Source organism: Streptomyces sp. NPDC017943, from assembly GCF_044328425.1.
GTDB classification, from domain to species: domain Bacteria; phylum Actinomycetota; class Actinomycetes; order Streptomycetales; family Streptomycetaceae; genus Streptomyces; species Streptomyces djakartensis_A.
On record NZ_JBIRHH010000010.1, the window covers coordinates 169,816 to 227,486 of the forward strand.

At 75.0% G+C, this 57,671-nt stretch carries 24 protein-coding genes (2 of these 24 only partly in view); 5 read left to right on the plus strand and 19 right to left on the minus strand.

Annotation, left to right across the window (positions count from 1 at the left end):
• On the minus strand, window positions 1-329 hold the beginning of the coding sequence (locus tag ACH4C6_RS29310; protein WP_398111634.1) for an FAD-dependent monooxygenase. 1,150 nt of this gene lie to the left of the window's left edge; 329 of the gene's 1,479 nt are visible here — the first part of the coding sequence; the start codon lies at window positions 327-329; its stop codon lies off the left edge, out of view.
• A 171-nt stretch (window positions 330-500) separates the two neighbouring features.
• On the opposite strand from ACH4C6_RS29310, the gene ACH4C6_RS29315 reads away from it, so the two are divergent.
• Complete coding sequence (locus ACH4C6_RS29315) at window positions 501-1,097, plus strand: TetR family transcriptional regulator (RefSeq protein ID WP_398111635.1); 597 nt, start codon at window positions 501-503, stop codon at window positions 1,095-1,097.
• Window positions 1,098-1,252: 155 nt separating this feature from the next.
• Here ACH4C6_RS29315 and ACH4C6_RS29320 read toward each other — a convergent pair whose 3' ends face one another.
• A complete protein-coding gene (locus tag ACH4C6_RS29320; protein ID WP_398111636.1) occupies window positions 1,253-1,465 on the minus strand; it encodes a hypothetical protein in 213 nt (70 codons plus the stop codon).
• A 79-nt stretch (window positions 1,466-1,544) separates the two neighbouring features.
• On the opposite strand from ACH4C6_RS29320, the gene ACH4C6_RS29325 reads away from it, so the two are divergent.
• The 3 genes from ACH4C6_RS29325 to ACH4C6_RS29335 are packed head-to-tail and all read left to right on the plus strand — an operon-like array spanning window position 1,545 to window position 3,879.
• Complete coding sequence (locus tag ACH4C6_RS29325; protein WP_398111638.1) at window positions 1,545-1,811, plus strand: hypothetical protein; 267 nt, start codon at window positions 1,545-1,547, stop codon at window positions 1,809-1,811.
• A gap of 53 nt (window positions 1,812-1,864) precedes the next feature.
• Window positions 1,865-2,554 (plus strand): response regulator transcription factor, encoded by a 690-nt coding sequence (locus tag ACH4C6_RS29330; RefSeq protein ID WP_398111639.1) that lies wholly within the window; start codon window positions 1,865-1,867, stop codon window positions 2,552-2,554.
• Window positions 2,551-3,879 (plus strand): sensor histidine kinase, encoded by a 1,329-nt coding sequence (locus ACH4C6_RS29335; protein WP_398111640.1) that lies wholly within the window; start codon window positions 2,551-2,553, stop codon window positions 3,877-3,879. The genes ACH4C6_RS29330 and ACH4C6_RS29335 overlap by 4 nt, the downstream gene beginning before the upstream one ends.
• 7 nt (window positions 3,880-3,886) lie before the next feature.
• Here ACH4C6_RS29335 and ACH4C6_RS29340 read toward each other — a convergent pair whose 3' ends face one another.
• The 13 genes from ACH4C6_RS29340 to ACH4C6_RS29400 all read right to left on the minus strand — a co-directional run bounded on the left by ACH4C6_RS29340 (window position 3,887) and on the right by ACH4C6_RS29400 (window position 18,734).
• Entirely contained in the window at window positions 3,887-4,741 is an 855-nt protein-coding gene (locus tag ACH4C6_RS29340) for a CAP domain-containing protein (protein WP_398111641.1), read from the minus strand.
• Window positions 4,742-5,016: 275 nt separating this feature from the next.
• The gene (locus ACH4C6_RS29345; RefSeq protein ID WP_398111642.1) at window positions 5,017-6,087 is read right to left on the minus strand and encodes an alpha-hydroxy acid oxidase; all 1,071 of its coding nucleotides are present in this window, start codon (window positions 6,085-6,087) and stop codon (window positions 5,017-5,019) included.
• Between the two features lies 1 nt (window position 6,088).
• Window positions 6,089-7,366 carry an ATP-grasp domain-containing protein gene (locus ACH4C6_RS29350; protein ID WP_398111643.1) on the minus strand — a complete coding sequence of 426 codons (1,278 nt, stop codon included), beginning with the start codon at window positions 7,364-7,366 and terminating at the stop codon, window positions 6,089-6,091.
• Entirely contained in the window at window positions 7,363-8,724 is a 1,362-nt protein-coding gene (locus tag ACH4C6_RS29355) for an MFS transporter (RefSeq protein ID WP_398111644.1), read from the minus strand. The genes ACH4C6_RS29350 and ACH4C6_RS29355 overlap by 4 nt, the downstream gene beginning before the upstream one ends.
• Window positions 8,725-8,740: 16 nt before the next feature.
• Window positions 8,741-9,604 carry a hypothetical protein gene (locus tag ACH4C6_RS29360; RefSeq protein WP_398111645.1) on the minus strand — a complete coding sequence of 288 codons (864 nt, stop codon included), beginning with the start codon at window positions 9,602-9,604 and terminating at the stop codon, window positions 8,741-8,743.
• Window positions 9,601-10,521, minus strand: coding sequence for a branched-chain amino acid transaminase (locus ACH4C6_RS29365; protein WP_398111647.1), 921 nt, complete (start codon window positions 10,519-10,521; stop codon window positions 9,601-9,603). Before ACH4C6_RS29365 ends, ACH4C6_RS29360 begins: the two co-directional genes overlap by 4 nt.
• Before the next feature lie 4 nt (window positions 10,522-10,525).
• The gene (locus ACH4C6_RS29370) at window positions 10,526-11,737 is read right to left on the minus strand and encodes a GNAT family N-acetyltransferase (protein WP_398111648.1); all 1,212 of its coding nucleotides are present in this window, start codon (window positions 11,735-11,737) and stop codon (window positions 10,526-10,528) included.
• Window positions 11,734-12,996: an acetyl-CoA carboxylase biotin carboxylase subunit family protein gene (locus ACH4C6_RS29375; protein WP_398111649.1), complete on the minus strand. Its 1,263-nt coding sequence runs from the start codon at window positions 12,994-12,996 to the stop codon at window positions 11,734-11,736. Before ACH4C6_RS29375 ends, ACH4C6_RS29370 begins: the two co-directional genes overlap by 4 nt.
• Entirely contained in the window at window positions 12,975-14,120 is a 1,146-nt protein-coding gene (locus ACH4C6_RS29380) for an Ldh family oxidoreductase (protein ID WP_398111650.1), read from the minus strand. The genes ACH4C6_RS29375 and ACH4C6_RS29380 overlap by 22 nt, the downstream gene beginning before the upstream one ends.
• A complete protein-coding gene (locus ACH4C6_RS29385; protein WP_398111651.1) occupies window positions 14,117-15,589 on the minus strand; it encodes a dipeptide epimerase in 1,473 nt (490 codons plus the stop codon). Before ACH4C6_RS29385 ends, ACH4C6_RS29380 begins: the two co-directional genes overlap by 4 nt.
• Entirely contained in the window at window positions 15,586-16,869 is a 1,284-nt protein-coding gene (locus ACH4C6_RS29390) for a KamA family radical SAM protein (RefSeq protein ID WP_398111652.1), read from the minus strand. Before ACH4C6_RS29390 ends, ACH4C6_RS29385 begins: the two co-directional genes overlap by 4 nt.
• A 19-nt stretch (window positions 16,870-16,888) precedes the next feature.
• A complete protein-coding gene (locus tag ACH4C6_RS29395; protein ID WP_398111654.1) occupies window positions 16,889-17,926 on the minus strand; it encodes a diiron oxygenase in 1,038 nt (345 codons plus the stop codon).
• A gap of 79 nt (window positions 17,927-18,005) precedes the next feature.
• Complete coding sequence (locus tag ACH4C6_RS29400) at window positions 18,006-18,734, minus strand: TauD/TfdA family dioxygenase (protein ID WP_398111655.1); 729 nt, start codon at window positions 18,732-18,734, stop codon at window positions 18,006-18,008.
• A 579-nt stretch (window positions 18,735-19,313) separates the two neighbouring features.
• Here ACH4C6_RS29400 and ACH4C6_RS29405 point away from each other — a divergent pair.
• Entirely contained in the window at window positions 19,314-19,976 is a 663-nt protein-coding gene (locus tag ACH4C6_RS29405; protein WP_398111656.1) for a hypothetical protein, read from the plus strand.
• A 70-nt stretch (window positions 19,977-20,046) separates the two neighbouring features.
• On the opposite strand, the gene ACH4C6_RS29410 is transcribed toward ACH4C6_RS29405, so the two are convergent.
• The 4 genes from ACH4C6_RS29410 to ACH4C6_RS29425 all read right to left on the minus strand — a co-directional run.
• The gene (locus ACH4C6_RS29410) at window positions 20,047-20,559 is read right to left on the minus strand and encodes a GNAT family N-acetyltransferase (protein ID WP_398111657.1); all 513 of its coding nucleotides are present in this window, start codon (window positions 20,557-20,559) and stop codon (window positions 20,047-20,049) included.
• Window positions 20,560-20,652: 93 nt separating this feature from the next.
• The gene (locus ACH4C6_RS29415; RefSeq protein WP_055606248.1) at window positions 20,653-20,856 is read right to left on the minus strand and encodes an MbtH family NRPS accessory protein; all 204 of its coding nucleotides are present in this window, start codon (window positions 20,854-20,856) and stop codon (window positions 20,653-20,655) included.
• Window positions 20,857-20,960: 104 nt separating this feature from the next.
• A complete protein-coding gene (locus ACH4C6_RS29420) occupies window positions 20,961-40,880 on the minus strand; it encodes a non-ribosomal peptide synthase/polyketide synthase (RefSeq protein ID WP_398111658.1) in 19,920 nt (6,639 codons plus the stop codon).
• Between the two features lie 13 nt (window positions 40,881-40,893).
• Window positions 40,894-57,671, minus strand: partial view of a non-ribosomal peptide synthase/polyketide synthase gene (locus ACH4C6_RS29425; protein WP_398111659.1) — the 3' portion only. Its footprint extends 1,831 nt past the window's final position; 16,778 of the gene's 18,609 nt are visible here — the last part of the coding sequence; its start codon lies beyond the right edge, outside the window; its stop codon occupies window positions 40,894-40,896.

Below are 57,671 nucleotides of genomic sequence, written 5' to 3' on the forward strand. Positions count from 1 at the left end.
AAGCGGGACGGCAGCGTGCTCAGGTCCAGCGAGAGCCGGCGGAAGAGCCGGAGGCCGGTGAGGGTGTCGCCGCGGGCGACCAGGTCGTCGGCGAGCCCGCGGGCGTCGAGCTGCTCCAGGGTGCGGGCGTGCACCCCGAAGGCGCGGGAGAGGTTGCTGATCCTGCGCGGCCGCTTCTCGACGAGGGTGACGGCGATGCCGGCGGTGGCCAGGTCACCGGCCAGGAGCAGGCCGGTGGGGCCGGAGCCGACGACGATCACGGCGGGGTGAGTGGCGGTGCCCTTGTGGTTGCCGGTTCCGGTTCCGGGTCCTGTGCCGGTTCCGTCCATGGTGGCCCTCCTGATGCCGACGCCTGCGCGTCCTCGACAGCTTGCCAACGGTTGTTGGCCAACGCTCGTTGACGACGGTAGCGAGAGGCCGCGGCTCATGTCAACGCTTGTTGGCCTACAGACGTGGGCACACGGTTGTTGACCCACAGACGTTGGCCTACGCTTGTTGGCATGAACGGCAGCGACATCACCCCGGCCCACGGCTACGACACTCCCCGCCGCTCCGACGCGACCCGCGGTGCGATCCTCACGGCCGCCCGCGAGCGCTTCGCGACCGACGGGTACGAGCGCGCCACCATCCGCGCCATCGCCAGGGACGCCGCCATCGATCCGTCGATGGTGATGCGGTACTACGGCAACAAGGAAGGGCTGTTCGCCGCGGCCGTCGCCATCGACCTGCGACTGCCGGACGTGAGCGGGTCGGACCGCCGGCAGGAGGCCGGGCGCGTCCTCGTGGAGCACTTCCTCGACATGTGGGAGGACAACGAGGTCCTCACCGCCCTGCTGCGGGTCGGCGTGACCAACCAGGCAGGGGCCGAGCGCATGCAGGCGATCCTGCGGGACCAACTGCTGCCCGTCACCCGGCAGGTGTGCCCCGACCCCGAGCAGGTACCGGCACGGGCGGCGCTGATGGCGTCGCAGCTACTGGGGCTGGCGCTGACGCGATACGTGCTGCGGATGCCGCCCGCGGTGGGGCTGGCGCGGGCGGAGGTCGTGGCGTGGCTGGCACCGACGATCCAGCGGTACCTGAGCGCCCCCAGTCCGTGACCTCGGCCCTGATCCCGGCCGTGACCCCGGCCGTGACCCCGGCCCTGATCCCGGCCGTGACCCCGGCCGTGACCCCGGCCCTGATCCCGGCCGTGACCCCGGCCGTGATCCCCGCTCGTCTCCCCCGGCCGGGGTGAGCAGCGCGGCGCACACGGTCACCACGACACCTCGCGCACCTTCGCCCCGCTCTGCGGCACGACCGTCGCGGTGATCTCCGAGCGGTGGCGGTTCGCCGAGAACGTCACCGTCAGCGTCTGCGCCCCGGTCCTGCTCGTGCTCACCGTGAAGCCCCGGTTCGGCACCGCCGAGATCAGGCAGACCGCGTCCGCACCGAACCGCACGGTGGCCTTGCCCCCCTCGGACGGCACCGTGTAGACGCCGGCGCCGCCGTCCTCGCACCCCGCGCCGCCCCCGCCGGCCGGCGCCTCGGAGGCAGTGGTGCGGGCCGTGGGTGCCGCGGTCGGCCTGGGCGTCCGGGTGGGGGCGGTCGCCGTCTCGCTGCGCCGGGAGGGCGGGCTGGGTATGCGGCTGCTCGCGGAGGGGCTCGGAGAGGGCTTCGCGGTGGTGGGGCCGGGCCGCGGGGACCTCACCGGCTCACTCGGCGCCGACTGGGCGACCGGCGCGGTCGGCCGCGTCGACCCCACGACGAAGTGGATCGTGAGGATGACAGCCGTGACACTGGCCGCCGTGCAGGCCAGCCATATGATCAGGTAGCGCAGGAGGCGGGACACGACACCATAGTGACGGACCGGCTAACGTGCCTGCTCATGGCCTCCGTACTTGTCGTCGAGGACGACCCCGTCATCCGGGCCGCGTTGATCGAGGTCCTGACCGGGCACGGCTATGCGGTCCGGACCACCCACCAGGGTTTCGAGGCGCTGCGCGAGATCACCCAGAGCCCGCCGGACATCGTCGTGCTGGACCTGGGTCTGCCCGACCTCGACGGTCTCGACGTGCTGCGCATGATCCGGGGCATCTCCCGCGTTCCGGTCCTGGTCGCCACCGCCCGCGACGACGAGGCCGAGATCATCCGGCTGCTCAACGCGGGCGCCGACGACTACCTGGTCAAGCCGTTCTCCGGCGGTCAGCTCGCCGCCCGGCTCGCTGCCGTGCTGCGGCGGTCCGTGCCCGCGGACGTCCAGGCGGCCCGGCGGTCCGTCCTCCAGGTCGCCGACCTGCGCATCGACCCGACGGCGCGCACCGCGCACCTGGCCGGCCGGGAACTGCCCCTCACCCGGCGCGAGTTCGACCTGCTCGCCTATCTCGCCGCCCACGCCGACCAGGTCGTCTCCCGGCAGCGCATACTCGCCGAGGTGTGGCAGCAGCCGTACGTCGAGGACCAGACGGTCGACGTCCACCTCTCCGCGCTGCGCCGCAAGATGGGCGAGAAGGCGCGCAAGCCCCGCTATCTGCGCACGGTTCGCGGGCTGGGCATCAAGCTGGTCAGTTCGCCATGAGACGTGCCCTCGCCGGGATCGCCCTCGCCGTCACCTCGATGGTGGCCCTGTCCTTCCTGATCCCCCTCGCCCTCCTCGTGCGCGAACAGGCCCGGGACCGGGCCACCACGGCCGCCGAGCAGCGGGCTTCCGCGCTGTCGCCGGTGCTGGCCCTCACCACCCGGCGCGCGGACGTGCAGCAGGCCGTCGCCGAGCTCGGCTCGTCGGACCAGCTCGTCGTACGGCTGCCCGACGGCGGCTTCGTCGGCACCCCGCACGCGCCCCGGGCGGCGCTCGACCGGGCCGTGCGGGGGCGCGAGACGCTGGCCGTGGACACCACCGGAGGGTGGGTCTACCTCCAGCCGGTCGTCCTGCAGGGCGACCGGGTCGCGGTCGTGGAAGCCTTCGTGCCCGCCGCGGACCTCACGCGGGGTGTGGCGGCGTCGTGGGGCGTGATGGCGCTTCTGGCGCTGGGTCTGGTCGGCGGCTCGGTACTCGTCGCGGACCGGCTCGGCGCCCGCGTCGTCCGTTCCTCACGCGGTCTCGAGCGCGCGTCACTGGCTCTGGGCTCCGGTGACCTGGACGTGCGGGTCGAGCCCGACGGCCCGCCCGAGCTGCAGGAGGCCGGTGCCGCGTTCAACACGATGGCCGACCGGTTCCTCGATCTGCTCGCGGTGGAGCGCGAACTGGTCGCCGACCTGTCGCACCGGCTGCGCACCCCGTTGACCGCCCTCTATCTGGAGGCCGACCGGATGGGCTCGACGCCCAGCGCGCGGCGGGTCGCGGAGGCGGCGGGCCAGCTGGAGAGCGAACTGGACGCCATCATCGCCGCGGCCCGTACTCCGCTGGCGTCGGCGCAGCCGGCCCGTGCGGCGACGGGCGGGGCGAAACCGTGCGACGTCGCCGAGGTGGTCGCCATGCGCCTGGACTTCTGGTCGGTCCTCGCCGCCCAGCAGGAGCGTCCCTACGAGCGCTCCCTCACGCCGCGCCCGGCGCCCGTCGCCTACCCGGAGGACGATCTCGCGGCCGTCGTCGACGCCCTGATCGGCAACGTCTTCCGGCACACCCCGCAGGGCACCGCCTTCGCGGTCCGCGTGGAGCGGGTCGACCGGCATGTGATCCTCACGGTCGACGACGCGGGGCCGGGCGTCGCGGACCCGGACGCGGCGCTCACGCGGGGGGTGAGCGTCGGCGGGTCGACAGGGCTGGGCCTGGACATCGTGGCCCGGGCGGCCGGCGCGGCGGACGGTGAGCTGACGATCACCCGCGCGCCGCTGGGCGGCGCGCGGGTGCGGGTGTCGTTCGTCCTGGCCGGCGCGAGCGGCGCCGGGGGCGGTCAGCGGTGAGGCGGGGTCAGCGTCCGGCGCCGAAGTTCTGCGTCCACCAGGGGCCGCCGTCGCCGAAGTGGACGCCCACGCCCAGCTCCTTGAAGGAGCAGTTGAGTATGTTCGCGCGGTGACCGGGGCTGTTCATCCAGGACTTCATCACCGACGCGGCGTCCGCCTGGCCGCGGGCTATGTTCTCGCCCAGGGTCGACCACTGGTATCCCGCGGCCTCGACCCGGGTCGTCATCGTCGAGCCGTCGGGCCCGGTGTGGGACATGACGCCGCTGCTCGCCATGACGTCGCTGTAGTCGTCGGCGGCGCGGGTGAGCCGGTCGTTCGCCGTGACGGGTGAGCAACCCGCCGTGGCCCGTTCCTTGTTGACCAGCGCCAGCACCTGGGCCTCGGGCCCGCCGGAAACGGGAGCGGAGTCGGATCCGGAGCCCGATCCCGTGCCGCCGGAGTTCGTACGGCCGGTGCCACCCGCCGACCCCCCGCGGCTGCTCTTGGCGGCCGTGCCGGCGAGCGCCTCGGGCGCGGCCTCGGTCGCCCTGCGCCGGTGCGGGGTGGGGCTCGCCGGCTTCTTGCGCTTTTCCTTCGGCTTGGCGCTCGGTGAGCTGCTCGCCTCGGCGCTCGGGCTCGCGGAGGCGGACGCGAGCGGCGTCGCGCCGACGGTCGTGTCCGCGGCGCCCGGCCTCTTCGCGGTGCTGTCGGCGACCACCCGGTCCGATCCGCCGCCGCCCTGGCCGCCCGCGACGGCCACCGTGATCCCCACGCCGGCGATCGCGGCGACGGCCCCGATGGCCAGCGCGGGACCGCGGGCCTTCAGCCCACTGCGGGGACGGGCGTGGAAGCGGGACGGGCGGGCGGCTCGACGGGAACCCATGCAGGACACCTCGGTCTGTCGGTCGGCTGACTCGGCCCCCGAGCCCGGTGGCCGCGATCGCGGCCACCGGACCTGTGGGGGGTGTTCGAGAGCCTAGGACCCGGCCGGGGCGGGAACCGCGGTTCGAAGGTCATCTTCAAGAAGCCTTAAGAGAGCCGCCAAAGTCCCCTGAGGAAGCGGCCGGTGCCGTCCCGCCCGGCAGGGGCTGGACGGCACGGCAAGGGCTGGACGGCACGGCAGGGGCCGGACGGTACGGCAGCCGTCGCCTCGACGCCTCAGGATCCGCCGTGGAGCAGGTCCGCGTCGATGTCCGCCGGGCGCGCGCAGCCCGCGAGCGCCATGGCCGTCGACAACTGCGTACGGTACGAGTCGAGCAGTGCGGTCACCCCCGCCGCCCCGCCGAGCGCCAGGGCCCACACCACCGGGCGGCCCAGGAGCACGGCGCGTGCGCCCAGGGCCAGGGCCATGAGGACGTCGGTGCCCGTGCGCACCCCGCCGTCGACCAGGACCGGTACCTCGGCGCCCACGGCCGCCGCGACGGCGGGCAGGGCGTCGGCGGTGCTCGCCGCACGGTCCAGTTGCCGGCCGCCGTGGTTGGAGACGATCACCCCGGCCGCTCCCGCGGCGACGCAGGCCTTCGCGTCGTCGGCCCGCAGCACGCCCTTGACCAGCACGGGCAGACCCGACATCCGGTGCAGCCGCCCGATGGCGTCCAGTCCGAGCGACGGGTCCTGCTCCCAGCCGGGCAGCCGGGTCCCCACCCCCACCGCGCGGCACAGGGGGTCGTCCTCGGGCAGCGGCAGCGGCAGCCCCGACGTCGCCCGGGGCGGGACGTACGGGGCGTCCACCGTCAGTACCAGCGCACGGGCCCCGGCCGCCACGGCCCGGTCCACCTGGCTGCGGGTGACCTCGGCGTCCCGCAGCCAGTACACCTGGAACCACCAGGGGCCCGCCGCCGCGGCGACCTCCTCCGGGTGGCGGGTGGCGCGGGAGGAGAGCACGAGCAGGGAACCGGCTGCGGCGACGCCGGCCGCCGTGGCCGTCTCACCCTCGTCGTGCGCCATGCGGTGGAAGGCGGTGGGCCCCGCGAGCACGGGGGCCGTCAGCCGGGTGCCCAGCAGCTCGACGCTCGTGTCGACGGACGAGACGTCGCGCAGGACCCGGGGCAGGAACCGCCGGCCGCGCCAGGCGGCTGCCGCCTCGTGGGCGCTGATCTCCTCGTCGGATCCCGCGGCGTAGAAGTCGTACGCCGCGGCCGGCAGCACCGCCTTCGCCCGCGCGGCCAGGTCCGGCGCCGCCCCGATGCCGAGGTCCTGCGCCTCGGTTCCCGCCGCGGGCCGCCCCATCTCAGACCCAGTCCTGCACGTCGCGGGCCGGGTCGTCGCCGGACACCGTGACCTCGAACCTGAGCGCCGCGGCGGCCTGCCGGGCCCGGGCCACGGCCTCGTCGGCGTCCGCTCCGCGCGCCCGGACGAAGGCCGCGCGCGACTCGGAGCTGTCGAGGTCCCCCAGTGCGTCGCCGGCGCCCAGCAGGGCTTCGGCGGCCACCACGCCCGGCCGGGCGGCGACCTCGTCCAGGCCGTCGATGCGGGTGAGCGTGCCGCGGGCGCGGGGCACCGCGAACCAGATCGCCTCCGGGCCGGTGCCCGCCGACGGGTCCGCCAGGGTCTTGCGGATGCCGGGGAGCACGGACTGCCCCAGCGTCTGCCGCACGACGCAGTCCACCAGGTCGACACCGGTGACGTCCTGCACCAGATACGGGATCTCGTCGCCGGCGAGCCGGACATGCGTCTCGATGACCCGCGGCCCCGACTGCGTCAGCACCACCTCGGTGTGGGTGACGCCGTTCGCGATGTCCAGGGCGTCCAGCAGCCGCCGCACATAGGTGTGCACCGCGTCGGTCTGCTCGGCGGGCAGCCCGGCGGGCACGACGTGGCCGAGTTCGACGAAGCCGACGGGGTCGGAGAACTTGCGCGTCACGGCGAGGATCTCGTGCTCGCCGTCCTCGGAGAAGGCCTCCACGCTGAACTGGGGGCCCTGGTGGAAGCGTTCGACGAGCACGCCCGCGTCCGGGATGAGGTCGAAGTCGCGGGCGGCGCGCGCGAAGGCCTCCTCCGCCTCCTCGGCGGACCGTACGACGGAGACGCCGAAACTGCCGGCCCCCTGGACCGGCTTGACCACGCAGGGAGTGCCGTGCTCGGCCAGGAACGCCCGCAACTCGGCCACGTCGGCGACCCGTCCGCCCGGGGTGTCGTCCACGCCCAGTTCCGCCAGGCGTCGCCGCATGGCGTCCTTGTCGTGCACCCAGGCGATGGTCCGGGGCGAGTGGCAGGGCAGGCCCAGCGCGGCGGCGACCGCGGCGGCGCGGTCCTGGTCCCGCTCGCCGAAGGTGCCCACGCGGGTGAAGGGGTGCCGGGCGTGCACGGCCGCCGCCAGGGCGATCCACTCCTCGTCGGGGGCGTCGCTGCGCAGCGCCAGCACCCGGTTGTGCTGTCCGGGCTTGCGGATCTTGGGGACGAAGTCCATCCGGCACAGGATCGTCGTGGCGGTCCCGGGGCCGCCCACCTCCCGGATGAGACCGGGGATCTCGCGGCCACCGCCGACGATGAGCACGTGTTCGGTCATGGGGTCACCTCGGTGGGAGAGCTGGTTGCGGGGGTGGAGGCCTTGGCGGACGCGGACGAGGCCGGGGCGCTGCGGGGCGCACCGGTGATCCGCAGGACCGCGGCCGCCAGGGCGTACACGACGGCGAGCACGGCCCAGCCGGCGGTGCCCAGGGGCAGGAGCACCCCCGTCATCAGCGCGGGGCCGACGATCTGCTGGCCCGTCATGCCCAGGCTGAACGCGCCGAGGTAGCGGGCGCGGGCCGGGGCCGGTGACAGTTCGTAGGACAGGTTCCACACGGCGACGGAGTGCAGGTTCTCGCCCACCGTCAGCAGCACCACGGCGATGACGGCACAGGCCGCCGCGGGCCACACCGGCACGTGTTCGGCGCCCGCGAACGCCGCGCACGAGACCAGCAGCGGAAGCAGGGCCAGCGGAACCAGGCGCAGCGCCCCGGCCGTGGTCTCCGCGAAGCGGGACACGTACACCTGGAGCAGCACGGTGAGCACCGTGTTGACGGCGAGCAGCACCGAGACCGCCGAGGAGGGCGCGTCGGTGGCCGTGGTCAGCCACAGCGGCAGCAGGACGAACAGCACCGAGTCGTGCAGTGAGAGCACGCCGTTGGAGAGGGTGAAGAGCAGGAACCTCACGTCCCGGAAGGGGGTGCGGATCGCTGCGGGGGCCGGTTCGTCGCCGTCCGGCGCGAGCGGCTGCGGCACCGCGGGCTCGGTGGGCACGCTCTGGGGCGCGGGGACGGCCGCCCGGCGGCGCAGCTGCTCCACGACGGCGGCGATCACCCAGAAGGTCAGGGCGTTGCCCAGGAACAGGGCGACGAAGGCCGCCCGCTCCTCGATCGCGAGGACGGCACCCGCGAGCAGGAAGCCGCCCGTCAGGCCGATGTTGCGCACGGAGCGGATGGACGCCATCGTGCGGGTCTGGTTCTCGCTTCCCTCGATGATGCCCACGACGACCTGCTGCAACGGTGAGCAGCCGCGGTCCAGCGCGGTGAGCACACAGGTCAGCACCGCGTACGGCCAGAAGCTCTCCACGAGGGCGAACCCGGCGTATCCGAGTCCGCGCAGGGCCAGCAGCGCCACGTACACCCGCGTCGGGCCGATCCGGTCGGCGAGCCGGCCCAGCGGCATCGGGCTGAGCAGCCCGGCCACGGCGGCCACCGACAGCACCAGACCGACCCGGCCGGCGGGCAGGCCGACGACCGTGACGAAGTACAGGGTGGACGCGGCCAGGAACATGCCCGAGCCCACCGAGTCGACGGCGGCGCCCGCCGCCAGCCGGCGCCCGGCCGGTGTCCTCGGCAGGATCGACAGCAGCAGACGTGCGGCCTTTCCGGTCGCGCGCTTGTCAGGTTCCCCCGTCATGGGGTCCTCTCCCCCTTCATGTGCCGTTCCGCGCTGCGGTGCCGGCGATCCAGTCCACGAGTTCCGCGGTACGCCGCAGGTGGAGGGCGGTGGCCGCCTCGGGTGGCGGCTGGCGCAGGTGGTTCCAGGCGTAGCGGCGGGCGGCGTTGACGCAGAGCTCCGCCGCGTCGGCCGGCAGGGCGTGGGCGGACGACAGCAGTGCGGCGGCCAGCGCCAGCCGGCCAACGCGGTCCACCAGGACCCAGCCGCCCGCGGCGGTGTGCGCCGGGTCGGCGTCCACCCACTCCCCCCGTGTGGTGCCGAGCCCGGCCAGGGCCGCGTCGGCCGTCTCCCAGGCTGCGGCCGCCCGGCCGGCCGGGCGGCCGCCCAGGGCGGCACGCAGTCCGGCGCACACCGCGTCGTACACCTCGGCGCGGGCCAGTGCGGTGACGAGGGCTGCCGCCCGGCCGTGCGCCGCGACGGCAGCCGCCGCCCCGTCGGCCTCCCCGGCGGTGCCCGTCATGGTCGAGGCGCGCACGGTGTCGGCCCGGACGGCCCACAGCGCGCATCCCCGCAGCACGGCCGCGGCGGCGTCCTCGCCGGGTCCGGCGGCGGGAGCCGAGGCCGCCTCCCGCTCGGCCCAGGCCCGGGCCGCCACCCACTCGACCAGGCGGTCGCACAGTTCCTCGTCGAGGGCGGCCCGCCCCGCGGGTGCCGGCGCACCGGCCGCGCGGGCCACCGCATCGGCATCCGGTGCGGCCAGCACCGCCCGGAGGGCGGTCGCGGCGCTCTCCAGACGGGCGACCGCCGTGCGGACCGCTTCGTCGTCGGTGTGCTGGTGGGCCGGTGTGGTGCAGGCGCGCACGCCCGCCGTGCCGGTCGTCGGTCCGCTGCGGCTCACACCCGCTCCAGCCAGCGCGCGTACCGCTCGTGCCGGCCGGCGACCACGTCCCGGAACAGTTCGCGGAGCTGCTTGGTGACCGGCCCGACGCCCCGGGCGCCCATCGGCCGCTCGTCCACCGAGGCCACCGGCACGACCTCGGCGGCGGTGCCGGTCAGGAACGCCTCGTCCGCGATGTAGACCTCGCTGCGCGGGATGCTGCGCTCCGTCACGTCGAGTCCCAGGTCGCGGGCCATGGTGATGACGCTGTCGCGGGTGATGCCGGGCAGGATGCCGTCGCTGACGGGAGGGGTGATGAGGGCGCCGTCCCGCACCAGGAACAGGTTGGCGGCGGAGGCCTCCGCGATGTGGCCGGTGGCGGTGAGCATCAGCGCGTCGTCGTAACCGGCGCGCTTCGCCCCGACCTTGGCGAGGGCGCTGTTGACGTAGGCGCCGGTGGCCTTGGCCAGCGGCGGAACGGTCTGGTGCGAGTTGCGCTGCCAGTTGCTGACGATGAGGCGGCAGCCCTCCGCCTCCGCCTTGTCCCCCAGGTAGGAGCCCCACGGCCACACCGCGATCGACATGCGCACGGCGTCCAGTTGGGGTGCGACGCCCATCTCGCCGTAGCCGAGGTAGGCCAGGGGCCGGATGTAGCAGGAGTCGTGGCCGCTGTTCCGGACCAGGTCGAGTACCGCGGCGACCAACTCCTCGTCGGTCCAGCGCAGTTCCATCATGTAGACCCGGGCGGAGTCGCGCAGCCGGGCCATGTGCTCACGCAGCCGGAACACGGCGGGTCCGGAATCGGTGGCGTAGGCGCGGATGCCTTCGTAGACGCCCCATCCGTAGTGCAGGCTCGGAGTCAGCACATGGACCTTCGCGTCGTCCCAGGGGACCAGCTCGCCGTCCATCCAGATGAGCGGGGTCGGGGTCAGTGGCATGTGCTCAGTCTCCTTGTGAGGTCGTGCTGTCGTACCCGAGGCCCCGGAGCCGGTCGCCTTCGCTGGTGCCCTGCATCCGCAGGACCTCCTCCAGCTCGGTGGCGCCGGTGCCGGTGAAGCGGAACCAGCCGTGGCGTGCCGCCAGGTCGCAGCCGCGCAGCTTCTTGGCGTCGTAGGCGGCGAGGCCGTACCAGATCTCGCGCACGCCGTGGGCCAGCGCCCAGCGGTACGTCTCGTGGTAGGTCAGGGCGAAGTAGACGCCTTTGGCGTCCTCGTGGAAGCCGGCCGTGCGGCCGTACATGGCGTGCCCGGAGCGCAGGTAGAGCACGAACCCGAGCGTCTCGCCGTCGCGTTCGGCACTGATCACCATGCAGCTGTCGCCGACGGTGTCGCGCAGGGCGTCGAAGTCCCGCTGGACGCGGGCGTGTCCGCCGGGCAGCCCGTACTTGGCCCGCAGCTTGACCTGCAGGTCCACGATCGGTTCGGACAGCGCCCCGGGGCCCTCGCGGACCACGGTGGTGAAGCCGGCCGCGGAGTAGTCACGCAGTTCCTTGAGGAGGCGGGTGCGCTTGCGGCTCGTCAGTCCGGCCAGGTACGTGTCCCAGTCCGGGGCGTCGAGCCGCATGACGGACTCGGCGCCGAGCACCGCCGGGACGTGCCCGCGTGCCTCGGCTGCCGGGCCGAGGACGGCGGCCTGCTCGTCGGTGGCGTACAGCAGGGAGCTGCTGCGGCAGCCGAGTCGTTCCGCGGTCTCGTCCAGCAGGCGCGGCAGCTCGGCCAGCACGCGCTCCCGGCCGGCCGCGTCACGCCCCTCGGCGTGGACGATGCCGTGGTGGGAGCCGAACACGGAGAGGGCGACCGAGGGGTACTGGTCCCGGCGGGCGTCGGCCAGGCGCGCGGTCAGGTCCTCCCAGCGTGAGCGCTGGTCGTCGTCCAGCAGTTCGGGGGCGCCGAAGGCGCTGGTGTCGCCGGTCATCTTCGGCGTGTCGTAGAAGAGCAGCCCTCCGGCGTCCCGGGTGAGGAGCAGGGGCGCCAGGGCGACGAGGGCGCCGTCCTCGCGCACGGCGAGGTAGCGCACCTCGTGCAGGTCGGTGCGCTCGGTGAAGCGCCACCAGCGGTCGTCCTCCCAGATCACGGCCGGATCGGCGAGGGCCGGGAAGGTCGCCGCCGTCGGGCGGGCGCCGGGGTCGAGGATCTCGGCGGTCAGGTCGCTCACCGGGCCGCCTCCTCGTGGTCCGCCGGCCGGCCGGAGGGCTCCCAGCCGAAGCCGGCCTCCGCCTGCGCGCCGGTCTTGTCGAGCAGCGCGAGCAGTTCTTCGGCGTCGTCCGCCGTCACCAGCCAGGTGGCGACGAAGTCGCCGGACTTGCGGCCCGCGTACCGGGCGCCGCCCCAGTCCTCGCCGACCCGGGCGTGGACGGTGAAGTCACGCGCCCCGTCAGGGGCCCCGGCGGGCACCCGGACGATGCGCCCGTCGCGGGGCGGCAGGCCGAAGTTGGCCACCAGGGGTGCCGCCTCGGCGTGCGCCCGTACGGCGTCCAGATCCACGGGCAGTCCGCACTCGATCCTGGCCCACAGGTGCCGCGGGTCCATTCCCAGCACGGCGTGCAGCATGGCGGGGATGGGGGTGCCGCCGACCCGGCCGGCGATCTCGCACAGCACGGTCTCGCCGGTGTCCGTCACGAAGAACTCGGCGTGCACGAACAGCGCCGGCGCCGCGGGCAGTGCCTCCACCAGCCGCCATGTCTCCGCCACCAGCCGCGCGTGCAGCGGATCGGAGTCCGGCAGTGTCCAGCTGCCGTTGCCGGAGTCCGTCCAGTGCGACAGACAGCCGCCGTCGGTGTACACGGACGGCACGCACACCACGGGCCGCCCGTCGACGTGCAGGGCGTCCACGTGGCACATCCGGCCGCTGACGAAGCCCTCGACCTCGTGGCCGCCGCCGGTCACCCGGTCGGCCACCTGCGGGATCTGGGACGGGTCGTCCAGGACCGCGACGCCGGTCGAACCGGAGCCGCCTCGGGGTTTGACCACGACCGGGCCGGGGTGGTCCGCCATGAAGGCCGCCACGTCCGCGGCGGTGGCCACCGCCGCGAAGGGCGGCACCGTCACCCCGCCGGCCGCCGCCAGCTCCTTCATCAGCACCTTGTCGCGGTACGCGCGGGCACTGGCGGGTCGTTGACCGGGAAGGCCGAGTTCGTCGCGCAGCAGCGCCGCGCGCTCGACGTCGACCTCGGCCAGGGCCAGCACGCGGGTCACGGGGTGGCGGGCCGCAAGCCGCCGGGCCGCCGCCAGGACCGAGGCGTCGTCGGTGTAGTCGGCGACCCGTTCGACCTCGGCGAAGCCCGGTCCGGCCGTCACCTGCTGTGCGGTGACGGCCAGCAGCCGCCCCGACTCCTCGGGCAGCCACGCGGCGAAGGGCAGGCCCGCGTTGCGCGGGCTGAGCAGGACGAGGATCACGCCGGCACCCCCGGCCATCCCACGCCCTGCTCGGCCGCGAGGGCGGCGAAGGCCTGCGCGGTGTGCGGGTCGAGCGGGATGCCCTGCTCGCCGCGTTCGCCGGCGATGCGGCGCTGGGGGTCACCGGGCACCTGCACGGGTTGTCCGGCGTCGGCCCCGGGCCGGGCACCGCGCGTGGTGTCCAGCATGTTCCTGAGCCCCGAGGCGAACGGCGCGCTGCCGGCGAAGGCGGCCGGGTCCAGGCACACCACGAGGTGCCCGATGCCGCGGCTGCGGCCGGGCGTGGAGGAGCCGATGTGCTCCAGTTCCCAGTCCGGCGGGGAGCCCGTCAGCACGGCACCCAGCAGGGTGGCCACCATCGCCAGGCCCTGCCCCTTGTAGCCGCCCAGCGGTGAGAGTGCGTACGCCTGCTCCGGGTCGGTGGCGGGCCTGCCCTCGGTGTCGGTGGCCCAGCCGGCGTCCAGCGCGCGGCCGTGCTTGCGGCGTTCCTTGATCTCGCCGAAGCAGACCTGGCTCGTGGCCATGTCGAGGGCGAACTCGTCGTCCTCGACGGCCGCGGCGAAGCTCAGCGGATTGGTGCCGTACAGCGGCTCGGTACCGGAGAACGGAGCGACCCGGGACGCGGCGGAGGTGGTCACGATGCCGACCAGGCCCTCGCGCGCGAGGTGGCGGCTGTAGACGGAGGCCGCCCCGAAGTGGTTGGAGTTGCGGACCCCCACGGCGGCGACGCCGTGCGTGCGGGCCCGCTCGGCGGCGATCCGGGCGGCGGTCAGGCCGGCCACCACCCCCAGCGCGCCCCCGGCGTCGAGCATGACGGCCGCTCCGGTGTCCCGGACGGTCCGGATCTCCGGGCGGGCGGTGGCGATGCCGGCGGCCAGCTCGTCCAGGTACTGCGGCAGCAGGCGCAGACCGTGGGTGTCGATGCCCCGCAGCGAGGTCTCCGTGAGGGCCTGCGCCACGCTCCGGGCGTCGTCGGCGGTGAGACCCGCCCGGGTCAGGGCCGTCTCGGCGAGGGTTTCGGCGGTGGCGGCCGGGAGCAGGGGGCCGTGCCCGGCCGCGGCGACGGCGGGGTCGGCTGCGCCGGAGGTGTCGGCTGCGCCGGGCGGGGACGTCGTGTCCTGCACGTCGTGCACATCGGTCATGCGGATCGGTTCGCCTTCCAGACCAGGAGGGACGACGGGTCACCGTCGCCCGCGGGGGTGTCGTCGCCGGGGACGTCGCCGTGACCGTCCGGGCCCGGGGTGCCGTCGAGGGTGCCGCCGAGGGGACGGAACCCGGCCGTGCGGCAGGCCCGCCGGACACCGGTGTGGGCGGTGCGCAGCCAGACCGTGCCCGCGCCCTCGGCGACCGCGCGGGTGATCGCGACGCGGATCAGCGCGGTCAGTTCCTCCGGGTCGGCCGCGTCGGCGGCAGGGCCGTCGGGCCCGTCGAGTCGGCGGAAGGCGTCCGAGGGTGCCTGTCCGGGCAGGGGCCGGCGCCGGATCCGCACGGAGGCCAGGGCCGTGCCGTCCCGGTGGACGGACAGCTCCTCGCCGTCCCAGCCGGCTTCTCCGGCCGTGGTCGGGCGCACGGTGAACGCCGGCGCCTTGAAGTCGGGTTCGAAGCCCGTGCCGGGTGCCTCGGGCAGCGTGATGCGGCCCGTGTCGTCGAGGACGACGCCGGTGCCCGTGTCGACCGCGAGGAGCGCGATGCTGTCGGCGTCCAAGTGGTCGACGAAGGGCCCGAGATGGGCCGTGGCCGACACGCCGGCGCTGGACTCCGGCATGCAGCCGAGCATCGTGCCGAGCCCGGCCTCCCGCGCGGCGCGCAGCATCCGCAGGGCGGGCGTGATGCCGCCGGCCTTCATGAGTTTCAGGTTCACGCCGTGGAACGCTTCGGCGCAGGCTTCGAGGTCCTGCGGTCCCGTGATGGACTCGTCCGCGTACACGGGAATCGGGGAGACGTCCTTCAGCGCTCCGGCCTCCGCCCACATGTCCCGGGGGAAGGGCTGCTCCAGCAACGTCACGCCGAGGTCCGCCATGGCGCCCAGGGCGGCGCGTGTCGCGGCGGGTTCCCATCCGCAGTTGCCGTCGACGAAGAAGGGCGCGTCGGTGTGCTCGCGCAGCGCCTGAAGGATGTGCAGGTCGCCGGGAGCGGCCAGCTTGACCTTGTAGGCGGGCCAGCCCGGCCGCTCCAGCAGCTTGCGCACCATCACCGCGGGCTCGTCCAGGCCGATGCTGTAGCTGGAGTGCAGGGCGGCCGGTCTTCGCGCGCCCAGCCGCTGCCACAGCGGTACGCCCGCCAGCCGGGCCGCCAGGTCGTGCGCGGCCACGTCCAGTGCGGCCAGCGCGAACGGTGACCCGGCCAGCTGCGGCGCCAGGGCCGCGAACGCGCCCTCCGGGTCGTCGGCCGGCAGTTCCCGCAGGGTCGGCGCGACGCGGCGCAGCGCCGCGTGCAAGGCGTCGAGGGAGGAGTCGTAACGGTCGGTCATGAAGGCCGAGGCCTCGCCGAACCCCGAGCGCCCGCCTGCCGTCAGCTCGACGAGCAGGCCGGGCTGCACCGGGATCGCCTCGCGCGCGCTGCGCCACACGTCGTGGTCGGTGAGGCGGATCTCGTGGACCTGGAGCCTCATCCGTGCTCGCCCTCGTACGTCGGCAGGGTGGTGCCGAAGGACACGGGCTTCAGCTCGTCGTACCACTGCGCGTGCTCGTCGTACGCGGCGAAGAACGGCCGCCCCACCCAGTCGGGTCGGCGTGCCTGCAGGAAGCTGAGGACGAACGCCTTCTCCCCGGCCACCTCCGTCGTGCCGTGGATCATCACCTTGCCCGGCGCCGCGGACATCACCGGTCCGCGAGCGGTCCGGGCCAGGCCGGACACCCGCTGCACGGCCTCGCGGTAGATGTCGAGGGCGCGGACGAGGGGGATGCCGAAGTAGCTGCTCGCCCCGGTGTCCCGCTCCACGAACATGTAGTAGGGGACGACGCCCAGTTCGACCTGCAGTTGCCACATCCGCGCCCAGGCGTCGGGGTCGTCGTTGACGTGCGCGACGAGCGGGGCCTGGGCGCGCACCTCGGCGCCGGTGGCGCGGATGCGGGCGATCGCGTCGCGCACCTGGTCGGTCTCCAGCTCCCTCGGGTGCGAGAAGTGCGCCATGACGGCGACGTGCCGGCCGCGGGCGACGCTTTCCTCGAACAGCCGCAGCAGGTCGTCCGCGTCCGGGCCCTCGGTGAAGCGGGCCGGCCAGTACGACAGGGCTTTGGTGCCGAACCGCAGGGTGCGCACCGTGGGGACGGACGCCAGCAGCGGCTCGACCCAGCGGCGTACCACCTCGGTCCGCATGATCATGGGGTCGCCGCCGGTGAACAGGACGTCGGTGACCTCCGGGTGGCGGGCCAGGTAGCCCGTCAGGTCCGCCGGGTCGCGCAGGGCCTGGCGCAGTTCTTCCTGACTGACGAACTGGGCCCAGCGGAAGCAGTAGCCGCAGTACGAGTGGCACGTCTGCCCCTGTGAGGGGAAGACCAGCACCGTTTCGGCGTACTTGTGCTGGAGGCCGTCGAGCCGGCGCCCGTCGAGGGTCGGCACGTTCGACTCGAGCTGGCCGCCCGGGTGCGGGTTCAGTTCCAGCTGCGCGGCGACGGCGGCCGCGCGCAGTTCCGCGCGCGGGGCCCCCGCGTCCGACAGCGCCGCCATACGGTCGAAGACCTCCGGGGGCAGCATGTCCCGGTGCGGGAAGGTGAGCCGGAAGATCGGGTCGTCGGGCGCCGCCGACCAGTCGATCAGCTCGTCGGCCACGTACTCGTTGACCTTGAAGGGCAGGACGCTGGAGACCACGCGCAGGTCCCGGACGTAGTCGTCCGGCATGCCGCGGTCGCGCGCGAGTCGGGCGAGGCGTTCGTTCGCATAGTGCTTCACGGGTTCGTCTCGATTCCGCTCAGCGCGCCACGTAGGACTTGGACCAGTCGAACTCGACGAGTTCCTGGACACCCATCCGCTCGATCAGGGTGTGCAGTCCCGTGTAGTCGCGGACCAGCCGGCTGCGGCTCTGCTCGGCCCGGCAGTCGTGCAGCATCTCGTGACCGCCCTCGACGCCGACCAGGTCCATGATGCGGTGCCAGGTGGTGTAGTCGGTGGCCACGAAGGCCTCCAGCCCCTCGAAGAGCATGTCGCGGAAGTAGCGCTGCTTCTTCTCGTCGAGCCGGTCGTGGACGACCTCGGCGAGCACGGCGGAGATCGAGGCGTGGCAGTACTCGTCGCGGTTGTGCAGTCTGGCGGTGCTGCTGTTGATCGGCTGGATGTCCGGGTCGTCGGCGAGCAGGTCCAGGTAGGCGTTGATGGAGATCTCCGACACCGTCGCGAACGCGAGGGTGGTCAGGGACTGCTGCCAGCGCTCGTCCGCGGTGTCGCGCAGGCGCTGGTGCTCGCGTGCCGTGTGGGAGATCGGCAGGTGGTGGTCGGGCATCGCCCAGCCGCGCTTGCGCCGGGTGACGGCGCTGGCGTTGAGGTGCATCAGCGTGTGGTACTGCTCGTCGACCATCGCCTGGGCCAGCGAGATGTTGAGCGCCTCGTCCTGGAGCTCGGGGTACTCGCCCTCCATGACCAGCGCGAAGGCGGGGTTGGCCACCTTCTGCTCGGCCATGATGGTGTGCCGGTTGTAGGCGATCCAGGCCCAGCTCAGCAGCTGGGTCCGCTTCTCGGGGTCGAGGGCCCGGTAGGTGGGGTGGTCGTGGAACGGCAGGATCCGCTCGGGGTAGTCGGGGCGGTCGAGCTCGAACAGGTCGTCGAGGTTCGGCTCGTCGCGCTTGACGGTGGCACGCCGGTGCCAGTTTCCGACCAGGCGGCGGATGACGGCGCTCTCGATCTGGTCGTCGGGGTCGTGGCGGGGTACGCCCTCGGGCAGTCCCCGGAGCTCTTCCGGCAGCCCGGTGGGGAACTGCTCGTCCTGAACCGGCGCGATCCGGTCGTCAGTCATGCGTGGGCCTCACGTGATCGGTTGCTGTCCCGGTGCGTGTGCCACCGGTGACGGGGTGACTGGTGACGGGTGCGCGGTGTCAGCGCTGGGCGGCGATCCAGTAGCGGGTGAGGTGGCGCCGCTTGTCCGTGTAGGCCGAACGGGCGTGCACCATGCGCTGGTTGTCCCACACCAGGACGTGGTTCTCGGGGATGAGCACCGACACGCGGTGCTCCCGGAAGAAGGCTTCGGCCTGTTCCGCGAGGTGGATGCCGAAGCTGCCGAGCGGCAGTCGCTCCGGGTCGACGGAGGCGTCGACCGGCGGGTCGTACTGGCCGGTGGTCAGCAGGTTGTAGCTGAAGCGGAGGATCTCCCGGCCGCTGTCGGTGACGTCGACGACGGGGCGGCGGACTCCTTCGGTGCCGACTCCTCCGGTGTTGTGTCCGACCCACTCGACGTGGCGCTCGTACAGGGCGGCCCGGTCGCGGTCGGGCAGCGAGGCGACGAACTGCCGCATGTCGGCGAGTTCGGTGTGACCGCTGCCGCAGGTGGCCTGGACCCGGCAGTGCAGGGCCAGGTAGGTGGGCGGCGGGTTCCAGCCCGGTGCTTCGGTGTGCACCAGGATCGTGTTGACGCTCTTCGAGTAGCGGCGCTCCTCGAAACCCGGAGCGGCCTTCACCTGGTAGCGCAGCGAGCCGTCGTACTGCGGAATCAGGTCACCGAAGGCGCCGACGGCGGCAGCCGCCTCCTCGTCCGTGCCGATCCCCTCGAGCAGCGTGTACCCCTGCTCTGCAAGTTCCCGGGTGTGCACATCAAGGGCCGTAGACATGTAGGACTCCCCCATCCTTGATCGAAACGGGTCGGCCGACGACCGGTCGAGACCAATCGGTCGGCGTACCCGGAGTGATCATCCGTGAGCGGTGGGTGGAGCCGCAACGGGCCACATTGTGAGATGACTCACGGAACCAAATGTACGTGCCACGTTTCTCGTCGCTGGGCGTTCCCGCAGGTGAATGGAAGTCAAACAGGCGTATGCGGACCCGAGTTGATATCTCCCGACCGGGGCATTGCGTCCGGTTGGCGTGCACCGCACGACGAATATCGGCATCCGTCCCGCAACGCCCCGGGCGGCTCCCGCGCCGCCCCAACCGCGTCGTCGCGGAGCCGGGCCGCGGTGCCCCGGGTCGCCCGGCGCCCCACCGGTCCGCACATGAGCGTCTGCAAAGAGACCGAGGCCGTAGCCGGTCGTCGCCGTCGCGGACGGTGAGCCGACCATCCGGATTCGGTCACCGATTCGCAACAGATGCCGCCGGGCGGCGTCGAACGAGGTGGGGGTGGCTGAATATGAGTCCTCAAGCTGACGCGGCTACGCAGTGGTCGCCGCCACCGCATCGGGGGACACATCGTGATGACCGCAGGCCGCTCCAGACCGATCGCGCTCCGGACGCTCACCCTGGCCGCCTGCGTGGCCGGCGTCGTGACGCTCACCGGCTGCTCTCCCGACGCGCCGGCGTCGGGCGGCAAGGCGACGCCGGCCGCCACGGCCTCGCCGGCGGGGAGCAAGCAGGCCACCGCCGGGGCCTCGCCCTCGCAGGCCGCCGGGAAGGCCTCGCCCGCCGCGGGCGGCAAGTCCACCACTCCCCCGGCGCCGGCGGGTACACCCGCGACCCCCGCGTCCCCCGGCGCGAAGGCGTCCTCCGGCGCCGGGGGTGAGGACGACGGCTGCGACCACAAGATGCCGATCTCGCCGGACGAGATCGCCGTGTACCGCTACACACCGGAGGGCGGGTCCCTGAGCCTGATCTTCCGGCACGGCAACTGGGGTTGCGGCACGCCGGACTCGGACGGCGCACCGTTCGAGACGGTCGGCAAGGAGACCTACCTGCCCATGGACCAGGCCGCCTACGTCACCGTCACCGACCCCATCGTCGCGAGCACCGAGAACCAGCCCATCGGCGTGCAGGAGTTCCTCGACTGGCTGGAGGCGCACCCCGACAGCGGCTTGGTGTTCCGGTACCACCTCGGCGAGGACGGGGCCATCGACCGGCTGGAGCAGGTCTTCACACCCTGAACGGATTCCTCGGGGCACCCCGGCCGGCGTCGGCGGGGCACCGGGATCGGCGGTCCCGCGGGGCCGCCGGTCAGTCCCGTTCCGTCGTCGGGATCACCACCATCCGGGTCACCTTCCCGTCGTCGCCGGTCACGTCGCGCACGTGCCGGAAGCCCAGGCGCCGGCACATCGCGAGACTGGCCGCGTTGTCGGCGCCGACCATGCCGTAGGCCTCCTTCAGGCCGAGGTTGTCGGCGGCGTGACGCAGCAGTCCGCGGACCACCTCGGTGCCCAGGCCCCGGCCCCAGTAGGGGGGCGCCAGGGCGGCGATCAGTTCGTGTCCGTCGACGTTGCCCGTCTTCTTCACCTCAGCGTGCCCGATGAACGTCTCCGACTCCCAGATCCCCCACACGTCGAACATCCGCTTGGGGTAGACGTCGGTGAGGATGGCGCGGAACAGCGTGCGGATGTCCGCCTCGGGCACGCGGTCCTGGCCCATCCAGCGGCAGACCTCCTCGTCGCGCAGCAGCTCCACGAAGTGGTCCTCGTCCTCGGGTCGGTAGGGGCGGAAGGTGAGTCGTTCGGTGTGCAGGACCGGTGTCATGAGGGCTCCTCGGGAGTTGCGGGCCGGGCGGGCGGGGCCGGGCCGGGGCGTGTCGTCGCAGGGCGCGCCCCGGCCCGGTCCCGCGCTGGTGCGTCAGGCTTCGGCGTTCTCCATGCGCTCCCGCAGACTGCGCGGGCGCATGTCGGTCCAGACCTCGTCGACGTAGGCGGAGCACTCGGCCTCGGTGCCCTCCTTGCCGACGGGCTGCCAGCCGGCGGGCACCTCGACGTCGACGGGCCACAGCGAGTACTGGTCCTCGTCGTTGCGCAGCACCTGGTAGCGGGTGTTCTCGTCCATGTCTGTCGGTCTCGCTCTCTGGGTCCGGTACGGGTGGGTGGTGCGGTCGGGAACGGGTCGGTCCCGGGGTGCCGGCGGTGGGGCACGGCCCACGGGGCGGGGGGTCACCGGCGCTCGCGGGCGTGGTGGGCGATGTGGCGCAGCGCCCGGGCGAAGTCCTCGGCGACCCGGCGCACGGTGTCGGTGGCGTGCAGGGCGGGCCGGTGGTGCCAGGTGAAGGACAGCCGGCCGCGCTGGACGGCGCCGACGATCTCCAGCGGGTGGGAGCCGCTGTCGCGCGGGTCGTGGTGGCGGCCGAACGAGCCGTGTTCGGCGCGGACCAGGCCGTCCCCGGGGTTCTCGGGGCGGGAGTCCCACTGTCCGAGGTAGTTGAAGACGACCTGTCCGTGGGCGGCGCGTCCCAGGCGCTCGCGCACCTCGGGCGGGCCGAAGGTGCGCAGGGCGCCGAAGCCGAGGCCGTTGCCGGGCACGGCGCGCAGCTGGCGGCGTACGGACTTCACCAGGGTGCGCCAGTCGCGGTCGGGGCCGAGGTCGGCGGGCTCGGGGACCTGGAGGGCGACGGGGTGGACGGTGGTGAACCAGCCGACCGTCCGGGTCAGGTCGACGTCGTCGAGGACGTCCTCGCGGCCGTGTCCCTCCAGGTCCAGGCGGACGTCCTCGTGGCCGGTCCAGCGGGCCAGGGCGAGGGCGAGGGCGGCGAGCAGCACGTCGTTGACGCGGGTGCGGTAGGCGGTCGGTGCGGCCCGCAGCAGCGCCTCGGTGTCCGCCTCGTCCAGTTCGACGGTGAGCGTGTCGACGGTGCCGGTGTCCGCGCCCTCCGGTGTCTCGGACGGGAGCGGCTCGGTGTCCACGGCGCGTTCCCAGTAGGGCAGTTCGTGGTCGAGGGCGCCGGAGGCGACGTGTGCGGCGAGGCCGCGGGCCCAGTCGCGGAAGGAGGTGCTGCGTTCGCCGAGTGCCACGGGTCCGCCCTGGACCGCCTGCCGGTAGGCGGCCTCCAGGTCGTCGCGCAGGATGCGCCAGGAGACGGCGTCCACGACCAGGTGGTGACCGACCAGGAGGAGGAAGTCCGGCCGGTCGGCGGCGCCGGTGAACAGGGCCGCACGGAGCAGTGGGCCGCGCGCGAGGTCGAATCCGGTGTGCAGGGCGTCGGCGGCCTTCTCCATCGCCGCGTCGGCGTCGGCGGAGGTGCGTCCGCCGAGGTCGTGACGGATGAGGAGCCCGCCGCGGTCGGTGTCGGCCGGCGGCGGGTTGAACTGGCGCCAGCCTTCCTGGCCGGCGGTGAAGCGCATGCGCAGGGCGTCGTGGTGGTCGAGCAGGGCGTTCAGTGACGTCTCCAGCGCGGTGGCGTCCACGCCGGGGGCGAGTTCCACCAGCAGGGACTGGTTGAAGTGGGCGTGGCTGGCGCGCGGGCTGCTCAGGAACCAGTCCTGGATGGGGGTGAGCGGCACCTCCCCGCTCACCGCTTCGTCCCCGGCGTGCAGGGGCGCGGCGGTGACCACGCCGGCCAGTTCGGCGAGGGTCTGGTGGGTGAAGAGGTCACGGGTCGTCAGGTGCAGCCCGTCGCGCCGCAGCCGGGAGACGACCTGCATGCTGAGGACGGAGTCGCCGCCGAGGTGGAAGAAGTTGTCGTGCGCCCCGACGTCGGCCACGCCGAGGACGTCGGCCCAGATGCGGGCGATGCGGCGTTCGGTGTCGGTGCGCGGCGGCGTGTGCGGTCCGCCTGCGGTGTGCGCGGGCCCGGGTTCCGGCAGCGCGCCCCGGTCGGTCTTGCCGTTCGGGGTGAGCGGCAGCCGGTCCAGCGGCACGAACGCCGAGGGGATCATGTACGCCGGGAGCAGTCCGGCGAGGTGGTCGCGCAGCTCGGGCACCGGCAGGGTGTCCGGGCTGCCGTCGGCGGGGACGAGGTAGGCGACCAGCCGCGCTCCGGAGCGGCCGTCCGGGTCGCTGCCGCCGGCGCGGACGGTGACCACCGCGTCGCGCACCAGCGGGCTGCCGCGCAGCGCGCTCTCGATCTCGCCGGGTTCGATGCGGAAGCCGCGCAGTTTGAGCTGGGCGTCGGCGCGTCCGGCGAAGCGCAGGTCGCCGTTCGCGTCCCAGCGGGCGCGGTCACCCGTGCGGTACATGCGCTCGCCGGGGGCGCCGAACGGGTCGGCGACGAAGCGGGACGCGGTCAGGCCGGGCCGGTGGAGGTAGCCGCGGGCCAGGCCGGGTCCGGACACGTAGAGGTCGCCGGTGACGCCGGGCGGGACGGGGCGCAGGGCGGCGTCGAGGACGTGGACGCGGGTGGCGGCGGCCGGGCGCCCGATGGGCGGGGCGCCCGCGCCCGGGGTGAGCGGGCCGGTCCAGGTGGCGACGACGGTGGCCTCGGTCGGGCCGTACGAGTTGATCATCCGCCGGCCGGGGGCCCATCGTTCGACGAGGTGGGCGGGGCAGGCCTCGGCGCCGACGATGAGGGTGCGCAGGTGCGGCAGGGTGTCGGCGGCCTGCGGGTCGACCGTCGCGAGGGCGGCCGGCGGGATGAGGGTGTGGCTGACGCGCCGCCCCGCGAGGGTCTCGGCGAGGCGTTCGCCGACGAGGGGGCCCTCCTCCCCGGTGAGCAGGGTGGCTCCGCTGAGCAGGGACACGCACAGTTCCAGCACCGAGGCGTCGAAGCTGGGTGAGGCGAACTGCAGGACCCGGTCGCCGGGGCCCGCGTCGTAGCGGTCGGCGGCCCCCGCGGCGAAGGCGGCGAGGCCGCGGTGCGTCACCGTGACGCCCTTCGGCGTCCCGGTGGAGCCGGACGTGTAGATCACGTATGCCGGGTGGTCGACGGTCAGCGGGGAGGTGCGGTCGGCGTCCGTGGGCGCGGTGTCCGGGCCGCCGGCGTCCCACACGGCGGCCGGGTCGTCCAGGACAAGCCGGGCGCCGGCGTCGCGGAGCATGAACTCCCGGCGCTGCTGCGGGTAGTCGGGGTCGACGGGCAGGAAGGCGCCGCCGGTCTTGGTGACGGCGAGCTGCGCCACGACCGTCTCCGCGCTGCGGGGCAGGGCCAGCGCCACGATCCGCTCGGGTCCCACGCCCCGGGCGATGAGGTGATGGGCCAGCCGGTTGGCGGCGCGTTCGACGTGCGCGTACGTCAGCTCCCGGCCGTCGGCGTCGGCCAGGGCGACGGCGTCGGGGGTGTGGGCGGCCTGTCGTTCGAACAGCTCGGGCAGGGTGGCCGCCGGGATCGGCCGGGCGGTGGCGCGGCCCTGGTCGAGCACTGCTTTGAGGGTCTCGTCGGTGGCGAGGGGCAGGGCGCCCAGGGGCCGGTCGGGGTTCTCGGCGACGGCGGTCAGCAGGGTGCCGAGCTGGTCGGCCATGCGCTCGACGGTGGCCGTGTCGAACAGATCGGTGTTGTAGGTGAGGACGCCGTGCAGTTCGCCGGTGCCGGTCTCGGCGAACTCCAGGGTGAGGTCGAACGCGGCGTGCCGCAGCTCGCTGTCGACGTCGGTGACCTCCAGGCCGGGCAGGTCGAGGGCGGCGGCCGGGGCGTTCTGGAGGACGACCATGACCTGGAACAGCGGGGTGCGACTGGTGTCGCGGACCGGCTGGACCTCGTCCACGACCTGCTCGAACTGCGCCTCCTGGTGGGCGAAGGCGTCCAGGACGGTGCCGCGGACCTCGTCGAGGAACTCGGGGAACGGGCGGTCGGGCCTGACGCGCGAGCGCAGCACGAGCGTGTTCACGAAGAACCCGACGAGGTGCTGGACCTCGGCGCGGTCGCGGCCGGAGGTGACCGTGCCGACGGTGATGTCCTCACCGCCGGTCAGCCGGGCCAGGTAGGCCTGGGCGGCGGCGACGAGGGTGGTGAACAGGGTCGCCTGCCGGTCGCGGCCCACCCTGGCGAGGCGGCGGGTCGTCTCGCGGGGCAGGGAGAGCCGTACGGAGGCGCCGTGGTGGGTGCGCACGGCCGGACGGGGCCGGTCGGTGGGCAGGTCCAGCGTCTCCAGCCCGGCCAGGTGCTCCTTCCAGTACGTGAGGTTCTCGTCCGTGCCGCGTCCGCGCTGCCAGTGCGCGTAGTCGGCGTACTGCACCGGCAGCGGCGGCAACACGCCTGTCTGCGCGCCCAGTTCGGTGCGGTAGAAGTGCGCGAGGTCGCCCGTGAGCACACCGGTGGACCAGCCGTCGGTGACGATGTGGTGCAGGGTCAGCGTCAGGACGTGCTCGTCGTCCGCGAGCCTGATCAGGCCCGTGTGCAGGAGCGGGCCGCGCCGCAGGTCGAAGGTGCGGGCGCGTTCGGCGTCCAGCAGCTCCGCGAGCAGGGCGTCGCGTTCGCCGCCCGTGAGCTGCGAGAGGTCGTGCAGGGTCAGCGGCACGTCCCCGGCCGGGTGGACGATCTGCACGCCGTGGCCGTCGACCGCGTCGAAGGTGGTGCGCAGCGCCTCGTGCCGCTCGACCAGGGAGTGCAGCGCCGCGGTGAGGGCGGGCACGTCGAGCCGGCCGCGCAGCCGCAGGGCCAGCGCGGTGACGTACTCGCCGGATCCCGGCGCGAACTCCTCCAGGAACCACAGGCGTTGCTGGGCGTACGACATCGGGGCGGGCGTGTCCCGGGTGACCGGGCGGATCGCGACGGGGGCGGAGTCGGCGGGGCGGTCCTCGGTGAGCAGGGCGGCGAGGGCCTCGGGGGTCGGGTGGGTGAACACCGCGCGCGGGGACAGTTCGGTGCCGAACGCCTCGGCCAGGCGGACGGCCAGCCGGATGCTGAGGATGGAGTCACCGCCCAGCTGGAAGAAGTCGTCCCGCACGCCGGGGCGCGGCACGGACAGGACGTCGGCGAAGATCTCCACCGTGCGGCGCTCCGCGTCGGTGCGCGGCTCGGCCCGCTCGCCTTGCGACGCGCCGCTCACGGGTTCCGGCGCGGGCAGGGCCGCCCGGTCGACCTTGCCGTTGCGGCTGAGCGGCAGCGCGGGCAGGACGACGAACGCCGACGGCACGAGGTAGTCCGGCAGGGAGCTTCGTGCGAACTCACGCAGGGCGGTGAGGTCTTCGGTGCCCACCACGTAGGCGACCAGGCGGCGGCTGCCGGGCCGGTCCTCGCGGGCCAGCACCGTCACGTCGGTGACGCCGGGGTGTCCCGCGAGGACCGCCTCGACCTCCCCCGGCTCGACGCGGAAGCCGCGGATCTTCACCTGGTCGTCGGCGCGGCCGAGGAACTCGACGGTGCCGTCGGGGCGGCGGCGGACCAGGTCGCCGGTGCGGTACATGCGGCTGCCGGCCGGGCCGGCCGGGTCGGCGAGGAAGCGGGCCGCGGTGTCCCCGGGGCGGCTGAGGTAGCCGCGGGCGACGCCCTCGCCGGCGAGGTACAGCTCGCCCGGGCAGCCCGGTGGCACGGGCCGCAGCCGGCCGTCGAGGACGTGCACGCGCATCTCGTCGAGCGGGTGGCCGATGGGCACGGTGTCCGGGACGGCGGCCGCGTCGGTGAGGGCGAACGACGTGGCGAACGTCGTCGTCTCGGTGGGGCCGTAGCCGTCCACGACGGTCAGGCCCGGGCAGGCGGCCAGGACGCGGCGGACGGCCGCGGCGGGCACGACGTCGCCGCCGGTCCAGACCTGGCGCAGGCCGGTGAAGCAGTCCGGCGCGTCCTGCGCGAGGAGCCGGAACAGGCCGGCGGTCAGCCACAGCGCGCTCAGGCCGGTGTCGCGGACCAGCTGCCGCAGCAGCGCGGCGTCCAGCGGCCGCGTGGGAGCGACGACGACGCACCCGCCGGTGAGCAGCGGCGCCCACACCTCGAAGGTGGCGGCGTCGAAGGCCACCGGGGAGTGCAGCAGCACCCGGTCGCACACGCCGCCGGTGAAGCGGCCGTCGGTGGCGAGGGCGGCCACGTCGCGGTGGCGTACGGCGACCGCCTTCGGCTCGCCGGTCGACCCGGAGGTGAACATCACGTAGGCGAGCCGGTCGGGGTCCGCGGGTGCGGCGGGGGGCGCGTCCGGCACGGGGGTGCGCGCGGCGGTGACGTCGTCGGCGGACAACCGGACCGTCGCGCCCGCGCGTTCGATGAGCGTGCGGCGCCGGTCCTCGGGGGCGCGGGCGTCCACAGGCACGTAGGCGCCGCCCGCCTTCAGGACGGCGAGCTGGGCGACGACGAGGGCGGCGCAGCGGTCCATCAGCAGGGCCACCCGGTCCTCGGCGCGCAGTCCGCCTGCGAGGAGGCGGGAGGCCACCGCGTCGGACCAGTCGTCGAGTTGACGGTACGTCAGGTGGATGTCGCCGTCCCGCAGCGCGGTTGCCTCCGGTGTGCGGCGGGCCTGCTCGGCGAACAGGGCGACGGGGCTGCTGGGTTCGGCCCGGCGGGCGGCGGTGTTCCACCGGTCCAGCAGGGCGCGGTCGTCCTCGGTCAGCGCCTCCAGGCCGGTCGCATCCGTGTCGCTCTCCAGGGCGTCGGCGAGGGCGCGCAGGACGACCGTGAGGCGGTCCGCGAGGCGTTCGGCGGTCCCCGTGTCGAACAGGCCGTCGTCGTAGGCGAGGTCGAGGCCGAGGCGGTCGCCGAGGTGGGCGCGCAGGCACAGCGGGAAGGTGGGCGCGTCCTCGGCGCGCACCTCCTCGACCTGGACGCCCGTGCGGGCGGTGGCGGACTCGTCGACGGGGTAGTTCTCGAACACCACCATGCTGTCGAACAGCGCCTCGCCGGCCGGGACTTCGCTCAGCGCCTGGATGCGGGGCAGGGCGAGGTGGTCGAAGCGCCGGGTGTCGCTCTGGTGCTCCTGCACCGCGCGCAGCCAGGACGCCGCTCCCCCGCCCGTGACTCGGACGCGGGTGGGCACGGTGTTGATGAACATGCCGATCATCGACTCCACGCCGGGCAGTTCGGCCGGGCGCCCGGAGACGGTGGTGCCGAACACGACGTCGTCGCGTCCGCTGTGGCGGGCCAGGAGCAGCGCCCAGGCGCCCTCGATGACGGTGTTCACCGTGAGTCCGGCCCGGGCGGCGCCCTGCCGCAGCCGCGCCGAGAGGTCCTCGTCCAGTCGCCGGCTGGTGAGGGCGGCGGCGCGGGCGCGGTGCTCCTCGGCCGGCGTGCGGTCGTAGGGCAACGGGGTGCGGGCGGTGAACCCGGCGAGGGTGTCGGTCCAGTGGGTCTCGGCGGCGGCCTCGTCCTGGTCGTGCAGCCAGCGCAGGAAGTCGGCGAACGGGCGCCTGACCGGTGCGGGGGCCGTCCGGCCGCCGGCGAGGGCGGCGTAGCGCTCGCACACCTCGGTGAGGAGCTGGCCGGTGCTCCAGCCGTCCAGGATCAGGTGGTGGGAGGACCACAGCAGCAGGACCTCGTCGCCGGGCAGTGCGGCCAGGGTGATGCGGGTGAGGGGTGCGGTGGTCAGGTCCATGCCGGTGGCGCGGTCGGCGGCCAGCAGGTCCTCGGTGGCCGTCGCGCGCTCCTCGGGCGTGAGCCGGCGCCAGTCCAGGTGGGTGACGGGCAGCTCCACGTGGCGGTGCACGACCTGCACGGGGTGCGGCAGGCCCTGCCAGTGGACGCTGGTGCGCAGGGCCTCGGTGCGATCGGCGACCTGCTGCCAGGCGGCGGCGAAGCGCCGCGGGTCACTCACGCCGGACAGGCGGACGGCCACGCGGTCGGAGTAGGCGCCCGCCGTGTCCACCAGGCCGTGGAAGAGCATGCCGGCCTGCAACGGGGTGAGCGGCAGGACGTCGGCCACGTGCCGGCCGTCGCCCACGAGGCGGTCCAGCTCCGGCTGGCCGAGTCCGGCCAGCGGGAAGTCGGACGGAGTGCGGCCGCCCGCGTCGGGGCGGGCGCAGTGGGCCGCTATCTCGCGCAGCGCCGCGCACATCTCCTCGGCGAGGGTGCGGACGGTGGCCTCGTCGTAGACGGCCGGCGAGTAGGTCCAGCCGAGTTCGAGCCGGCCGTCCTGCACCACGCCGGTGATGTCCAGCAGGTAGGGCCGGGGGGCGTCCGGGTCGGTGTCGGAGCCGGCCGGGGGCAGGGCGGCGGCGTACAGGCCGCTGCCGCCCGCGTCGGCGTCCCACTGGCCGTGGTAGTTGAAGCCGATCCGCGGCGCCGGGGCGCCGGCCAGCGGGCTGTCGGGCAGCAGGTGGCGCAGGGCGCCGTGGCTCAGGCCGCGCAGGGGCACGGCGCGCAGCTGCTCCTTGACCGAGCGGAGGGTGTCGTGCCAGCCGGCGTCTGCGGCGACGGTCAGCGCGAGCGGGAACTCGGCGGTGAACCAGCCGACCGTCCGGGACAGGTCCAGGTCGTCGAAGAGGTCCTCGCGGCCGTGGCCCTCCACGCCGACCAGCACGCTGTCACGCCCGCACCAGCGGGCCAGGGTGCGGCCGAGGGCGCTGAGCAGGACGTCGTTGACCTGGGTGCGGTAGACCTCGGGCACCTGCCGCAGCAGGGCCTCGGTGGTCTCCGGCTCCAGTTCCACGGTGACGGTGGCGGCGGTGCCATGCGTGTTGGGGCCGGAGCGGCCCGCGGGCAGCTCGGCGGGGGTCTCGGCGGTGCGCCGCCAGTGGGCGAGGTCGCCGTCCAGGGCGCCGGAGCGGGTGTGGGCCTCCAGCCGCGCCGCCCAGCGGCCGTAGGCGGTGGTGGCCGGCGGCAGCTCGACGGGCTGTCCGGCGGCGGCCTGCCGGTGGGCGGTCTCCAGGTCGGCCAGGAGGATCCGCCAGGAGACGCCGTCGACGGTCAAGTGGTGCACGACGAACAGGAGTTGGGCTGCGGCGTGCGGACCTCGGTCGAGGAGGAGGACGCGCGCCGTCCGGCCCTCGGTGGGGTCGAGGGTGGCGCGGGCCTCGTCCGCGAGGCGGGCCGCCTCGGTCTCCAGGGCGGGGCCGTCGAGGCCGGTCACGTCGTGCAGGGTGACGGTGCCGTCCGGGACGCCGGGCAGGACCTCCTGGCGCCAGCCGTCCTCAGTGCGGCGGAAGCGGGTGCGCAGCGCGGGGTGGTGACCCACGACGGCGTCCACGGCGGTGCGCAGGGCGGACAGGTCGGTGCCGGGGGCGAGTTGGAGGCGCTGGGACATGGTGAACCGCAGCGGGTCGCCGGGGGCGCGGCCGTCGAGGTACCAGCGCTGGATGGGGGTGAGCGGTGCCTCGGCGGGGGCGGTGGCGTCGGTGGTGACGGGCGCGGACTCGGTGACGCGCAGGGCGAGTTCGGCGACGGTCTGGTGGCGGAAGACGTCCTTGGTGGTCAGCGCGAGACCGGCCTGGCGGGCCCGGGAGACGATCTGGATGCTGAGGATCGAGTCGCCGCCGAGCGCGAAGAAGTTGTCGCGCGCGCCGACCCGTTCGACGCGCAGGACGTCGGCCCAGATCGTGGCCAGCGTCTGTTCAGTGCCCGGGCGGGGCGCCACGTAGCCGGCGGTGGTGTCGGGCTGCGCGGGCGGGGCGGGCAGGGCACGGCGGTCGGTCTTGCCGCTGGTGGTGCGCGGGATCCGGGTCAGCGGCACGAACGCCGCCGGGACCATGTGGTCCGGCAGGGTGCGGCGGAGGGCGAGGCGCAGTTCGTCGGCGGCCGGGGCGGTGTCCCCGGTGGGCACGAGGTAGGCCACGAGCATCCGGCGGCCCGCGTGCTCGCGTGCCGTGACGACGGCGTCGGCGACGCCCGGGTGGGCGAGCAGCGCGGCCTCGATCTCGCCGGGTTCGATGCGGAATCCGCGGATCTTGATCTGTTCGTCGGCGCGGCCCAGGAACTCCAGCAGTCCCCGGGCGTCGCGGCGGGCGCGGTCACCGGTGCGGTACATCCGCTCCCCCGGCGCGCCGAACGGGTCGGCGAGGAACCGCGCGGCGGTCAGGCCGGGGCGGTTCAGATAGCCGCGGGCGACCTGGGCGCCGGCGAGGTACAGCTCGCCGGGCGTGCCGGGCGGCACCGGGCGCAGGGCGCCGTCGAGGACGTAGGCGCGCAGATTGGCGCCGGGCCGTCCGATGACCGGCCGGTCGGGGCGGTCGGTGACGCGGCCGTAGGTGGCGTCGACGGTGCACTCGGTGGGGCCGTACATGTTGTAGGCGGTGACCCCGAGTTCGGCATCGGCGCACAGCTCGCGCCAGGTGTCGGGGCCGGTCGCCTCGCCGCCGACGAGCAGGACGCGGGGGTGGTGGCGGCCGGGGGCCAGCAGGCCCGCTGCGAGGAGTTCGCGCAGGAAGGACGGGGTGACGTTGACCAGGTCCAGGTTCCGCTCGGCGATCTGCGCGCAGAACGCCTCGGGGTCCAGGCGCACGTCCTCGTCGACGAGGTGCACCTCCTGGCCGAGGGCGAGCAGCAGCGGGCCCTCCCAGGAGGTGTCGAAGGAGAACGAGGCGCTGAGCGCGGCGCGCAGCCGCCGCCCGTCCGCGGTGTGCGGGGCGACGAGCCCCTCGCGGTGGTCGTGGCAGAGGTTGACCAGGTGGCGGTGTTCCACGACGACGCCCTTGGGGCGGCCGGTGGAGCCGGAGGTGTAGATCATGTACGCGGCGTGCTGCGGGAGCAGGGGGGCCGGGCGGTCGCGGTCGGTGGGGTCGTGGGCGGGCAGCCGGTCCCACGGGGTGGCGCGCAGCGCGTCGGCGGTGAGCACGACGCGCGGGGCGGCGTCCTCGAGGAGCCCAGCGGCGCGTTCGGCGGGCAGGTCGGGGTCGAGGTGGAGCAGGGTGGCGCCGGACTTGGCGACGGCGAGGACCGCGACCATCAGCTCGGAGGTGCGCGGCAGCCGGACGGCGACGACCCGCTCGGGTCCGGCGCCCAGGGCCAGCAGGTGGTGGGCGAGCCGGTTCGCGCGGTCGTTGAGGGCGGCGAAGTCGAGGGTGGCGTCGCGGGCGACCAGCGCGGTGGCGTGCGGGGTGCGGGCCGCCTGGGCCTCGAACAGGGCGGGGAAGGTGGTGTCCGGGACGGTGAGGCGGTTTCCCTGCCCGTCGTGCAGCACCCGCTGTCGTTCGTCGGCGGTCATCAGGTCCAGCGCCCGTACGTCGCGGTCCGGTTCCCGCACCGCCGCCTCCAGCAGCAGGCGCAGGCGGGCGGCCAGGCCGCGGACGGTGTCCTCGTCGAACAGGCCGGTGTCGTACTCCAGGTGGCCGGTGAGGCCGTCGTCGCCCTCGACGAAGTCGAAGGCCAGGTCGAAGGTGGCGTGCCGGACCGGCGGCAGGAGCGGCTCGGCGTCCAAGCCGGGCAGTTCGGGCGCCTCGGCGCCCAGGTTGTGCAGGGCGACCATGACCTGGAACAGGGGGGTGCGGCTGGTGTCGCGTTCGGGCCGGAGGGCGTCCACCAGCCGTTCGAAGGGCACGTCCTGGTGGGCGAAGGCGTCCAGGACGGTGCCGCGCACCTGCTCGAGCAGCGTGCGGAACGACGTGCCGGGCCGGACCTCGTTGCGCAGGACCAGGGTGTTGACGAACATGCCGACGACGTCGTGCAGTTCGGGGCGCTCGCGGCCCGCGGTGACGGTGCCGAGGGCGAAGTCGTCCTGGTCGGCCCAGCGGGACAGCAGGACCGTGCAGCCGGCGAGGAGGGTCATGTAGAGGGTGGCGTCGGCTTCCCGGCCCCGCTCGCGCAGGCGGTCGGTCAGCTCGACGGGCAGCGTGAAGGTCACGAGGGCGCCGTCGCGGCTGCGGACGGCGGGACGCGGCCGGTCGGTCGGCAGCTCCAGCGGCGGTACGCCGGCCAGTCGCTCGCGCCAGTGGGCGAGTTGCCGCTCGACCTGGTCGGTGCGGGCGCGCTGCCAGGTGGCGTGGTCGGCGTAGCGCACGGGCAGGCCGGGGAGTTCGGGGTCGCGGCCCTCGTGGGCGGCCGCGTACAGCTCGCCGAGATCCCGGCCGAGGACACCGCGGGACCAGCCGTCGGTGACGATGTGGTGCACGGCGAGGGCCAGGACGCGCTCGTCGTCCGCGATGCGGGCCAGGCGGGCGCGCAGCAGCGGCCCGGCCGCCAGGTCGAACGGCGTGGCGGCCTCATGCTCCAGCACTGCCTCCAGCGCGGCCTGCGGATCGGAGGCTGCGCTGAGGTCGTCCACGGTCAGGGCGGCCGGGTGGGGCGGGTGCACCACCTGCCGGGGCTGCCCGTCGTGCTCGACGAAGGTGGTGCGCAGGGACTCGTGGCGGGCGACGAGGCCGTCCAGGGCGGTGCGCAGGGCCGGCTCGTCGAGCGGGCCGCGCAGGCGCAGCACGGACAGCGTCGTGTACTCGGTGCTGCCGGGCTCGAACCGGTCGAGGAACCACAGGCGTTGCTGGGCGTACGACAGCGGCGCCGGGGTCTCGGGGGCGGTCGCGGGGATCGCGTCGGCGGGCGCGGCGGAGGTGTCTCCCGCGGGGTCGCCGAGTTCGGCGGCGAGCGCGGCCACGGTGCTGTGGGTGAACAGCACGCGCGGGGACACGTCGGGGCCGAACGCGGCGCGCAGCCGGGCGGTGACGCGGACGGCGAGGATGGAGTCGCCGCCGAGCGCGAAGAAGTCGTCCCCGGCGGACACCTCCTGGACCCCGAGGACGTCCGACCAGGCCGCGGCGACGGCCCGCTCGGCGGGGGTGCGCGGTGCGGTCCGGTCGGTGTCGGCGGCGTAGCCGTCCGCCGTCGGGGCGGGCAGGGCGCGGCGGTCGAGCTTGCCGTTGACGGTGAGCGGGAGAGCGTCCATCGGGACGTAGGCGGCGGGCACCATGTGGGCGGGCAGCAGCCGCTCCAGGTGGGCGCGCAGCTCGGTCGCCGGGGGTGTCGCGCCGCCGGTGCCGACGACGTGGGCCACCAGGCGGCGGGTGCCGGAGGTGTCCTCGAACACACCGACGGCGGTGTCGGCGACACCGGGATGGGCGTGCAGGGCGGCCTCGATCTCGCCGGGCTCGATGCGGTAGCCGCGGATCTTCACCTGGGCGTCCGCGCGGCCCAGGTACTCCAGGGTGCCGTCGGGCCGCCACTTCGCGCGGTCACCGGTGCGGTACATGCGGCTGCCGGCCGGGCCGAACGGGTCGGCGAGGAACCGGGTGGCGGTCAGGCCGGGGCGGCCCAGGTAGCCACGGGCCAGGCCCTCCCCCGCGACGTACAGCTCGCCCGTCGCACCCGGCGGCAGGGGGGCCAGGTCCGCGTCGAGCACGTAGACCCGCAGGTCGGGTATCGCGACGCCGATGGGGCTGGCGGGGCCGTGCGCGGCGGTGGCGGGGTCCAGCGGGGCGTGGGTGACGTGCACGGTGGTCTCGGTGATGCCGTACATGTTGACCAGGCGGGGGGTGTCGGCCGGGTGGCGGGCCCACCAGTCGGTGAGCCGGCCGACGTCGAGGGCCTCACCGCCGAAGACCACCGTGCGCAGGGCGAGGCGGGCACCGGTGTCCGGGTGTTCGGCGTCGGCGCGCACCAGTGGGTAGAACGCGGACGGCGTCTGGTTGAGGACGGTGACCCCTTCGTCGGCCAGCAGCCGCAGGAAGTCCTCCGGGGAGCGGGCGGTCTCGTCGGGCACGACGACGAGCCGGCCGCCGTGCAGCAGCGGGCCCCACAGCTCCCACACGGAGAAGTCGAACGCGTAGGAGTGGAACAGGGTCCACACGTCGTCCGGGCCGAAGTCGAACCACGGGCGGGTGCCGGTGAAGAGCCGCACCACGTTGGCGTGCGGGATCACGACGCCCTTGGGGCGGCCGGTGGAGCCGGAGGTGTAGATGGCGTAGGCGGGGCTCTCCGGCAGGGGGCGGTGGACCGGTTCGGGTCCGGTGGCCGGGCGCCGGGCGAGCCCGGCCACCTCGTCCGGGGCGTCGAGCAGGACGACGGGCACACCGGTGCCGTCGACGCGGGCCGCGGTGCCGGTGGTGGTCACCAGGGTGACGGGGGCGGCGTCGGCCAGGAGGTGGGCGATGCGTTCGGCGGGCGAGTTCGGGTCGATCGGCAGGTAGGCGGCGCCGGTCTTCAGCACGGCCAGGACCGCGACGACCTGGTCGGTGGAGCGGGGCAGGGCGAGGGCGACGAACCGCTCGGGGCCGACGCCGAGTTCGGCGAGCCGGTGGGCGAGGCGGCCGGCGCGGGCGTCGAGGGTCGCGTAGTCCAGGTGCTCGGCCCCGCACGTGACGGCGACGGCGCCGGGGGTGCGGGCGGCCTGTGCCTCGAACAGGTCCACCAGGGTCTCGGCGGGGCGGCCGGAGGCGGTGCCGTTCCAGTCGGTGAGGATCCGATGCCGTTCCTCGGCGGTCGTCCAGGCCAGGGTGCGCAGCGGCTTGTCGGTGCCGTCGGCGAGCCCGGTCAGGAGCAGGCAGAGCCGGCCGGCGAGGGCGCGGACGGTGGCCGCGTCGAACAGGTCCGGGTCGTAGGCGAGGTCGAAGCCGAGGCGTTCGCCGTGGTAGGCGCGCAGGACGAGGGGGTAGTTGGTGGCGTCGCGGGAGGTCACCTCGGCCAGGCGGATCCCGGCCGTGCGGGCCTCGTCGAAGGGGTAGTTCTCGAAGGCGACCATGCTGTGGAAGAGCGGGCTGCCGGACGGCACGTCGCTCAGCTGCGTCAGCTCGGCGAGCGAGGCGGCCGCGAACCGTCTCGACTCGGCCTGTACGTCCTGGAGTTCGCGCAGCCAGGCCCCGGCGGGGCGGGCGGGGTCGACGCGGACGCGGGTGGGCACGGTGTTGATGAACATGCCGACCATCGACTCGACGCCGGGCAGGTCGTCGGGCCGTCCGGAGACGGTGGTGCCGAACAGCACGTCGTCCTGGGCGGCGTAGCGGGACAGCAGCAGCGCCCAGGCGCCCTGGACGACCGTGTTGAGGGTGAGTCCCGCCTCGCGGGCGGTGCGCGCGAGGCAGGCCGACGCCTGCGCGTCCAGGCCGGCCGTGTGCAGGGCGGCGGAGCGGGCCTGGTGGGCCTCGCGCAGGGGGCGGTCGGCGGGCAGCGGGGTGGGTTCGGCGAACCCGGCGAGGACGTTCTGCCAGTGGGCGCGGGCCGTGTCGGGGTCCTGGTCGGCGAGCCAGCGCACGTAGTCGCCGAAGGGGCGGCGCAGCGGCGGCCGGGCCTCGGCGCCCGCGGTGAGCGCGGCGTACTCCTCGCACACCTCGGTCAGCACCTGGGCGAGGCTCCAGCCGTCCAGGATCAGGTGGTGGGAGGTCCACAGCAGGTGCAGCCGGGCGTCGGGCAGCCGGACCAGGGTCAGCCGCATCAGCGGCGCCGCGGCGAGGTCGATGCCGCGGGCCAGGTCGTCGGCGCGCAGCGCGGCCAGGCGCTCGGCGCGTTCCTCATGGTCCAGATCGCGCCAGTCGAGGTGGGTGACCGGCATCCGGACGTCGCGGTGCACGACCTGGAGGGGTACGGGGACGTCCTCCCAGACGACGCGGGTGCGCAGGGCCGGGGTGCGGTCGGTGACGCGCTGCCAGGCGACGGCGAAGGCGTGCGGGTCGGCTACGCCGTCGAGGAGCAGGCCGGCCTGGTCGACGTAGACGTCGTCGGGGCCGCCGACCAGCCGGTGGAAGAGCATGCCCTCCTGGAGCGGGGTGAGCGGCAGCACGTCCTCCACGTCGCGGCCGTCACCCACGAGGCGGTCCAGGCGTTCCTGGTCGAGGCGGGCCAGCGGGAAGTCGGACGGGGTGCGGCCGCCCGCGCCGGGCCGGGCGCAGTGCTCGGTGATCGCGGCGAGCGCGGCGGTCATGCCGTCGGCGAGCGCGCGGACGGTGGCCTCGTCGTGCACCTGGTCGCTGTAGTGCCAGGTGAGGTGGAGTTCGCCGTCGGTGACCACGGCGGACACGTCCAGCAGGTGGTCCAGGGGGGTGTCCGGGGCGATGTCGCGGCCGGGTGTCTCGCCCGCCGGGGCGAAGTCGCCGCCGTCGGCGGCCTCCCACTGGCCGTGGTAGTTGAAGCTGATCTGCGGCAGCGGCACATCCTTGAGGGCGCGCGCGGCGGGGTCGGGCGAGCCGAGGCGGGCCAGTGCCTCGTACGTCAGGCCGTGCCGGGGCACGGACCGCAGCCGCTCCTTGACCGCCTTGAGGGTGGCGCCCCAGTCGGGCGCCGTGGACGGTCCCGCGGGCGCGAGGGTGACGGGGTACTGGGCGGTGAACCAGCCCACCGTGCGGGCCAGGTCCAGCGTGTCGTCCTCGCGGCCGTGGCCTTCGAGGAGGACGGTCACCCGCTCGGCGCCCGTCCAGTCTGCGAGGACCCGGCTCAGCGCGCCGAGCAGCACGTCGTTGACCTGGGTGCGGTAGACGGCGGGCACCCGGCGCAGCAGCGCCTCGGTGGTGGCGCGGTCCACGCGGGCGTCGAGGGTGCGGACCGAACCGGCCGGCGGGGTGCCGGGGCGGTCCACGGGCAGCGGGGTGCGGGGCTCGGCGGCCTCGGCCGTCCAGTGCGGCAGGTCGGCGTCCAGGTCGCCGTCGCGGACCCGGCGCGCGAGGTGCGCGGCCCAGTCGGTGAACGGTGTGGCGACGGGCTCCAGCCGGATCGTCTCTCCCCCGGCGGCCTGCCGGTAGGCGGCGGCGAGGTCGGCGAGGAGGATCCGCCAGGAGACGCTGTCCACGGCCAAGTGGTGCGCGGCGACGAAGAGTTGCGGCCGCTCGCCGGAGTGGGTGAACAGGGCGGCGCGCAGCAGGGCGCCGGTCTCGGGGTCGAGTGCGGCGCGGGCGGACCCGGCGGCCCGTTCGCGCTCCGCCGCCGGGTCGGCGGCGTCGGAGAGGTCGTGGTGGGTGAGCAGACCGGTGGCCGGGCCCTCGCCGGGGTGCTGCCGCCAGCTGTCGCCCGAGCGGGCGAACCGGGTGCGCAGCGCCGGGTGGTGGGCGGCGAGTGCCTCCAGGGCGCGCTCCAGCGCCGGGGTGTCGAGGTCGTGCGGCAGGTCCAGCAGCATCGACATGCTGAAGTGCTTGAGCGGGCCGTGGGTGGCGAAGAACCACTCCTGGACCGGGGTGAGCGGCGCCGGGCCCTCCTCGGCGGGGCGCCGGGGCGCGGGCACCTGCGCGGTGCGCACCGACGCGGCGGCGGCGAGGTCGGCGACGGTCTGGTGGCGGAAGACGTCCCGCGAGGTCAGGTGCAGCCCGGCCGCGCGGGCGCGGGAGACCGCCTGGATGCTGAGGATGGAGTCGCCGCCCAGCTCGAAGAAGTTGTCCGTGACGCCCACCCGGCGCGCGCCCAGCACCTCGGTCCAGATGCGCGCGAGGGTCTCCTCCTCGGGGGTGCGCGGGGCGACGAACTCCCGCTCCTGCTCGGCGCCTTCGAAGTCGGGTGCGGGCAGGGCGCGCCGGTCGACCTTGCCGCTGACGGTCATCGGCAGGGCGTCGAGCACGGTGAAGGAGGACGGCACCATGTGGTCGGGCAGCGTCCGCCTCAGGGCCGTCCGCACCTCGCCCGGGACGGGCCTGGCCTCGGGGTCCGCGGGGACGAGATAGGCGGCGAGCCGGACGTGGCCGTGCGGGTCGCTGACGGCGACGACCGCGGCGGCGGCGGTCCCGGGCAGGTCGGTCAGGGCCGCCTCGACCTCGCCGGGTTCGATGCGGTGGCCGCGCACCTTGACCTGGTCGTCGGCGCGCCCCAGGTAGTCCAGGCGCCCGTCGGCGCCCCAGCGGGCCAGGTCGCCGGTGCGGTACATGCGGGTGCCGGGCGGGCCGAACGGGTCGGGCAGGAAGCGCGCGGCGGTCAGTCCGGGACGGCCGCTGTAGCCGCGGGCCAGTTGCACACCGGCCAGGTACAGCTCGCCGCCGACGCCGGGCGGGACGGGCCGCAGCCGCTCGTCGAGGACGTAGGCGCGCACGTTGGGCAGCGGCCGGCCCACGGTCGGCCGGCCGTCGCCGGTGATCCGGCAGGCCAGCGCGTCGACGGTGCACTCGGTGGGGCCGTAGAAGTTGTACGCGGCCACGTCGCGCCGGGCCGCCAGCTCCCGCCACAGGGCGGGGCCGACGGCCTCGCCGCCGAGCATGAGGACGCGCGGGTGGTGGCGCGGGTCGGTGAGCAGCCCGGCGGGAAGCAGCTGGCGCAGGTAGGTGGGGGTGAGGTCGAGGAAGTCGATGCGGTGCTCGACGACGTACTCGACCAGGGCGGCGGCGTCCAGCCGGGTCGTCTCGTCGACCAGGTGCAGCGGATGGCCGTCGGCCATCAGCAGCACGCCCTCCAGGGAGGTGTCGAAGGAGAACGAGGCCGTGAGCGCCACCCGCAGGGGTCCGCCGCCCGCCTCGGCGACGAAGCCCTCGCGGTGCCCCGCGAGGAGGTTCGCCGCGGACCGGTGTGTCACGGTCACGCCCTTGGGGCGGCCGGTGGAGCCGGAGGTGTAGATGACGTAGGCGGTGGTGTCGGGGTGCGGGGGCGGCAACGGGGCGTCGGCGATGGCGTCTTGAGCGTCGTACGCCTCCCGCAGCGCGGTCTCGTCGAGGACGAGCGCGGGGCGCGCGTCGTCGAGGAGGAACCGCACCCGGTCCTCGGGCAGCGCCGGGTCCAGCGGCAGGTAGCCGGCGCCGGCCTTCCAGACGGCGAGGATCGCCACGATCATGTCGGCGGTGCGCGGCAGCCGGAGGGCGACCAGGCGCTCCGGACCTGCTCCCCGCGACACGAGGTGACGGGCCAGGCGGTCGGCGCGCGCGTCGAGCGTCGCGTGGTCGAGGCGTATGTCACCGGCGACGAGAGCGAGGGCGTCCGGGGTGCGCGCCGCCTGCCGGGCGAACAGCTCGGGCAGGGTCTCCTCGGGGACCGTGAGCGCGGTGGCGTTCCAGTCGTGGGTCACCTGCCGTTCCTGCTCGGGCGAGAGCAGGGGCAGGGCGCCGAGCGGACGGTCGGGGTCGGCGGCGGCGCCGTCGAGCGTGCGCAGCAGCTGGTCCGCCATGCGGGCGGCCGTAGCGGCGTCGAAGAGGTCGGTGCGGTACTCCAGCAGGCCGGTCAGCCCGTCGCCGTCGGGCACGAACTCCACGCTCAGGTCGAAGGTGGCGGCCCGCCGGGGCAGGGCGACCGGGGAGGCGGCCAGGCCGTGCGGGTCGGGCGCGGTGGGCGGTTCCGGGTGCAGCAGGACCATCACGTCGAACAGGGGGTTGCGGCCCGCCTCTCGGGTCGCCCCGACGGCCTCGACCAGCCGCTCGAACGGCGTGTCGCCGTGCGCGAAGGCGTCGTTGACGGTGTCCGCGGCGGCGGTGAGCAGCTCCCGGAAGGTGCCGCCGGTCTCGACGCGGGTGCGCAGCGCGACGGTGTTGACGAAGAACCCGACGGCCCGTTCCAGGTCGGTGCGGCCGCGCCCCGGGGTGAGCGAGCCGACGGTGATGTCGTCCTGCCCGGACCAGCGGGCCAGCAGGGTCTGGCAGGCGGCGACCAGGGCGGTGAACAGGGTGGTGTGCCGGTCGGCCGCGAGCTGCCTGAGCCGGGCGGTGGTGGCGGCGGGGACGGTGAAGGTGTGCACGGCGCCCGCGCCGGACTCCTCGCCGCGGCGGGGCCGGTCCAGCGGCAGTTCGGACGCGACCGCCCCGGACAGGTGCTCCTTCCAGTACGTCAGGTGCCGTTCCAGCCGGGCGCCGGACAGCTGCTCGCGCTGCCAGACGGCGAAGTCCGGATACTGCGTGGCGACCGGAGCCAGGGCCGGGCTCGCGCCCCGGGCGAGGGCGTCGTAGGCGGTGATCAGCTCGTCGAGCACGACGCCCATGGACCAACCGTCGATGACGATGTGATGGGCCGTCAGCAACAGGATGTGCGCGCCGGGTGCCTCCCGCAGGAGCAGGGCGCGCAGCAGCGGCCCGGCCTCCAGGTCGAAGGGCCGCTCGTACTCGGCGAGCAGGGCCGTCTCCAGGCCGGCGCCGGCCTCTTCGGAGAGGTCGTGCACGGGCAGCGGGAGCGGCCCGGCGGGGTGCACGGTCTGCGCGGGTGTGCCGTCGTGCTCCTCGAACGTGGTGCGCAGCGCCTCGTGCCGCGCCACCACGTGCTCCAGCGCGGCGGCCAGGGCGGTGTGGTCGAGGGCGCCGGTCAGGCGCAGCGCGACGGCGCTGTTGTAGCGCGGGTCGCCGGGGCGCAGCCGGTCCAGGAACCACAGGCGCTGCTGGGCGAAGGACAGCGGCAGCGGGCGGGTGCGGTCGGCGCGCGGGATGGCCTGCCGGGCGGCGCCGGGGGTGCCCGGGGCGGTCCGTCCGGCCAGCCGGCGGCGGAGTGCTTCCTGGAGGTCCTGCGGCAGGGCCTCGGCACGGTTTCGCTTCGAAGACGTCATGGTCGTCCGGTCCTCACCGTTCATCGTGGTCGCTGTCGCCGCGTGCGGCGTCTTCGAGTTCGCTCAGCACCTGTTCCTCCACCAGGTCCGCCAGGGCGGCCACGGTGCGGTTGACCAGGACGTCGCGGGGCGTGAGGGTCACGCCGAAGGTGTCGTTGGCGCGGGAGGCGATGAGCAGGGCCCGCAGGGAGTCGCCGCCGAGGTCGAAGAAGTCGTCCTCGGCGCCCACGGTGGTCTCCAGGGCCTCCTCCCACAGGGCGGCGACGGCCTCCTCGGTGGGCGTGCGGGGCGCCACGTGGCCGGCGTCCGCCTCCCGGGTCTCCGGGGCGGGGGCGGGCAGCGCGGCCCGGTCGGTCTTGCCGTTCTCCGTCAGCGGGAAGCGGTCCATCGCCACGAACGCCGAGGGCACCATGGGCCCGGGCAGGGTGCGGGCGGCCAGGGCCCGCAGCTCGGCGCCGGCGGGTGGTTCGGCGCCGGGGGCGACGAGCACGTGGGCCACCAGGCGCGGCAGCCCGGGCTCGTCCTCCCGCACGCTCACCACGGCGTCCAGGACCGCCGGGTGGCGCACCAGGGTCGCCTCCACCTCGCCCGCCTCGATGCGATGGCCGCGCAGCTTGAGCTGGTGGTCGGTGCGGCCCAGGTAGTGCAGTTCGCCGCGGGCGTCGCGGCGGACCAGGTCGCCGGTGCGGTACATGCGGGTGCCGGGCGGTCCGAACGGGTCGGCGGTGAAGCGGGTCGCCGTCAGGCCGGGGCGGTGCAGGTAGCCGCGGGCCAGGACCGGTCCCGCGAGCCACAGTTCACCGGGCACGCCGTCCGGGACCGGGCGCAGCCGGGCGTCGAGGACGTAGGCGGTGGTGGCGGGCAGCGCGCGGCCGATGGGGGGCGCCTCGCCGTCCGGTTCCAGCGGGCCGGACCAGGTGGCGACGACGGTGGCCTCGGTGGGCCCGTAGGAGTTGACCATGCGGTGGTGCGGTGCCCAGCGGGCGACCAGTTCGGCCCGGCAGGCGTCCGCGCCGACGATCAGGGTGTGCAGGTCGGGCAGGGTGCCGGGGGTGTCCGGCGGGAGGGTGGCGAGCGCGGCGGGCGGCAGCAGGGTGTGCGTGATGCGCGCGTCGCGCAGCACGCCGGCCAGTTCGCCGCCGAGCAGCGGGCCCTGCTGCGGTACGACGAGGGCCGCGCCGTGCGGCAGGGACATGCACAGCTCCAGCACGGAGGCGTCGAAGCTGGGCGTGGCGAAGGCCAGGACGCGGTCCCCGGCGCCGACCTGGTAGTGCGCGGCCTCGGCGGCGGCGAACGCGGCCAGCCCCCGATGGGTGACGACGACGCCCTTGGGGGTGCCGGTGGAGCCGGAGGTGTAGATGACGTACGCCGGGTCGTCGAGGTGCAGCGGGCGGACGCGGTCGCGGTCGGCGGGCCGGTGGTCCGGCGTGCCGTCGGGCGGCGCCGCGAGCAGGCCGGCGACCTCCTCGGCGGTCAGGGTGACGGCGGGCCGCGCGTCGCGCAGCATCAACTCCACGCGCTCGGCCGGGTAGCCGGGGTCCACCGGGAGGAACGCGGCGCCCGCCTTGGCCACGGCGAGCTGGGCGAGGACCATGTCCGCCGAACGCGGCAGAACCAGCGCGACGATGTCGCCGGGACCCGCCCCACGGGCGATCAGCCGGTGCGCCAGCCGGTTGGCGCGGGCCTCCGCCTGCGCGAAGGTGAGCGTGGACTCCCCGGCGTCCAGGGCGGGTTCGCCCGGCCACCGGTCGACGGCGGCCTCGATCAGCGCGGGCAGCGTCGCCGGGGGCGGCGGCGCCTGCTGGGGGCGGGCGGGCCCGTCCAGCAGCCGCTGGCGTTCGGCGGGCGGCAGCACGTCCACCGCCCCCAGCGGCGCCTCGTCCCCGGAGGCGGCCAGCGCGGTCAGGGTGTGCATGAGCCGGGCGGCCAGGGCGCCGGCGGTGGCCTCGTCGAAGTACCGCGGGTCGTAGCCGAGTTCCACGGTCAGCTCGTCGCCTGGCGAGATCACCACGGTGAGGGGGTAGTTGGTCGCCTCGCGGGCGTCCAGTCCGTGCACGTGCACGCCGTGCGCGCCGGCGGTGGCGTCGCCGACCGGGTAGTTCTCGAACACCAGCAGGCTGTCGAACAGTGCTGTTCCGGCTGGCAGTTCACTCCACTGGTGGAGGTCGGTCAGCGGCACGTGGTCGAAGCGCCGGTCCTCGGCGCGGGCGGCCTGCACCTCCCGCAGCCAGGCGGGGCACGGCGTGGACTCGTCCACGGTGACCCGCGCGGGCAGGGTGGTGATGAACAGGCCGGTGATGGTGTCCGCGCCCGGCAGGTCGGCGGGCCGCCCGGAGACCGTGGTGCCGAAGCACACGTCCCGCCCGCCGCCGGAGCGCGCCAGCAGCAGCGCCCAGGCGCCCTGGACCAGGGTGTTGAGGGTGAGCCGGTGGCGGCGGGCGAAGTCGGTCAGCCGGGCGGTGCCGGCCGCGTCGAGCCGCTGCGACAGCCAGGTGCCCGACCGGGCGGCGGCGCCCGGGGCGGGCCTGCGGTCGTACGGCAGCGGGGTGGGCGCCGCGTACCCGGCGAGGGCGGCCTTCCAGTGGTCCTCGGCGGCGGCGCCGTCCCGGCCGGCCAGCCAGGCGGCGTAGTCCGCGAAGGGCCGCCGTCCCGGGAGGCGGGGCCGGTTCCCGGCGGCGAGCGCGGCGTGCGCCTCGAGGACGTCCGACAGCACGTGGAAGACGCTCCAGCCGTCCAGCAGGACGTGGTGGAAGGTCCACACCACGCGCACCTCGTCCGGGCCGAGCCGGATCAGGGTGACGCGCAGCAGCGGGGGACGGCCCAGGTCGATGCCGCGGGCCCGGTCCTCGTCGAGCAGGTGCCGAAGGGCGCTTTCCTGCTCCGCCGGGCCGAGGCCGCTCCAGTCGAGCCGGGTGACGGGCAGCGGCACCTGGCGGTGCACTGTCTGCAGCGGCACGGGGACCCCGGTCAGGGCGACGGCGGTGCGCAGCACGGGCGTGGCGTCCACGACGTGCTGCCAGGCGTCCGCGAGCAGCGCGGGGTCGCGCACCCCGTCGGCGACGAAGGTGATCTGCTCGACGTACAGGCCCTCGCCGGGCTCGTCCATGCCGTGCACGACCATGCCGGTCTGGGTGGGGGTGAGCGGGTAGACGTCCGTCACGTCCCGGCCGTCGCCGACGAGTCGGTCGACGGCGGCCTGGTCCAGGGCGGCCAGCGGGAAGTCGGACGGGGTGCGGCCGCCCGCGCCGGGCCCGGCGCAGTGCGCGACGATCCGCCGCAGCTCCTGCGCCGTCTCCTCGGCGAGCCGGGCGACGGTCTCACGCTGGTGCACCGCGCGGGAGTACGACCAGGTGAACTCCAGGCGCCGGTCGGTGACCCGGCCGAGCACGTCGAGGAGGTGCGGCCGCTCCGCCGAGCGGTCCATACCGCCGGTCAGGCCCACGTGGGGCTCCCGCAGCAGGCCCTCCCCGCTCACGCTCCGGTCCTGCTGGCCGAGGTAGTTGAAGCCGATCTGCGGCAGGTCGGGCAGCCCGGCTCCTGCCGTCGGGTGCAGGTGCCGCAGCGCGCCGTAGCCCACTCCCCCGCGCGGTACGGCCCGCAGGTTCTCCTTGACGGTCTTGAGCGCGGTGCCGAGGTCGGCGCCGCGGGGCACGTCGAGGCCGACGGGGTACATGGTGGTGAACCAGCCGACGGTGCGGGAGAGGTCGACGCCGTCGAAGAGGTCCTCGCGGCCGTGGCCCTCCAGGGCGACCACCACCCGGTCCTGCTCGGTCCAGCGGGCGAGGACCCGGCCCAGCGCGCACAGCAGGACGTCGTTGACGCGGGTGCGGTAGGCCTCGGGCACCTCCGTCAGCAGGCGCCGGGTCTCCTCGGCGCCGAGGCCGACGGTGACGGTCTCCTCGTCGGCGGCGGTGTTGCCGCCGGGGAGGTCGGCCGGCAGGCCGGTGGGGTGCAGGGCGCTCCAGTGGGTGACCTCGTCGTCGAAACCGCCGTCGGCGGTGTGCGCGGCCAGGCGCCGGGCCCAGTCGCGGAAGGAGGTCGTCTTCGCGCCCAGGTCGGGGGCCTCGCCGGCGCTCAACGCCCGGTGGGCGGCCTCGAGGTCCTCGAGGATCACCCGCCAGGACACCGCGTCGACGACCAGGTGGTGGGCGGCCAGCAGCAGCACGGGCGGCCGGTCCCCGTCCCGGTGGCACAGGGCGGCCTTCAGCAGCGGTCCGCCCGCCAGGTCGAACACGGAGCACAACCGGGCGGCCACGTCGGCCGGTTCCTCCGGACCACGGTGCACCTCCAGGGGCGGTGCGGCGCCGGGCGGGGTGCCCACCTGCCGCCACCGGCCGTCGCCCGAGGGCTCGTAGCGCATGCGCAGCGCGTCGTGCTGCTCCAGGACGGCGGCGAGGGCGGCGCGCAGCAGGGCCTCGTCGGTGTCGGGCGCCACCTCGAAGGAGACCGCCTGGGTGAAGCGGGCCGGGTCGCCGGTGAGGGTGTCGAACAGCCAGTGCTGCACGGGGGTGAGGGGGACGTCTCCGACGACCGGTCCCTGGTCGGCCGGGGCGGTGGCGGGGTCGGCCGGTGCGGTGTCGACCGCGGCGGCCAGTTCGGCGACCGTCTGGTGCGCGAACAGGTGACGGGGTGTCAGGCTCAGGCCGGCGCGGCGGGCCGCGGAGACGATCTGGATGCCGAGGATGGAGTCCCCGCCGAGCGCGAAGTAGTTGTCGGTGGCGCCTACGGCTGGTACGCCGAGGACCTGCGCCCAGATCGCGGCGAGGGTCTTCTCGGTGGCGGTGCTCGGCGGCCGGGTGTCCTGCGCGGTGACGGCCGCGGACCACACCGGTTCGGGCAGGGCGCGCCGGTCCAGCTTGCCGGTGGCGCCCAGCGGCAGCCGTTCCAGGGGCACCACGGTGGCCGGGACCAGGTGGTCGGGCAGGGTGCGGGCGAGGAACTCCCGCAGTTCGGCCGGGGCGGGCAGGTCGGCGTCGCGGGGCACGGCGTAGCCGACGAGGCGCTTGTGGCCGTCGTGCTCGACGACGCGGGCGGCGGCCGCGGCGACCTGCGGGTGCCGGGCCAACGCGGCCTCGAGCTCGCCGAGTTCGATGCGGAAGCCGCGCACCTTCACCTGGTCGTCGGTGCGGCCCAGGTACAGCAGGTCGCCGTCGGCGCTCCAGCGGACCAGGTCGCCGGTGCGGTACATGCGGCTGCCGGGCGGGCCGAAGGGGTCGGCGAGGAAGCGGCCGGCGGTCAGGCCGGGCCGGTTGAGGTAACCGCGGGCCACGCCGGTCCCGGCGAGGTACAGCTCGCCGGGCGCCCCGAGGGGCACGGGCCGCATGCGGGCGTCGAGGACGTAGGCACGGGCGCCACCGACGGGCCGGCCGATGGGCGGGACGCGGTCGGGGTCGGCCGGGTCGCAGGTGAAGGCGGTGGCGTAGACAGTGGCCTCGGTGGGGCCGTAGATGTTCATCACCCGGCAGCCGGGCACCGCCGCCCGCACCTGCTGGACGGCGCGGGCGGGCAGCGCCTCGCCGGCCAGGACGACGGTGTCGGCGCCGACGTGCACGGTGTCCTCGGCCAGCAGCCGGCCGAGGGCGGACGGCACGGCGCTGAGCAGCCCCGCCCGCCACGGCTCGGAACGTTCGGCGAGGGCGAGCAGATCGCGGACGACCTCCACCCGGCCGCCCGCCAACAGCGGCGAGAAGATCTCGAACACCGACACGTCGAAGTTGAGCGAGGTGGACGCCACGACGTGGGCGAGCCCGCGACCGGTGAACTCGGCGGCGGCCCAGTCGGTCAGCGCCACCACGGACGCGTGCGGTACTACGACGCCCTTGGGCCGGCCGGTGGAGCCGGAGGTGTGGATGACGTAGGCCGGGTGGTCGGGCAGGAGCCGGCCGCGCCGCTCGCCGTCGCCGACGGGCGCGGCGGAGGCGGCGGCCAGCCGGGCGGCCGCGTCCGGATCGTCCAGGGCGATCCGCGCGTACGGGCCCTCCGGCAGCCGCGACGAGGTCTCCGCGCAGGTGATCACCGCGTCGGGGCGTACGTCCTCGAAGAGGAACGCGATGCGCTCCGCCGGGTAGCCGGGGTCGACGGGCAGGTAGGCGGCGCCGCTCTTGAGGACCGCGAGGAGCGCCACGATCAGGTCGCCGGTGCGGGGCAGGGCCAGGGCGACGAACCGCTCCGGTCCGGCGCCGGCCTCGATCAGCAGGCGCGCGAGCCGGTTGGCGCGCTCGTCGAGTTGACGGTACGTCAACTCCTCGGCGCCGTGCAGGACGGCGGGCGCGTCGGGGGTGCGGGCCACCTGGGCCGCGAACGCGTCCGGGAGGGTGCGCCGCGGCAGCCGCGCCCCCGGCCCGGCGAGGCGGTCCAGCAGGCGGCGCCCGTCGGCCGGTTCGAGCGGGGCCAGGTCGGCCAGGCTGCGGTCGGCGTCGGCGGCGAACTGGGTCAGGAGCGTGCGCAGGCTCGCGCCGATCCCCTCGACGGTGGCCGCGTCGAAGGCGGCCGGGTCGTAGTCGAGGCTCACGGTGACGTCGTCGCCGGGGGCGACGACCACGCTGAGCGCGTAGCTGGTCGGCTCGACGTCGCGTTCCTGCTCGACGGCGAGTCCGTGCCGGGCCAGGGCGCCCGCGTCGAACGGGTAGTTCTCGAAGACGACGATGCTGTCGAACAGGCCGGTGCCGCCGGGTACTTCGCTCCACGACTGGAGCTGGGCGAGGGACACGAAGTCGTGGCGGCGCGACTCGGACTGGGCGGCCTGCAGTTCCCGCAGCCAGTCCAGCAGGGGGCGCCGCCGGTCGACGCGCAGCCGGGTGGGCAGGGTGTTGATGAACAGGCCCACCATCGAGGTGACGCCGGGCAGTTCGGCCGGGCGACCGGACACGGTCGTGCCGAAGACGACGTCGTCGCCGCCGCCGTAGTGGTGCAGCAGCAGGCCCCAGGCGCCCTGGAGCACCGTGTTGACGGTCAGGCCGGCCCGCTGGGCGGTGTCCCTGAGCCGGGCCGACACCTCCTTGCCGAGCGTCACCCGGACGGTGCCCGACGAGGACGCGCCGTGGGTGTCGGCGCCCCGCCGGTCTCGGGGCAGCTCGGTGGGTACGGCGAATCCGGCGAGGGTGTCGCGCCAGTGCCGCTCCGCGCGTGCGGTGTCCTGGGCGGCCAGCCACTCCAGGTAGCGGGCGAAGGGGGCCCGGTCGGGCACCTGCGGGCGGCGGCCACCGGTCCGGGCCGCGTACCGCTCGCACACCTCGTCGAACACCTGGGCCGCGCTCCACCCGTCGAGCAGCACGTGGTGGAACGTCCACACCATGCGCACCCGGTCCGATGCCAGCCGGATCAGGGCGAGCCGCATCAGCGGCGCCGCGCCGAGGTCGATGCCCGCCTCGCGGTCCGCGGCGAGCAGCGCGTCCGTCTCGCGTGCGCGGCGCTCGGCGCCCCAGCCGGTCCAGTCGTGGTGGGCGACGGGCACGGCGGCCCGCTTCTCCACCACCTGGAGGGGTTCGGCCGTCTCCTGCCACACCAGGCGGGTGCGCAGGATCGCGTTGGCGTCCGCCGTCTCCTGCCAGGCCGCGGCGAGGGCGTGCGGGTCGGTGACGCCGTGCAGGACGACCTGCACCTGGTTGACGTAGGTGCGGCCCTGCGGGTCCATCAGGCTGTGGAACAGCATGCCCGCCTGCATCGGGGTCAGCGGGTACACGTCCTCGACGCCGCGGCCGTCGCCCACGACCCGGTCCACGGCGGCCTGGTCGAGCCGGGCCAGCGGGAAGTCCGAGGGCGTGCGGCCACCGGCCCGCGGGCCGGCGCAGTGCGCGACGATCTCCTCCAGGGACCGCAGCATGCCCTCGGCGAGGGAGGCGACGGTCTCCTCGCGGTGGCGGCCGCCGCTGTAGTGCCAGCTGATCTCCAGCTCGTCGTCCTCGACGCGGGCCACCACGTCCAGCAGGTGCGGACGGGGCGCCCCGGGGTCCTCCGCGCCGTCCAGGCCGCCGGGCACGGCCCGGACCAGCTCGGCGTCGGCGGTGGACCAGTCGAACCGGCCGAGGTAGTTGAAGCTGATGCCGGGCAGTGGCGCCCCGGCGAGGTGTCCGTCGCCCGCGAGATGGCGCAGGGCGCCGTAGCCGATCCCCCGGTCGGGCACGGCCCGCAGCTGTTCCTTCACGGCCTTCAGCGCGGCGCCCCAGTCACCGTCGGGCAGGTCGAGGGCGACCGGGAAGAGGCTGGTGAACCAGCCGACGGTGCGGGACAGGTCGAGGTCGTCGAAGTGCTGGTCCTCGCGCCCGTGGCCCTCCAGCCCCACGGCGACGGTGCTCCGGCCGGTCCAGTCGGCCAGGACGCGGCCGAGCGCGGTCAGCAGGACGTCGTCGACGCGGGTGCGGTACACGCCGGGGACCTTGCGCAGGAGGTCCTCGGTGCGCCGCCGGTCCAGGCGTACGGTCACGGCGCGCAGGTCGGCGGCGGTGTTGCCGCCGTCGAGGTCGACCGGCAGGGGTGTCGCACAGTGCCGGGAGACCTCGGCCCAGTGGGCGCGCTGCGCGGTCAGGTCCGCCTCGCCGGTGCGGGCGGTGAGGCGCCGCACCCATTCCCGCACGGACGTGGTGCGCTGCGGCAGCCGGACCGGCTCGCCGCTCCTGGCCTGCCGGTAGGCGGTCTCCAGGTCCTCCAGCAGGACGCGCCAGGAGACGCCGTCGACGATCAGGTGGTGGGCCGTCAGCAGCAGGCGCGGGGGCCGGCCGCCGCCGGTGAACAGGCGGGCGGCGATCAGCGGTCCGGTGTCCAGCCGGAAGCCGGTGTGGGCCTCGTGGGTGAGGCGGGCCTCGGCCCGTGCGGCGGCCTCGGTGTCCTGGCCGGCCAGGTCGTGCGTGCGCAGCAGCTCCGGTACGTCGGTGTCCGCGGCGGTGTACTCCTGGTGCCAGGTGCCGTCGGCGGCGCGGGTGAAGCGGGCGCGCAGGGCGTCGTGGTGGGTCCACAGCGCGGCGAGGGCGGTGTGCAGGGCGGCGGGGTCGACGTCCTCACCGGTCTCGACGACCACCGACTGGTTGAAGTACTCCGGACGCGGCGGTTCGGCGGCGAGGAACCAGTGCTGGATCGGGGTGAGGGGCACCTCGCCCGTCACCGTGCCGGTGCCCGCGACGGTCGCGGCGGCGCCGGTCGAGGCGGCGGCCAGGTCGGCGAGCGTGGGGTGGCGGAACAGGTCCCTCGGGGTCAGCGCGAGCCCGGCGGTGCGGGCCCGGGAGACGACCTGGATGCTGACGATCGAGTCGCCGCCCAGCATGAAGAAGTGGTCGTCGAGGCCGACGCGTTCGACACCCAGCAGCTCGGCCCAGATGCCCGCGAGCACCTGCTCCGCCTCGGTGCGCGGTGCGCGGTAGGCGGTGTCGGCGGCCGCCGACCACTCGGGGGCGGGCAGCCGGCGCCGGTCGACCTTGCCGTTGGTGGTCAGGGGCAGTTCGGCGAGCGGGACGAACGCGGCCGGGACCATGTAGTCGGGCAGCTCGGCGGCCACGTGGGCGCGCAGCTCGGCCGTCTGCGGCACGGCGGCGCCGGGGGCCGGCACCAGATGCGCGACCAGGCGCTTGCGTCCCTCGTGCCGGGACACCGACACCACCGCCTCGGCGACCGCGGGGTGGGCGGTGAGCCGGGCCTCGATCTCGGCGGGCTCGACGCGGAAGCCGCGGATCTTGATCTGGTCGTCGGCGCGGCCCACGAAGTGCAGGTCGCCGTCGGCGCTCCAGCGCACGATGTCGCCGGTGCGGTACATCCGTCCGCCGGGCGGTCCGAAGGGGTCGGGCAGATAGCGGGCGGCGGTGGCGCCGGGGCGGCCGATGTAGCCGCGGGCCAGTCCGGCGCCGGCGAGGTACAACTCACCCGGCACACCCGGTGGCTGCGGTTGGAGGGCGCCGTCCAGGACATAGGCGCGGGTGTCGTCCAGGGGGCGGCCGATGGGCAGCGCCGCGGGCAGGGTGTCACCGGCGCGGAAGGGCCGGCGGGTGGCGAAGGTGGTGGTCTCGGTGGGGCCGTAGACGTCGACGACGGTGAGGTCGGGGCAGGCGTCCAGCACGCGCCGCACGGCGGCGCCGGGCACGGCCTCGCCGCCGGTCCACACCTCGCGGGCGCCACGCAGGCAGGCGGGGTCCTCCTGGGCGAACAGGCGGAACAGACCGATCGTCAGGAACACGCAGCTGACACCCTGTTCGGTGATGGCGTGGCGTACGGCGGCGGCGTCCAGCTCTCCCGGCGGGGCGAGGACGGCCGTGCCCCCGCGCAGCAGCGGCACCCACAGCTCGTAGGTGGACGCGTCGAAGGCGTGCGGGGAGTGCACGAGGACGCGGTCGTGGCTCGCGAAAGAACGGTCGAGGGCGAGCGCGGCGACGTCCCGCTGCCGTACGGCCACGCCCTTGGGGTTGCCGGTGGAGCCGGAGGTGAACATGAGGTACTGGACGTGGTCCGGGTGCACGCGCGGCACGGTGGCGAGGTCCGCGGTGGGCCCGTCGGTGTCCAGGTCCGGGCGCAGGACGTGTCCTTCGGGGAGCAGGTCCGCGGCCGTCGCGTGCCACTCGGCGTCCGTGAGGAGCAGGTCGGCGCCGGCCTCCGCAAGCATGGTGCGCAGCCGGTCGGTGGGGGCCCGGCCGTCGAGCGGGACGTACACGCCGCCGAGGCGGGTGAGGGCGAGCTGGGCGACGACGAGGGCGGCCGAGCGGTCCATGAGCACGCCGACGGCGACCTCCGGGCGCACCCCGAGCGCGGCCAGCCGGCCGGCCAGGGCACGCGCCCGGGCGTCGAGGTCGCGGTAGGTCAGCCGCTCGTTGCCGGCCAGCAGGGCCACGGCGTCCGGGGTGCGTTCCACCTGGGCGGCGAACAGGTCCGCGGTGGTGGTGACGGGCGCGTCGGTGGCCGTGTCGTTCCAGGTGTGCAGCACCTGCTCGCGGCGGGCGGCCGTCAGCAGGGACAGCCGGGCGGGGGTGGACCGCGGGGTGGTGGCGAAGCCCTCCAGCAGGACGGTGAGGTACTCGGCCAGCCGCTCGACGGTGGCGGCGTCGAACAGGTCCGGGTCGTAGCCGAGGCGCAGGGCGAGCTCCGCGCCGGGGTAGGCGACCAGGCTGAGCGGGTAGTTGGTGGTCTCGATGCCCTCCAGGCCGCTCAGCCGGAGGCCGTGTGCGGCGGCGAGGTCGTCGTCCACCGGGTAGTTCTCGAACACGACGATGCTGTCGAACAGGGCGGCCCGCTCGGGCAGGTCGGTGTACGCCGTCATCCGGTGCAGCGGCACGTGGTCGTGGCGGCGGTCCTCGCTCTGGTCCTGCTGGAGCCGGGACAGCCAGATGAGCAGCGGCTCGTCGCGCGGCACGCGCACCCGGGTGGGCAGGGTGGCGATGAACAGGCCGGTGATGGCGTCGGATCCGGGCAGCTCGGGTGGCCGCCCGGAGACGGTGGTGCCGAACACCACGTCGTCGCGGCCCGCCTGACGGCTCATCAGTATCGCCCAGGCGCCCTGGACGAGGGTGTTGACCGTCAGGCCCGCCGTCCTCGCCACGTCGAGCAGGGACTTGGTGACGGGCTCCGGCAGGGTGACGCGCACCGCCGCCGTGGACTCGGCGCGGTGGTTCTCGCGAGGCTCGCGGTCGAAGGGCAGCGCGGTGGTCTCGGCCAGGCCGCCCAGGCGGGCCCGCCAGTGCCGTTCGCCCTCGGTGCCGTCGGTGTGCTCACGCAGCCAGGCGACGTAGTCGCGGAACGGGCGGCGCTCGGGCAGCACGAGCGGTGCGGTGCCGGACAGGCCCGCGTGGCAGGCGAACACGTCGGACAGGACCTGGAACAGGCTCCAGCCGTCCAGGATGAGGTGGTCGAAGGACCACACGACGCGCACCGCGGTGTCGGAGACCCTGGCCAGGACCAGGCGCTGGAGCGGGGCGCGGGTGAGGTCGACGCCCCGGGCGCGGTCGCGGTCGAGGAGGTCGTGCAACCGCTCGTCCTGCTCGGTGGCGGTCAGGCCGCGCCAGTCGGCGGACTCCACCGGTACGGCGGCCCGGCGCTGCACCGCGAGCAGCGGCTCGGGCACGTCCTCCCACACCACCCGTGCGCGCAGCACCGGGGTGCCGTCGGTGACCCGCTGCCAGGCGTCGGCCAGCACAGCCGGGTCGGGCACGCCGTCGAGGACGAAGGTCAACTGCTGGAAGTACACGCCGCGGTCGGCCTGGGAGAGCCGGTGGAAGAGCATGCCGGCCTGGGTGGGCGTGAGCGGGTGGACGTCCTCCAGGCCCGCCGGGTCCTCCCCCGCGATCCGGTCGACGTGGGTCTGGTCGAGCCGGGCCAGCGGGAAGTCCGAGGGGGTGCGTCCGGCGGCGCCGGGCCGGGCCGCGTGCCGGGCGAGGCCGGCCAGTGCGTCGGCGTAGCGTTCCGCGAGGTCCGCGACGGTCTCCGGGCGGTGCAGCCGGTCGGAGTAGAACCAGGTGAACTCCAGGCTGTCGCCGTCGAGCCGGCCCACCACCTCCAGGGGGTGCGGGCGGGTCGAGGCGGGATCGGCGTCCAGCTCCAGCGGGCGGGCCAGCCCGCGGAACAGGCCCCCCTCGGAGGTGCCGGACAGGCCGAACCGGCCGAGGTAGTTGAAGCTGATCTGCGCGCTGGTCGCCGGGAGCGGTGCGTCGTCGCGGCCGGGCAGGGTCAGGGCGCCGTGGCCGATGCCGTGCCGGGGCACGGCGCGCAGGTGTTCCTTGACCTGCTTGAGCACGCCGTCCCAGTCGTCCTCGGGCGGGACGGCCAGGGCGACGGGGTGGCGGGTGGTGAACCAGCCGACGGTGCGGCTGGTGTCGACGTCGGCGAACAGGTCCTCGCGGCCGTGCCCTTCGACGTCGACCAGGACCCGCTCGTGGCCGCTCCAGCCGCACAGCACCCGGCCGAGCGCGGCGAGCAGGACGTCGTTGGCCCGGGTGCGGTAGGTCTCGGGCAGGGTCCGCAGCAGCAGGTCGGTGTCCTCGGGGCCGATCCGCACCGTCACCGAGCGCTGGGAGGCGTAGGTGTTGGTGCCTTCCAGGTCCGCGGGCAGGGACGCCGGGGCGCCTTCGGTCTCCCGGGTCCAGTAGGCCTTCTCCGCGGCGAAGCCCCCGGCGGCGGTGTGCGCGGCGAGGCGTTCGGCCCACTGGCGCAGCGGGGAGGACTTTCGGGGCAGCGCGGCCGCGCCGTCCCGGCCCTCGCGTCGGGCGCGGTAGGCGCGTTCGAGGTCTTCGAGGAGCAGGCGCCAGGAGACGCCGTCCACGACGAGGTGATGCACGGACAGGTGCAGGACGGGTGGCCGTCCGTCGCCCCGGGCGTGCAGGACGGCGCGCAGCAGCGGGCCGTGGTCCAGGTCGTACGGGCCGAGGTGCGGGGTGTCGGTGTCCGGGCCGGTGTGGCGGATCAGGCGGCAGCGCGCGGCCGGCCGGTCGATCAGCCACCGTACGCCCGTCTCGTCGCCGAGGAACCGGGACCGCAGCGCGTCGTGGTGGGCGATCACGTCGTCCAACGCGGCCTGGAGGGCGCCCTCGTCGACGTCGGCGGGCAGGTCCAGCGACAGCGTCTGGGCGAAGTGCCCGGCCCGCTCGGCGGCGCTGTCGAACAGCCAGTGCTGGATGGGGGTCAGGGGCGCGGTGCCGGTGGCCTCGACGGGGGCGGCCGGGGCGGGCCTGCGCCGGCTGCCCGTCTCGTCGGCGCGGCGGGCCAGGGCGGCGAGCGTCTGGTGCTGGTAGACGTCGCGCGAGCTGATCGTCAGGCCCGCTTGGCGAGCCTGGGCGACGACCTGGATGCTGAGGATGGAGTCGCCGCCCAGCGCGAAGAAGTTGTCGTCCGCTCCGACGCGCTCCACGTGCAGGACGCCGGCCCAGATGGCGGCCAGGGTCCGTTCGGTGGGGGTCCGGGGCGCGACGTGACGGGCGGCGGGTTCGGCGGGAGCCGGGTCGGGGAGCCTGCTCCGGTCCAGTTTGCCGTTGGGGTTGAGCGGCAGGGCGGGCAGCACCACGACGGCCGAGGGGACCATGTAGTCGGGCAGGGTGCGCCCGAGTTCACGGCGTACGGCCTCGGGTTCCACGGTGGCGCCGGCGGCGGGGACGACGTATCCGGCCAGGCGGCGGTGACCGTCGCTCTCGCGGACGGTGGCAGCGGCCTCGGTGACACCCGCGCAGCGGCGCAGGGCCTCCTCGATCTCGCCGAGTTCGATGCGGAAGCCGCGCACCTTGACCTGCTGGTCGACGCGGCCGAGGTACTCCAGCCGGCCGTCGGCGCTCCAGCGCACCAGGTCGCCCGTACGGTACATGCGGTCCCCGGGGACGCCGAACGGGTCGGCGACGAAGCGGGCGGCGGTCAGGCCCGGCCGGTGCAGGTAGCCGCGTGCGAGTCCGCCGCCGCCCAGGTAGAGCTCACCGGTGACGCCCGGCGGCTGGGGGCGCAGCAGACGGTCCAGCACATAGGCGCGGGTGCGGGCGATGGGACGGCCGATGGGCGGGGCCTGCTCGGGGACGGTGCCACCGGCGAACCAGGCCGTGGCGTAGACGGTGGCCTCGGTGGGGCCGTAGATGTTCGCCACCTCCGCCGCGGGCATCGCGTCCTTGATGTCCCGGACGGTCCGGGCGGGCAGGGCCTCCCCGGCCAGGACGACGGTGTCCGCCTCCAGGGCGCCGTCGCCGCCGAACACACGGGACAGCGCGGAGGGCACGCCGCTGAGGAGTCCGGCCCGGCGCGGCCGGGAGCCGCCGGTGAGGTCGGCCAGCGCGGTGAGGTCGGCGATCACCTCGACGCCGCCGCCGGCCAGCAGGGGGCACAACAGCTCGAAGACGGACACGTCGAAGTTGAGGGAGGTGGAGGCGATGACGTGGGCGAAGCCGCGCGCACCGAACGTGTCCCCGGCCCAGGCGGCTAGTGCGGCCACGCTGCCGTGGGTGACGACCACGCCCTTGGGCCGGCCGGTGGAGCCGGAGGTGTAGATGACGTACGCGGGGTGGGACGGAAGCAGCGGTGCCGTCCGGTCGGCGTCGGTCAGGTCGGCTGCGGCGGGGTCGCCGGTCGGGTCCGGGGCGTCGGCGCCGAGGGGTGCGACCTCCTCCAGCAGCAGCGGCACGCAGTCCGCGGGGAGCGCGTGCGCCGTCTCCCGGGTGGCCAGGACGAGCGCGGGGGCCGCATCGGCCAGCATGAAGCGGATGCGCTCGGCCGGATAGGCGGGGTCGACGGGCAGGTAGCCGGCGCCCGACTTGAGGACGGCCCACAGCGCCGGCAGCAGGTCGGCGGTGCGCGGCAGGCACAGCGCCACCAGGGACTCCGGTCCCGCGCCCCGCGCCGCCAGCAGCCGGGCGAGACGGTTGGCCCGCCGGTTCAGCCCCGCGTAGTCCAGCCGGGTCGCGCCGCAGGTCACCGCGGTCCGGTCGGGGGTCCGGGCCACCTGCTGCTCGAACAGGGCGGGGAGGGTGGCGCCGTCGGCCCGGTCCGCTGCCGAGGCGGGCGGGTTCCAGGAGTCCAGGAGCACGCGCCGTTCGTCGTCGGACAGCAGCGGGAGTTCGGCGAGCGTCCGGTGCGGGCCGTCCGCCATGCCTTCGAGCAGATGCCGCAGTTGCCGGCCCATCCGGGCCACGGTCGCCTCGTCGAAGAGGTCGGTGTTGTACTCGACGGTCAGCTCGTGCCCGCCGTCGGCGCGGGGCGCGAACTCCAGCACGAGGTCGAAGCGTGCTGCCGGGCGGGGCAGCGGATGGTCGTCGATCCGTACGCCGGCGGCGACCGGCGGCCGGGCGGGGGCCGCCTGCTGCACCACCAGCGCCTGCACCAGCGGGGTGCGGCCGGGGTCCCGCGGCGGGGCCAGTTCCTCGACCACCCGGTCGAAGGGCACACCGTCGTGGGCGAACGCGTCCAGCACGGTCGCGCGCATGGTCTGCACGAACCGGTCCACCGTGGCGGCGTCGTCGACCTCGCCGCGCAGCACGACGGTGTTGGCGAAGAAGCCCGTCACGTCCTCCAGTTCGCGGCGGTCCCGCCCGTTGGTGACGGTGCCGAACGCCACGTCCCGCTGCCCGGAGTAGCGGGCGAACAGCACGGCGGCCGCCGCGGCGAACACCGTGAAGACGGTGGTGTCGCGGCCCGCCGCGAGCAGCCGCAGCCGGTCCACCAGGGAACGCGGAACGTCCTGGCGGTGTGCCGCGCCCGCAGTGGTGCGCACCGGGGGGCGCGGCCGGTCGGTGGGCAGGTCGAGTTGCTGGAGTCCGGCGAGGTGGCGTTTCCAGTAGGCGAGGTCGTCGGCGTGGGCGTCGGCGCTGTGCCGCTCGCGCTCCCACAGCGCGAAGTCCGGGTACTGCACCTCCTGCCGGGGCAGATCGTCGGGTTCGCCCGCGGCCTCCGCGCGGTAGAGCGCCGCCAGGTCACGGGTCAGGACCCCGACCGACCAGCCGTCGGTGACGATGTGGTGCTGGGCCAGCAGCAGCACGTGGTCCTCGGCCGCCCGGCGGACGAGCAGCGCCCGCGTCAGGGGCCCGGTCGTCAGGTCGTGGGGGCGGCGCAGTTCCTCGGTGAGCAGGCGTTCGACGGCCTGGTCGCGCCGGTCGGCGGGCACCTGGCCCGCGTCGGCGGTGCGCAGCGGCAGGTTCGGCTCGGGGGCGACGAGTTGGACGCCCTGCCCGTCGACGGTGGCGAAGGTGGTGCGCAGGGACTCGTGGCGGGCGGCGAGCCGGTGGAGCGCACGTTGCAGGGCGGCCGTGTCGAGGGGGCCGTGCAGGCGCAGCGCGACGCCGGTGTTGTACTCGGTGCCGCCGTCGGCGAGGTCGTCGAGGAACCACAGGCGGCGCTGGGCGCTGGAGAGCGGGACGG

Bases quoted from the DNA above. Each gene is read 5' to 3' on its own strand.
- ACH4C6_RS29315 (WP_398111635.1), top strand. From the start codon at position 501: ATGAACGGCAGCGACATCACCCCGGCCCACGGCTACGACACTCCCCGC.
- ACH4C6_RS29330 (WP_398111639.1), top strand. From the start codon at position 1,865: ATGGCCTCCGTACTTGTCGTCGAGGACGACCCCGTCATCCGGGCCGCG.
- ACH4C6_RS29335 (WP_398111640.1), top strand. From the start codon at position 2,551: ATGAGACGTGCCCTCGCCGGGATCGCCCTCGCCGTCACCTCGATGGTG.
- ACH4C6_RS29340 (WP_398111641.1), bottom strand. From the start codon at position 4,741: ATGGGTTCCCGTCGAGCCGCCCGCCCGTCCCGCTTCCACGCCCGTCCC.
- ACH4C6_RS29345 (WP_398111642.1), bottom strand. From the start codon at position 6,087: ATGGGGCGGCCCGCGGCGGGAACCGAGGCGCAGGACCTCGGCATCGGG.
- ACH4C6_RS29350 (WP_398111643.1), bottom strand. From the start codon at position 7,366: ATGACCGAACACGTGCTCATCGTCGGCGGTGGCCGCGAGATCCCCGGT.
- ACH4C6_RS29355 (WP_398111644.1), bottom strand. From the start codon at position 8,724: ATGACGGGGGAACCTGACAAGCGCGCGACCGGAAAGGCCGCACGTCTG.
- ACH4C6_RS29365 (WP_398111647.1), bottom strand. From the start codon at position 10,521: ATGCCACTGACCCCGACCCCGCTCATCTGGATGGACGGCGAGCTGGTC.
- ACH4C6_RS29375 (WP_398111649.1), bottom strand. From the start codon at position 12,996: ATGGCCGGGGGTGCCGGCGTGATCCTCGTCCTGCTCAGCCCGCGCAAC.
- ACH4C6_RS29380 (WP_398111650.1), bottom strand. From the start codon at position 14,120: ATGACCGATGTGCACGACGTGCAGGACACGACGTCCCCGCCCGGCGCA.
- ACH4C6_RS29385 (WP_398111651.1), bottom strand. From the start codon at position 15,589: ATGAGGCTCCAGGTCCACGAGATCCGCCTCACCGACCACGACGTGTGG.
- ACH4C6_RS29395 (WP_398111654.1), bottom strand. From the start codon at position 17,926: ATGACTGACGACCGGATCGCGCCGGTTCAGGACGAGCAGTTCCCCACC.
- ACH4C6_RS29400 (WP_398111655.1), bottom strand. From the start codon at position 18,734: ATGTCTACGGCCCTTGATGTGCACACCCGGGAACTTGCAGAGCAGGGG.
- ACH4C6_RS29405 (WP_398111656.1), top strand. From the start codon at position 19,314: ATGACCGCAGGCCGCTCCAGACCGATCGCGCTCCGGACGCTCACCCTG.
- ACH4C6_RS29410 (WP_398111657.1), bottom strand. From the start codon at position 20,559: ATGACACCGGTCCTGCACACCGAACGACTCACCTTCCGCCCCTACCGA.
- ACH4C6_RS29415 (WP_055606248.1), bottom strand. From the start codon at position 20,856: ATGGACGAGAACACCCGCTACCAGGTGCTGCGCAACGACGAGGACCAG.
- ACH4C6_RS29420 (WP_398111658.1), bottom strand. From the start codon at position 40,880: ATGACGTCTTCGAAGCGAAACCGTGCCGAGGCCCTGCCGCAGGACCTC.